Source organism: Shinella sp. WSJ-2 (assembly GCF_003432075.1).
In the GTDB taxonomy this organism is placed as follows: Bacteria; Pseudomonadota; Alphaproteobacteria; order Rhizobiales; family Rhizobiaceae; genus Shinella.
Genome location: NZ_QWBU01000011.1, coordinates 1 through 57,671 on the forward strand (window position 1 = coordinate 1; position 57,671 = coordinate 57,671).

The window sequence follows — 57,671 nt, forward strand, 5'->3', positions numbered from 1 at the left end:
CCGACTTGTTGTCGCGCTCGAGCTCGAAGCCGATCTTCTGGCCTTCGACGAGTTCGCGCATTCCGGCGCGTTCGACGGCCGAGATGTGAACGAACGCGTCGGCGCCGCCGTTGTCAGGCTGGATGAATCCGAAGCCCTTGGTGGAATTAAACCATTTTACTGTGCCAGTGGTCATAATGAACCCTTTCAAAGCATAGAGTGAGGGTCCGCGGAAGCAATGCTTTGCGGACGATGATACGACTATTTTTGAGAGAGAAGGTTCGAATAGAGCGCGGTGCCAATCGCGCGGTAGACAAAGCTCGGCAAGCAAAAGATCGATGAGGAGTTGTCACGTTATCAAGCGGCGAGCGGTCTTCGTCGCAGGGGTCTGCGATCAGGCAGCCGCGCCGGTGACGACCTTCCAGTGCGCCATTGCGCGAATGCGATGAATATGAGTGGCCAGTGCGGATCGTTTGTGACGTGGGGCGACGAAGAGATTTCGAAGTGCGGAGAAGATCGAGATGAAGCGCTGCAGACTTCCCGGTGATCGGAAACCTTGCATCGTCCTCTCCCGTTTCCGCAGTGGCAAATGGGAATTTTCCGCTCGATTATTGAGACCCTTATGGGATCTGTGCTCCACAGCCGGCATAACCTCACGCTTGGCAGCGCCATATGAGCGAAGCTTGTCGGTGATGATCCGCTTGGGCGGCATGCCTGCTTTCTTCAGCAGTCTGATGAGCAATCGCTTGGCAGCCTTCGTATCGCGTCGGTTCTGAACAATCTCGTCGAGAACAAAGCCATTTTGATCAACGGCACGCCAAAGCCAGTGCTTTTTGCCGGCGATGGAAATCACCACCTCATCCAGATGCCACACATCCTGGCGCGAGGGTCGCCTGCGACGAAGTTGCTTTGCGTAGGCTGGTCCGAATTTCCGACCCCATCGACGGATCGTTTCATAAGAGACAACAATTCCGCGCTCCAGCAACATTTCCTCGACAAGGCGTAAGCTCAGCGGAAACCTGAAATACAGCCAGACCGCATTCGAGATGATCTCTTGCGGGAAACGGTGGCGCTTGTAGCTGACGGCAGGAGTCTTCATCCCACCGTCTCTATGCTCAATTCACTGACGCCGCGTTTATGTGACAACACCGTCGCCAGTGATGTGGGCTACACGTCGCAAAGCGCATTTACCCATGCCTTCAAGCGCACCACAGGAGGCACACCGCGATCTCGATAAGCTGCTTTACGAACGCGCACCGGAATTCGAAGGCTTTTTCCGCCCTCAACGACGGGCAGCCGTGACTATACGCGGCGATCAAGCGGGCCGTTACCGTCAGAATAGTTGTCTTACTTGTTGATCGCCGCTTGCAAATTTCCAATCTTCGCGAGGATGTCGTCGAAAGCCGGTGGGCTGTCATCGAACATCATAGGCTCCATCGCCTTGTAGTCGGCTCGTAAGTCTTTGATACGAGCCTCCTCCGGCACTAGTCGCAGTGTGCCAGGCTCGGCGAGGTCGTAGTTTGCCCAAGCTGACCGGAAAAATATGTTTTTGTGTCTCGCTACCTGCGCAAGAAGGTCAAAGTCTCTCGCCGCCTCACGACCCTCGGCCGTTTCGAGGAGCATCGCGAGGTCGTAATAGTGACGCGAAAAATATTGCGGTGTCGGAGACTCTTTCGGCCGATGCGCTTCCGCATGAAGTGCGGTCGCCTTTTCCCAGAAGGTGCGACGCGCAGACAAGACTGTGACCTCGCTGTCGGCGTCCTCGAAGAAGTTGGGAAAGTCGTCCGCGGCATAGGGCCGGATCGTCTTCTTCTCCGTTGGCCAGGGATCGCCGCGGGCGCCAAGCTCAAGCTTCACGCGAGGCGTGATGTAAGCCATGCCTTCATATTCTGACGAGGGCAGCACGGTCGGGTAATGGAAATTAATCGTCTGCAAGTCAGTGGGATCGATTTCCAAGGTCCACTTGCCCGTCTCTGGAGCGCCGAGGTGGTCGGTGATGGCGCCTCGAAGCGCCGGCAGCAGTTTGTCGGCGATGTGTCGCTCGACATCGGCGACGAGATCTTCGATCAGTTGTCGGGCCTTTTTCCTACTGATGCCCTCCGTCTCCGGATCGCGGACCCCAGTGTAGCCGAGATCGGCACGGTCGAAGGACAGATCAATGTCCTCGGAAAAGCGGCGAATGGCGTTATAGGCCTTGGAGAGGGACGTTCCGCCTTTAAAGACAAGAGTGGTAGCGTCTTTGCCGGTCAAAGAAAAGAGGCGCCGCAACGTCCAGCAGACCCAGAAGTCCTTCTCAATGATCGTTTCCGCGATGCCGCGCATCGCTCCGGTTTCGTTGAAGAGGGCAGCACGATCCTTCGCATCGAGCTTTGCTACTTTATCCATCGCTGCCCGGCGCCCCCGCGGTTGCGATTGAGACAAGAGTTGACCTCATCCAGGCGGGCGCCTGATAAGCGGAAGTTGCGAGCGTGTGCTTGTCACTCGGTGACAATCTATGAGCAGCCACCTGAGCGACGTCGGCCGCACGAACCTGGCCTACATGACGCAGCGCTTGGACCACCGTGCCAGCCGGACTTCCTGGAGCAATCAGATGCTTCGGCGAGGCATGCCGAAGATCAACGACGCGTTTGCCAAGGACGACCCGACGAGAGGGCCCATCGGTCAGATAGGTGCTCTTTGCCGGAACCTGGGTGGTGAGGCCGAGGGCATTCGCAGCGCGAGCCCCTGCGATCTGCACTTGCGACCCTGTCTCACGAGCGAGCGCTTGAGCGACATCGTCCGGAGCAGGTGACAAAGGGCCAAGCTGGGAGTGGATTTTGGGGTAGTCGTAAAGACCACGAGCAAGCCGGCGCAGCTTGCCAGACTTCACCAGCCGCGAGAGAGCCTGATCGACCGCTGTGCGGGTTGCAACATCGAGAAAGTCACTAGGCGTGTAGACGCTTCCGCGTCCGGTCCCCCGCACACGCTTCATGATCCGATCGGGAACAGAGGCGACAATCGTTTTCATGTGTCAGAAAATAGGCCATATTTTTCTGACATTCAAGTGGGGCGCCAGATTGCTCTCTTGTCCGTATCTGCATGTCCGCCACCTTTCCTAGGGTCCCTAAGGCTCCGTGCGACCAGTGACTGCCCGTTTCAACTCGAGTTTCAGTTCCTCCATCGTAAGCGACTTCACAATCTCCCGCGAAAAACACAGGACGCCAGCATCGAGGATGATCGCTCTTCGTAGATTGGAGCGCTCCTCGAGCGGCAAAGAGAAAAACTGACCAGTTGGCGCTTTATTCTCAATCAGAAGCGATATCCTGGCCGCAACAATCACTTTGACAATTGGATCATTCATGACTTTCAGCCAATCCACGACTGACGACGGAGTGTTCAATGTCTGCCGATCCGCCCGAGGTCAGCCAAACACGAAGATCGCGGCGCATTTTGCCAATCGGCCCATTGATAACTGTGACAGAGGCATTGTGATCAACGTAACCACCGGCCCTGAAGAGCCTCAAAAGTGTCTGCATGATCTCGATGTAACGATAGCCGCCGGCCAGAGCGACAGACGCGAAAGGACGGCTGCCAAAATCGGTCAAGCTTGCGATATGCATTCCGGGATGCTCGCCGGTCGGCATTACACGTTTCTTCGTCTTGTTCTGGGGCCAGCGGGTACCAAGATTTCCTGCTTTCATGGCCGCAGCAATTTGCGGCGTCATTGGGACGTCGTAGGATGGAATTGGCGTGCTGGCCGCCCTGAATCCAAGATGGGCAGACAAAAACGCAGCCTGAGCCAGTTCCCCTTTTGGATCGGTTGCACGTAGGGTCTGCCATAGTGGCCCATTGTATCGCTCCACAGCGGGGAGATACCGTGGCCCGTCTTTCTTCGTCGCAGAGCAAGCCAGGATCAAAAGCCTGCGTGAAGCTTCCTGCCTCTGCCGGTCAGCACACCTTACTTCTTCTTTCCTCATTTCGACATCTCCGTCCGGAGACCGCGCCAGTCGCGGCTCGTTACGGAGGTCCGCCAACCGGGTGCCGCTGAGGCACGCACCCGAAGGGCCGAAACGAAGAGAAGGACAGCATAGCTGTTGCGTGGCCAGCAGCATCCGGTAGGACCAACGTCGCAACGAGGCGCTATCGGCGCACTATCACGCCGTGCCCCGCCGGCCCCAATGGCATTGCCAACGTTTCACATCAGCGCTGGATTGCAGTTTTTTGGGGAGTCTGGCAACAAGCGAACAGTTATTTCTTGTGCCACGAGCGGCGTACAGTTATTTAGCTACTCGAAAGTGATTTGCAGTATTTCGTGCGAGCTCATAGCATGACAGTTATCCTTACAGCTTGCACCATGCGGAAACGGTTTTCCCCAGATCCCGCTTTAATTGCGGCATCGCTATCGAAGGGAAGCCTTCATTCAGTAGGCCAGGACTGGCGCAGTCGCATCGCTAAGGCCGTCGGCGTCGCGGAAGCCAGGGATCTTTATGCTGGACGCGGCATGATGGAGGCCAAGAAAGCGGCAGCCGAGGCCAAAGCGACACTTTTTATCGCGTCGGCGGGCCTGGGATTGGTCGAGGCGAGTGATGTGATTCCGAGCTACGATCTCACCGTAGCCAAGGGCCTTCCATCGTCGATTATGTCTAAGCTGCCTCCTGGCACGACCGAGGAAGGTTGGTGGGATCAAATTGTGATGAAGGAGGGCGTTGCCCGGTTCGATGCTCGGCTAAAAAGAGACCAGGTCCAACTTCTTGTGGCTCTTCCGGCTAGCTATCTCAAGATGCTTGGCGGTTTTCTCAAGGCGTTGCCCGCCTTCAAGGAAGGCCGACTACGCGTCTTCACTGGATCCGAGCACTATGAAATCGACCCAGAGCTCAAGCCGTATCACATGCCTTACGATCGGCGGCTTGATGGGGGCCCCACTCCCGGCACCCTCGGGGATTTTGCCCAACGGGCACTTCGACATTTTGTGACAGAGATCCTGCCCGTATCACCAAGAGAAGACGCGAAAGGCCATGCGCAGCAAGTAATTATGGCACAGGCCGGCTGGAGACGCCCTGTTTCGAAGTCAGGCATCCGGCTAGACGACGGCGAACTTTTAAAAACAATCCGGATCGAGTGGGATTCCGTCCAAGGCCGTTCAACGCAACTTCTCCGCAAGTTGCGCGATGAACTCGGAATAGCGTGCGAACAGGGCCGGTTTGCCAGACTAGCCGCAACGGTGCGCGCCGAAAGGGCGCAGCCATGACACAGGCCAAGTCGATGGTAGTGCGAGCGGTTCGTACCCAACAGGGTTATGGGACCGACGTATACGCATTTTTCTTGCCCGGATCCGCAGTGATGCAGATTGCCGAGATCAGCCGCATCAAACGCGATGAGGCAGAACTGCAAGGGTTCCAGCGCCAGGAAATCCGCAGCCACGTCAATTCCATCGTCGAGTTTCTGAACAGCGGACCGGTTCTGTTTCCCAACGCGATCATACTTGCTCTCTCGGACGAGGTTGAGTTCAAGGCGGCTCGCGGCACCAAGCCTTCTGACATCATCGAAATCGGTACGTCCGGAACACTCCATCTCCCAATTGGCATGGACGGGAAGAAAATTGCCTGGATCGTCGATGGCCAGCAGCGATCAATCGCCTTGTCGCGAGCTGAAAACAAGGACATCCCCGTCCCGGTCATAGCCTTCGTTTCGCAAGATCTGGAAGTCCAGCGCCAGCAGTTCATCCTCGTCAATAAGGTCAAGGCGCTCGACACGAGGCTTATCAACGAACTCTTGCCGGAAGTTAGTTCTTTGCTTCCGCGTGACCTCGCGGCCAATAAACTGCCAAGCGAGCTATGCAATCTGCTGAACAGTCAAAAGGCCTCGCCTTTCTTTCAGTTGATAAAGCGGCGTTCCGACCACAAGGCCAAATCAGCAGTTGTGAGCGACTCCGCGCTGATCGCCGCGATCAAGATCAACCTCAAAACGCCTTCAAGCGCGCTCAGCCAATATCTCGGCGTCGATGGCACCTGCGACCCCGACGAGATGTTTCACGTCCTGGTCAAATATTGGTCGGCTGTCCGCGATACGTTTCCGGACGCATGGGGACTGGCGCCGGAGAAGAGCCGCTTGATGCATATGGCGGGCATCAGAGCGATGGGGGCTCTGATGGATCCGATCATGGTGCGCGCCGATAGCGTCAGTGACGGCGAAGATGACATCCGCCGATCGCTCGCTCGCTTGCGCGATCATTGCTGCTGGACATCAGGCAAATGGGACGAACTGGGCTGGAAATGGAATGAAGTCCAAGGCACGCAAGTGCACATCGAACGCCTCACACAACATTTGATCCTGCTGGATCGCAAGCTATCGAAGGCGACCCGATGAAGTTTATTTTCGCAGACAGCCTTGACCACGTTGACCCCGGATATGATTTCCTTCGCGACCGGTATTCCGAAGGGCGGACGCCCTACTGGGATGACGCATATCCGCATGAGATCATGGGCTATGCGCCGTACAAGGGGATGCTCGTCTCGCGCGGCATTGTCGGCGGCGTCGCCGTCGGCGGAAAATACACTGAAGCGCAGGCCATGCGTTTCAGGCGAGTTGGGGCTCGCGAGTTTCTGCGCCTCGACAAGCCGCAATTCGAGCATCTGCCAATCTTCGGCGACTGCGGAGCCTTCACGTATCATAAGGAAGACAATCCACCCTACACGCCAGAGGACACGGCGGAGTTTTACGACGACGCGCGCTTCACGCATGGATGCTCGGTCGACCATATCATCTTCGATTTCGACGAAGGCCTGAAGGGCATGGACGGAGGCACCGAAGAAGCGCGCCGCCGCTTCGAAATCACCTTGGAAAATGCTTCAGCCTTCCGGACCGCGACCGCGCACATGTCGGCCCGGTTCACGCCGATGGGAGTCATTCAGGGGTGGTCACCCGGCAGTATGGCGGAAGGTGCTCGCCGACTCGTGGCGATGGGTTACGACTACCTTGCGCTCGGTGGTACCGTTCCCTTAAAGGCTTCGCAGATCAAGTCCTGCCTCGCGGCAATTCGCGACATGATTCCGGCATCAACGCGGATCCACATTCTCGGTTTTGCGAAGGCCGACGAGATCGACACGTTTGGCTCGTTCAACATCACCAGTTTCGATACGACGTCCCCCCTCATCCGCGCTTTCAAGGATGCAAAGGCAAACTATTATTTGCCATCCAAAAGCGGAAAGCTCGACTACTACACTGCGATCCGCGTACCCCAGGCTCTCGAAAATCCCAAGCTGATGCGTTTGGCCAAGCGCGGCGCACTCCACCAGGAAACGCTGGTCGAGATGGAAAAAAATGCCCTATCGGCTTTGCGTGCCTACGACCGCGGCGAGGCTGGGCTCGACGAAACGCTTGATACGGTGATCGCCTATTCGGCGCCTGCCGTGACAGGATCGCCCGTCGAAGAACTGCCGGATGCCAAGGCGGTCAAGGACCTGCGCGAAAGGTACAAGCGGACCCTCGTGGACCGCCCCTGGAAAAAATGCTCCTGCCCGATCTGCTCGGCACTTTCAATTGAAGTCGTGCTTTTCCGCGCCAGCAACCGCAACAAGCGTCGCGGCATCCATAATCTTGGCGTCTACAACGCCCTCGTCGATCAACTTCCAAGCAATAGCGATAACAATGACCTTATTCAAATTTCCGGCGATCCGAGCGAAACAGAGCGAGACGCACACGGTTCTTTCGTTTGCAGCGAAGGCGTCTGACCTCAAGAATTTCGCCGTGATCGAGCGCGTTGCGCGCGACGTCGACGGCGCATTGAGTGGCTTTCAGCGTCCGCAGATTGCTGGTCACATCCGTGAAATCCGCGATTATCTGGAGAAGCCTGAAGCGATACTCCCCAACCCGATCGTGGTCGCCTTTACGACTGGGATCAAGATCTCCGATGAAACAGCCGATGGCCGCTGCGTGGTGGAGATTGACGGTTCGGACGGTGCGCCCGGTCTCGTCGTCGACGGCCAGCAACGTCTGACCGCGCTCAGCCAGGTTGAGGAAAAGGATTTCCAGGTATTTGTGTCCGCGATTGTCTGCAAAGACGAAGAGGAGTTGAGGCGTCAGTTTGTACTCATCAACAATACGCGGCCGCTTCCGAAATCGCTGATCTATGAACTGCTGCCGACCGTCCGGGGCTTGCCGCGCCGGTTGGGCGACCGTTCCGTCGCCGCGGACCTCGCCGCCCGCCTCAATTACGATGACGGCTCCTCGCTCAAAGGCAAGATCTACCAGCACACGAACCCGACAGGGATCATACGCGACACGGCCATCCAACGCGTCGTCATCAACTCGATGAGCGATGGCGTCATGCGCGAACTGATCCGTGAACCGGACGGAGCAGATCTCAGCTTCCGCCTCATCAGCGAATTCTACCGGGCCGTACAGTTTGTGTTTCGCGACGAATGGGAAGGCCATACGCCGAAAACGTCGCGACTGGTGCATGGCGCCGGCATCATGTCGCTCGGCTACGTCATGGAAGTGCTCGCCTTGCTCGATGGCGCCAGAACTTGGGAGGATTTTTCGAAAGGGTTGGCGTGCCTGGTCGACAATACGGCCTGGACCTCGGGAGAATGGAACTTCGGCGAAAATGACCGCCGGAATTGGAAGTCGGTGCAGAACGTCAACCGCGATATCGTGACCCTGGCGCAGTACCTCATCGGTATCGTGCGCGCAGACGTCAAACGTCGTCGCGCCGTCAATGTCGAGCCGAAACAAGCGAGCATGTGATGGGCTACGCGGTCAAGGAAATGTTCAAGACGTTGCAGGGAGAAGGCGCCCAGGCAGGCCGCGCGGCCGTGTTTTGCCGGTTTGCCGGCTGCAATCTTTGGTCCGGACGTGAGGAAGACCGCGATCAGGCCGTCTGCCAGTTCTGTGACACCGATTTCGTCGGCACTGACGGAATAGGCGGGGCGAAATTCAAAGACGCGGAGACACTCGCGATTGCGATCGCCTCGACCTGGGGAGACACCACGCATCGACGCTACGTCGTCTTCACCGGCGGCGAACCGTTATTGCAGCTCGATGACGAACTGGTCGCGGCCGTTCACCAGCAAGGCTTCGAGATTGCGATCGAGACGAATGGCACCCTTGAGCCGCCAGCCGGCGTTGACTGGATTTGCGTCAGCCCGAAGGCGGGCGCGCCACTCAAGTTGCGAGAAGGAAGTGAATTAAAGCTCGTCTATCCGCAGCCTAACCTTTTGCCGGAGGCCCTGCCGGACGTTCGCTTCGAGCATTATTTCCTGCAGCCCATGGACGGGCCGAAGCGAGCTGAAAACACCATTGCCGTGACCGAGTACTGCCTGGAACACCCCAAGTGGCGCCTTTCGCTACAAACACACAAGATGATCGGAATCCCATGAAAATCACCCAAGCTTTCACCTTCGAGGCGGCCCATCGCCTGCCGAATGTCCCAGCAACCCACAAGTGCCATCGGATGCATGGTCACTCCTATCGGGTCGAACTGCAGCTTGACGGCAAAGTCAATCCAGACACCGGTTTTGTCATCGACTTCTTCGATCTGGAAAAGGCCTTCGGCCCCCTTCTTGAACAACTCGATCACCACACACTCAACGAGATCGAGGGGCTCGAAAATCCGACTGCCGAGAACATTGCGACATGGATCTGGACGAGGGTTCGTCCCCTCCTCCCTGAATTGAGTTCCGTAAAGGTATTCGAGACGCCCATGTGCTGGGCGGAATTCGATGGCAATTGAGAGGTAAAGGACGATGACGTCGACAGCGCTTGTTCTGTTTTCGGGAGGTCAGGATTCCTCGACCTGCCTCGCCTGGGCACTCGATCGATACGAACGCGTCGAGACGGTGGGCTTCGATTACGGTCAGAGGCACCGGATCGAGCTTGATTGCCGTGACACCATACGCCGTGAACTGAGCGCCATGAATCCTGTCTGGGCCCAGCGCATAGGCGAAGATCATACGATTTCGCTGGCGTCGCTTGGGGAGATCTCCAAGACCGCATTGACGAGTGAAATCGCTATCGAAATGGAAGACACGGGTCTTCCCAACACCTTCGTTCCCGGCAGAAACATTATCTTCCTGACCTTTGCTGCGGCACTTGCCTATCGGCGGGGGTTAAAACACATCGTCGGCGGCATGTGTGAAACAGACTACTCCGGATATCCAGACTGCCGCGACGATACGATTAAAGCCCTGCAGGTCGCGCTCAATCTCGGCATGGAAAAGCGGTTTGTTCTCGACACCCCCCTCATGTGGCTTGATAAGGCTGACACTTGGCGGTTGGCCGAGAATCTCGGAGGTTCTCGCCTCGTGCAAACGATCGTGAAGGAGAGCCACACCTGCTATCTGGGTGAACGCGGCGACCTTCATGACTGGGGATACGGTTGCGGGACGTGCCCGGCCTGCGATTTGCGGGCGAATGGATATCAGCGATTTGTTGCAGAGCAGGTTTGAAACGAGGGCGAAGAGATGATCGCGACGGGCAGACAACGCACTGAAGGTATCCTTTTCCTGGCCGGCTTTATGGCCTGCATTCCCTTGGCGAACTACATGATTGGCCATGTCGGTACGGTGTGTGTCCCAAATGGCCCATGCATCATTCCCGTAGGTCCCGGTCTGACTGCGCCAAGTGGCGTTCTTCTGGTTGGACTTGCGCTGGTGCTGCGCGACCTCGTTCAGCGCCGGCTCGGTTTGACGTGGGCGTTTGGCGCCATCCTCGTAGGGGCCGCCCTCTCAACGACCTTCACGGCCCCTGCCCTTGCCTTCGCCTCTGCTGCTGCTTTCCTTTCGTCCGAGGTCGCTGACCTGCTGGTTTTCACGCCATTACAGAAAAAGGGGCTGGTCAAGGCTGCGCTCGCCAGCAGTGTTGCCGGCCTCATCGTTGACAGCGTCATGTTCCTCTGGTTGGCATTCGGTTCGCTCGACTTTCTGGCTGGACAGGTTGTCGGCAAGGCAATCATGGTGATCGCTGCTCTTCCCGTGCTGTTTTGGATTCGGAACCGAGATAAGCGTCTGGGTCTGATTCCTGCGTAGGGCTACACCAAAGATCTGACCAAGCGATATTTGCCGCCTGTTGGACAGCGGCAAACCTCGGCGGAGACACTCGCAAGTGATTGCTGCAACTGCAGCAGTTAACTGCCTGCAAAACAACGGTCTTACTTCCGGCAAATATAGCTTTATCGGCAACATCCGATTCAACCGAAATCGTTGAGCAATAATCACGGAGATTGCAATCAAACCTTAACCTGCAACCTAGATATATGTCACACTTAGGTATTGCCGAATCGGGGGGTTCGGCACCTTTCGAGGTGAGCATAAGTGCATGACATGTCGCTTGTTGCGGAGGAGCGGGTTCCTGCAACGCAAAACCATTTGATCTGGATACGTGCATGCTGAGCCTCGGCATGTTTGTTGCGTTGCCTGATGGCAAGGGTCTCGGAAAGCTTGAAGCTGTTTCCGGCCTGATCTCGACAATTAAAGTTTTCCGATCGATTCGAAATGTGGAGACGCGCGAGATTGAGTTTTCACAGCTCAAGAGGGGCTATCTGAGCCCGCATACACGCGTTTATGTTCAAGGTCATGGGCGAACACGCGTGGGACGTGTCATTGGGTTCTCACAAGCCGCGAACGGCTACATAGACTACGAGATTCAGTTTCCTAATGGGAAAGCGGAGGATCTAAGTGAGAGGGCACTACAAGTTAGGCCTTGGAATGCTCCTGAAGATCCAGCCGAGATGCTTGCGATCGGAGCATCGGAAACCCAGTTCCTTCATGACCGCCGACAGGATGCGATGGGGGCGCTGCTGAAACTGAGGAGTGCCTCCCAGGGCCTCACCTCAGTGCCCTCGGCAAGCGTTGACTATGTCGCCCACCAGGTTGCTGCCGTCAAACGTGTCTTGAGCGATCCGATCCAGAGATACCTACTCGCCGATGAGGTTGGCTTGGGTAAGACCATCGAAGCCGGCCTTATCATCCGCCAGCATCTTATTGACAATCCCGAGACCCGCGTTCTGGTTTGTGTGCCAGATCACCTCGTCGGGCAGTGGCATCGCGAACTGGTCGAAAAGATTCGGCTCGATCAGTTCGCGAAGGGGTTCGAGTGCTTCGGCCATGCCGATCTGGCTCAGGTATCGCAGGCTCCAGATATCCTGGTGATCGACGAAGCCCATCACCTCGTAGGCATCGATGCCGGTCAACTGCTGCCTGCCGCCAACCAGTTGCGCATCCTCAGCCGTGAGGCGCCTGTCCTCCTCCTGCTCTCTGCGACACCCGCTCTCGGTGAAGAAGCAAAATTCCTGGCGCTCCTCAACCTTCTTGATCCGATCAATCATCCGATCGAGGATATAAGCGGATTCAAAGTCAAGCTTGAGCAACGGCGAGAAATTGGGCGTTTGCTCCTGAGTCTCTCCCCAGATGGGCCACGCATCGTTCTTCGCCAGCGTGGCGCTGAACTCATACGGCTGTTCCCATCTGATAAGATCGTGCAGGAGTTTGCACCGCAGCTGATCGAGGCAGCGAAGGATCCTTCCAATGATCTTACCCACCTATGTTCGGTCCTGAAGGATCATATTGCCAACAGCTACCGTATACATCAGCGCCTCATCCGATCGCGCCGTGTGGATGCAGCAGGTTGGGAATTTGTCCCGCGAGGGCCGATCACCGACGGTGAACCGCTCCTATCGCATGTGAAAATCGAAGAAGATCCTGCCGACATCGCGTCGGCTCTGCTGACAGCGCTGGAAGATTGGCGCTTCAGCGCCGCCGAGTCTTCGATCAGCGACGGCGGCGGGACAGCACGCTTCGCGCTTCGATATCGAGACTTGCTCGGTGCGGTGAGTGAGGGCGCCGATGCCCTGCGAGAATGGCTGAGAAACGCGGAGCCGATTTTCGACGGCGAAGACGAACTCCTCGCCGCGCTCGGTGCCATTGCGGAAAAACAGGACGATCGCGCCCGGATCGAGACGATGGTCGAGAGTACGACCCGGTTGATCAAGGCGATCAAGCTCGACGCGCAATTTCCTAAAGTGGTGGTGTTTGCCTCCAGCGCGCAGGTGGCGCGCCATTTTCATGACGTCTTCCAAACTGACGGGGACGGGACGACCGCGTATTTGCTGACCAGCGACTCCGCTGACATCGATAAGATCGCGCTGGATTTCAGCGGACGCAGCACGTCTTCGATCCTGGTCACGGATCGTTCGGGTGAAGAGGGACTCAATTTAAGTTTTGCGGATGCGATCGTCCATCTCGACCTGCCGATGGCCGTGGCGCGGATCGAACAGCGGATCGGGCGCCTGGATCGATTTGGCCGGCGGAAGAACTCGATCCGCCATCGCCTTCTACTGCCGTCCGAGGAAGACGTCAGCCCTTGGACAGCGTGGTTCGAGATGGTTGCCGACGGCTTTATGGCCTTCAACCGCTCGACGAGTGATGTCCAGTTTCTCCTGGAACGGTTGGAGGTCCGAGTCTTTGAAACCCTTCTCCAACATGGTCCCGACGCGCTGAGAGCCATGACCGGGGATATCCGGTCCCAGATCGCCGATGAGCGTAGATCGCAAGACGAGCAGTATGCGCTGGACCGTATCACGCTTGCTGAAGAGCGGGTAGAAACGTTTATTGAAGCTTTGGAGGACGCCGAAGAAGACGAAGAGGCGCTAGAACGCGCCGTTGATGGATGGCTCGTGGAGACGCTTCAGATTCGCAAGCAGCCGTTCAAATGGCCGGAGGAGGACCCATTCAAGTTAGTGACCACCGGCCATACGCTAATTCCGCGGGTCCCGTGGCAATCGGAGCTTCACATCGACCATTCAACGGCTCTGACCTGGAGACGACGCGTCGTCACGAACCGGCATGAAGCCAATCTTCTGCGGCCGGGAATGCCACTGCTCGACTCGCTTGAGCGGTTCACGCAGTGGGACGATCGCGGTACGGCGTTTGCGACGTACCGCGTTGTTCCAGATTGGAACGACGAGATATGGATCGGATTCAAGCTGTGTTTCGTCGTTGAACCGCAGATCGAGTTCACCGATTTCCTCGCGCCTTCCCGGTCGGATCTGGCCTTGTGGCGGCACGCCCAGCGGTATCTGGCGCCAACCGCGCATACAATGTACATCGACCTCAACGGCGACGCAGTCACAAATCCGGAACTCATCGCTATTATTAGCCGGCGATATTCCGATAGACCGGTTGACGGCTTCCCGAGGGACATCAATCTTGGCAGCAGGCCTCAATTGCTTGCGGACATCATCGATCCTTCCGCCTTTCAGACAATCTGTCTCTCCATCCGCGATGCGGCGCGCGAGCAGCTGGCCTCGGCGGATGAAATTGCCTCTGCTGTTGCGCGTGCTGTCACGATGGCGGAAACAGAGCTCGGGCGCCACGAGCGGCGGATAACGCGAGAAAGTTCGAGGGACTGGGCCTCGGCCAAGACCGATATCGACGCGATGAAATCGATCCTCCAGTCCATTCGTCAGCCTTCTATTCGGTTGGACGCCATGGGTTGTTTTATTGTCGCACAACATGCGCCAAAGAGCCCCGCTAATGGATAGTTTAGACGGGCATGCAGCGTTTACGGCACTTTCGCAACTGCTCGCAGGCATAGGCGATGGTGAGGCGTGGCGCGGGCAATCCCCTGCGATTGAGCGGCTTCGCGCCGCACTTTGCGATACAGGCAATGACGCAAGCGTTCTCGACCTCGCCGTCCTCGTGCGCCAGGTCTTGATCTATGAGTATGCGCGGCGCGCCTACGAGGTCTCCCCCACCTTGCGCATCGCGCATCCGAAACTGGCGCAGTTTGAAGGATGGGACAAGGTCGGGATTGCGGCGGTTCAATCGCCTGACGGGATGCTGATCACCGCCCGCTCATGGCAGCCGAAGTGGTTGTCGAAAGGCGACGGCCAAGGCGTGGAAACGCTGGCATCGTCCGAGAGCGTCCGGCGTGTTTTTAATGCGGAAGGAACGGAAGGCGATCCTTTCCTTCAGTCTGTTGGCCGTTCTTCCTACCGCAGCCCCGGACAACGCGCCGCTGTCCGCGCCGCACTTTCCACGCCTGCTGGCGCGACCTTAGTGGTCGCCCTTCCGACCGGCGAGGGAAAGAGCATGATTTTCCAACTCGCACAGAAGGTCGGCTTTGTTGGCAGCACTCCCGATACGAGGGGGGTCACGCTGGTGATCGTTCCCACTGTGGCTTTGGGCGTCAACCACGAGCAGGAAGCGGTCAAAGTTTGCGGCCTGGCCCGTCCGCTCGCCTTTCAGGGCGGGAACGATGCCGAAAACAGCATCATCGCCGACCGTATTGCGGATGGAACGCAAGGCATTTGTTTCGTATCGCCGGAGGCTGCCTGCAATAGACTGCGCAACCCTTTGAGGCGGGCCGCCGAAGCCGGCTTGTTGCGAGCGCTCGTGATCGACGAGGCACATCTTGTCGATCAGTGGGGCACCGGGTTTCGGAGCGAATTTCAGGAGTTGAGCGGACTTAGGCGGGAGCTTATAAGTGCCGCCCCCCCAGAGGCCCGACTAAGAACTGTGTTGCTCTCGGCGACGTTAACGGATTCCTCCCTGGAAACGCTTCGCATGCTGTTCGGTTCGGATGGTGAATTCGGGAGCATATCTGCCGTCCAACTCCGCCCGGAACCCGACTACTGGATCGCGCCGATCACAGATGAGGTCACCCGGGTAGAAAGGGTTTTGGAAGCACTGCATCACGCGCCGCGGCCAGCGGTTCTCTACGTGACCGAAGTTGACGAAGCGGAGGCCTGGTATCGAAGGCTGGTCAAGGAAGGATTTCGGCGAGTTCGCAAACTTCATGGCAAGACTGGCAGAGCCGAGCGCGAGCGCATCGTGTCGGAATGGCGCGACGGCGCGCTTGATATCGTGGTCGGGACCTCTGCGTTTGGCCTGGGCATCGACTATGCCCATGCCCGCAGCATCGTCCATGCCTGTGTTCCAGAGACGCTCGACCGTTTCTACCAGGAGGTTGGACGCGGCGGTAGAGACGGGATGGTCTCGCTGTCCCTTGCAATGCCATCGGCAAAAGACTTCTCCATTGCCGAAACGATCAACTCCAAGCAGGTCATCAGCGTTGATCGCGGTCTCCACCGCTGGTCCACGATGTTCACTCGAAAAGCGTCGCTGGGAAATGGGCGATTTGCTGTGCAAGTGGACGGCCGGCCGGGCGCGGACGAGCGAGACATCGACATGTTCGGCGAGACCAACACGGATTGGAACCTGCGGACGTTGGCGCTCATGGCCCGCGCCGGTCTTATAAAGCTTCTGGGGACACCCTATCCGCCAGTCGGGAAAGAAGGAGATTGGCTAGAAGTCGCCGTTCTTGATGACCATCATCTGGAGCAGCGCGTCTGGGCCGATAAAGTCGAAATGGTGCGCTCTGGCGACTGGATCGCGAGCAAGCGGAATCTCGATTTGATGCGAGAGTTTCTCAAGGACCAGCGCTGTCCCGCCGAAATCTTCGAGGAGTTGTACGGCGCGCACCGATTGGCCAGAGTTTGCAGTCGCTGCGATCGGTGCAGGCTGGACGCAGGCAAACGCCACCTCGGGAAGACCGTCGGCGAACCGATCGCACCGTGGTTGCTCCCGGTTCATCCCTCCCTGGCGAGGCTTTTCGACAATAACCTGAAGCTGCTTGTCACCTACCAGCCCGACAGCCTGCCGCGCGCGGCTTCAAGAAAACTGGGTGAAACATTACAAAGACTGCAACGCATGAACATGGCAAAACTTCTCCTGCTCGGCTCGCAGCCCTTCGACATGGCTCAAGTCCTTAAGTTTTCGGCAAACACGCCGTTTTTTGTCAGCGACGTGGGATCGCTCGCGATATCCCGGTTGCCAAAAGGACCGGAGATCGTACTGATCGGGCGCAATCAGACCCTAGAGGAACAAAATCTCACCAGCCGCCCGGAATCGCCACGTATTCTTATGGCGCCGCTCGGGCAACCTGCCCCAGACGGCCGGCGGCTGCGTGATGTTTTCGGCGGAAGAGTCCTGACCTTTGAAGAATTTAATGAAAGGGTATCACGGTGAGCATTATCACAACCGTTGAAGCGGTCCCGAGCCGGCTCTACGCAATATACTCTTCGCTGTTCGACATTGAAAACGGAGAGGCGAAGGACCGCTTGGAAACGTGGGCCACGCCACCGTCACTGAAAAATACGACAGAAGATAGCGGCGGATCGCCAACGAAACTGTTCGTCAATTCTCTGGTCGAGGCACGCAGGATCGGCCTCGTTGAGGAGATCGACGACAAGCTGCAGTTGACAGCAGACGCCCGGGGCGGAGGGAAAAAGGGAGAAAGAAGCGAAGCTTATTTCCGCAAGTATTTGCTTCGCACATTGTTCGACCCGATCCGGGCGGAAGAGATCCAGCAGGAGTCATTCATGTTGGCTCTCACCTGGCTATTGAGCACAAACCCGCTCAAGCCAATGAGCTTCTCCGACGATCCAAATTCTGCGATCAAGATGACGCTCGGGGAAAATGCCCGAAAGACCGAATGCACCATCGCGCTGAATTATCAAAACATGCTCTATTGGGCGCGTTATCTGGGTTTTGCGACGGTGGTTGGCGTCGGGGCCACTAGGCGGGTCATCCCCGATCCCATCAACGCCATCGATGACGCCCTTCCGGCAATTTTCGCCGACGGTAACGAACTGCCGGTCGAGACGTTTTTGGCGCGACTGGCCGCTATCTACCCAGTCTTCGAGAAAGGGAGCGTTTGGGAGCGTTTCAATACTATGCGGCTCATGCCCTTGAATGGTGCCGAAACGCGGCTTTCTGCCACGACGAGTATCGCCCTGCAAAGGCTTGCGGACCGACAGCGCTTGACGATGAGAAGTGTGGCTGACGCTCCGGACAGGATCCTTGATTTTGGCGTTCGTGAAGACCGGGTGAGCCACATTGGCCTGCGGGGGAGTAACTGATGCGTAATGTCGTTTGTTGGGATCCCGGCGCGGTTCGTCAGGTCATCAATCCCTTTGCCGAACATATGCCGGACACCCTCTTCAAGGCGGTGCACAGCGACTGGGACCTCAACGTATCCCCGCCGGTCGGAACGAAGTTTCAGGCGATCCCCGATGCGTCCTGGGACAAGATGAGCCAACGCCAGTTTGTGGCGGATTTCTTGAGCGATGAACGGCCGCACGCGCTCGCCGCGATTCTCGGTGATACGGGATCTGGAAAGTCGCATCTTGTTCACTGGATGCGGTTTCAGATCCGTTCCGATGAACAGCGCCTTGTTTTGCTCGTCCCGAAATCAGGAACGAGTTTGCGGGCGATCGTGAAAATGATCATCGACGAACTTCCGGCCGATGAACAGAGAGGCTTTCTGGAAACTCTGCAATCGGCGGGCGACGGCACGCAGACCCGTGCCGGACAAAAACAGCAACTGCTCAACGACCTTGCGCAGGTGATAAGGGAGGGAGTCCTCTCTCCAGACGCCGACGAAATGGAGCAAGAACTGGCGTCGTATCTCCCGCATCTTTTCCAGGATCCATATATGCGGGCGACGCATTTTCTGGGTGACGAAACCGTCATTTCCGAAATCGTCGACCATATTTTCGCTCCTTCGAACGCCAAGGATCGTCCGGAGACGCGGCGAAGCTTCGAGGTCAGCGATCTTCCCCTTGGTGGTCTCGATTTCGCGAGTGCTTCGAAACTGGCGCAGGACGCGATGAAAATCATCGCGCTGGACACCGAAAAGCACACGCAGCTTGCGGTCGACATAATCAATGCCAACCTCGATAAGGCGATCGCCCGGACCTTAAGTTTCTCCGGCGAACGTGTCGAGGAACTGATGACCCGATTGCGGGCGCACTTGAAGTTACAAGGCCGGGAGCTTGTGCTTCTTGTTGAGGAATTTGCGCGCCTGCAGGGGATCGACCGGGCACTTCTTCAGTCGATTACATCCCACGGTGACGAGCGCTTGTGCAGGATGCGCTCGGCCATCGCCGTGACGACCGGCTTCTTCGAAAGTGTTGCGGCAACGGCCTATATGCGAACCACGCATATTGTCGATATGGATCGTTCTGCCGGGCGGGCGGGGGGACATTTGGTCACAAGCGAATCCCTTGCTCGGTTCGTGTCGCGATATCTCAATGCGGTCCGGCTTGGACGGACAGACATTGATGTTTGGGCGAACGATGCGTCGGCCCCTGACAATCCCCCGTCGCGGTGCGCCACGTGCGCTTACCGTAGTGACTGTCATTCGATCTTCGGTGAGGTGGACGGCTACGGACTTTATCCGTTCACGCCCCGTGCGCTGTGGAACTCGGCGCAACGCGCCAATGACACGCTACCGGAAAGTCTGAACCCCCGTATCCTTCAGAATGATCTGCTGGTCGAGGTGTTGGATAATTGTGGTGATAGCATCCGCACAGGAACATTTCCGCCGTTCCAGCTACTGGAGAAACTCAAGGGCGTCAAACTTCTCCCTGTCGGCGCGCAATTGCAGCTTGATACCAGAAGCCCGCAATATTCCGGCCGCTGGAAAGCATTTCTCGAATTGTATGACGGTACCGGCGAAATCAGGAACCTAGACGCGGACCTGATGGCGGCGCTCGACATACCGGAAATCCCCGGAGCAAGCGCTGAACTCCGACCAGCCCTTGAGGCGGTGGCCGAACAACCTGCAGACAAGAACAAACCGGTCGCGAGCCGCGAAGAGGTCCTGCTTCAGACCTGGAGCAACGGTGGCGAATTTGACACGTCGATCGCCAATCAGTTGAGAGGGCTGATCTATTCGGCGGTATCAGACGCAATCGACTGGGATATGCTGGGCCTCGCCAAATCTGCCTTTGCGAATGCTACGACAAGTCGCCCGTTTCAGCGCAGCAGCATTAGCTTTGCACGGCAAGCGAGCCTTGTCCGCTCCGATCTCGGTGTGAAACTGGAGATACCAGGAGACTTGCGGCCCGCCATGGCAACTGGCGCCCTGCTCGGATTGCTAAAAGCCTCGAAAAGGGACTTCAACTGGGATTTCGCGGACGGCGACAGAATGCTCGCCGCGTTTCTTGACTGCGTAGATATCTGGGCGCGGAGCGTTGAAAAACAGTTGCTTGCGTTCTGCAACCCCACTCCCGACTGGAACCAGGCCCGTGCCGCGGTGGAACTCCTTTGCATCGGCGCGGCCATCGGAGGAAAGATCAAACCCGAAGCAACGATTGCGGAATTTCTCGATGGCGCCTTCAGTTCCTGGCCGCAAGAATGCGCCAGCCGCTCAAAGGAGATGAGAGACGCTTATGATAGCTTGCTAAACGGGCGTCAGACCGTGGCAGCAATTGCGCGCGCTCAGATATCCAGTATGAAAGGCGGACAGGTCGGCGCTATGTTGGCTCCGACCCGGGTGGTTTCGATTATCCGCAATATCCGGCAATCGAAGTGGCGCCTCACGCTTATTCCTCCGAGCGACGACAAGTCCGAACTGGCAACCCTTTATCGTCGCATCCAGGCAGCGCTTCCAACGGCTGCAACGGCAGAGATGAATGACCGAAGCCAGTGGCTCGAGGAAATGGAAGTAGCTTTTGGCGAGGGAGCCTCCCGCTCGGCCATTGCCGCCGCTTTGGAAAAGGCACACGTTGCGGCCTCTGAAGCAGGTATAGGGTCGAACAATACTGCGAAGCCACTCGCCGAAGCTCTTGAGCGGATCCGCAACGTCAATTTCGACGATTCATTGGCTGCCGCGCGCGCTCTCGCCAAATTCGACGACGGTCTGTCGGCACTTAGCCATTTTGGACGTGGACGACGGAACGGGGTAGAGGCCGGAAGCGCTCTGGCAAGCGCCGCGAAGGCATTTCTGGATGCGATTGATCAAACCGTCGCTGCCAACAGCCAAAGTCAGGATGCAAAGCACAGCGCAATCCTGTTGAGCGTCGACTCGATCAACAGCGCATTGGAGGCGATCGAAAGCGATCTGCGATTGATGGACGATACGTCTAGGGGGACCTCCAATGCTGCTTGATAGAGCCGCCGGATTAGCCGACAAGATCAATCAATACCAAACGCTCAAAAAAGCGGGTGACGAAGCGCTTCTGTTTCAGTCTCGCGCCAACCAATTGAAGACCGCCTCCGAGAAGCTTTCATCCGTCCGAAAAGCTCTCAGAAAGATGCGAGAAGCTGGCATCGAAGTCGATTTCGCTCCCTCCGACGGGTTGACGCTTGCAGAACGGGCGAAGGATCTTCGGACCGCTATGTCAGGCAACCCGTCTGCGATCAACGACCCGGCTTTAAATCTGAAGTATGACTTTCTGGACCGTCTGGCCAGCATCGCCACAGCTGCGGACCGGATGATCTCGGCGTCATGGAGGTCTCACGTCCGCAAACGGGCCGAATTCGGTTCGTCCGACATTCTCGACGCCCTCGCCGCTATTCCGCAATTTCGCCCAAGCGTTATCCGTATACGCCAATGCCGCACCGCCGTGGAGGCCTTGGGTGAAACAGTTCCAGAAGATCCAAAGGCCACCGTCTTGAGGCTCGACGCACTCGTGGCCGAGCATGAGAAATCGTGGTCCGACCTTTCCGCAAATGATATTCCACCGAGTGTTGTCAAGTTTATCCGCGACGCTGCCAATGACGGGGCTTCGCTTACCTCTTATTCAGATGAAGTAAGACATTGGCTTGACAAGCAAAATCTGGTTGCATCGTTTCGCATACGGTTGAAATAGGTAAGTTTTGATGGCGCTCTCGCTCAATGCAGCCAAGCTACTGGATCTCATCGAAGCTATCGAAATGCGGTCGCTTGAATGGGGTTTCACGGACGGTTCTCTGAGCGAGGGTGAAGTGCTTGCGCTGGCGAGATCGGTGGTCTCCGCCGGAAGCGCGTCAGCAGCGGACGATGCCATTGAAGAATTGATTGCCGCTCGGGTTATCTTCGAGTTGCAGAACCCAGGCGGCGAGATCCGGTTGCGATCTCGTTTCGGTGAAATGATGCGCTTGGCAGCGGCGAACCGTCAGTTGTTCCCGAACAAGCCATGGCAGGGCGCGCCGCATCTTGTCTCTGACTTCCGTGTTGACCGGCGGCCACGGCGATTTCCCAAGCGTGACCGATTGCCAGAAGCCATCCTGACCGACCATGCCGCGATCCTCGCGTCCACCCCACTGCGCCGAGATCTCTTTCGGTCGTTGACCGCACTGCCCGACATGAAATTGGCGGCCTTCCAGGAACGCGCCGCCGTCAGGCTAACCGTTCCGACCGACGATGGCGGTACGATCGTCACTGCCGGCACGGGTAGCGGCAAGACGATCGCGTTCTATTTGCCGGCGATGATCCGGATCGGCGAAGCGATCGGCGCGGACCACTGGGTCAAAGCGGTTGCGATATACCCCCGCACTGAACTGCTCAAGGACCAGTTCGGCGAAGCGTTCCGGATGGCCCGTACCGTCGCAGGAGCGCTGGCACAGCACGGGCGACGGCCAATGAAAATCGGTGCATTGTTTCGATCCTCACCACGACGTGCCACCGAGAAGGAACTCGCAGACAAGGAATGGAGCCGACGGGGACAAGACTTTGTTTGCCCATTCTTGCGCTGCCCGACCTGCGCGAACGAGCTGATCTGGCGACGGGCCGACATCGAGGCGGCAACCGAGCGCCTCAGCTGCGCCCGACCCGAGTGCAGCGGGGCGGTGAGTGAACCGGAAATCGTGCTCACGCGCGAGCGGATGCAGCGCCAGCCGCCGGATATTCTATTCACGACGACCGAAATGCTGAATCAGCGGCTCTCCGATCCTTGGATGCGCGGCTTGTTTGGCGTTGGTCTCCCCCAGGCCAAACGCCCGTTCTTTGGTCTTCTTGACGAAGTCCACACCTATGAAGGCGTATCAGGCGCTCAGGCCGCTTTAACGCTCAGGCGATGGCGGCATCTACTGGCGTCGCCGATATCCTGGGTCGGCTTGTCGGCGACCTTGGGCAACGCGTCGCATTTCTTTGCTGATCTGACGGGAGCGCATCCCGATCGCGTCGTCGAGATTACGCCGACGCTAGCGGAGTATGAGGAGGAAGGCGCCGAATACCAGATCTTGCTTCGGGGCGATCCGACCTCGCGCGCGTCATTGCTTTCGACCACGATCCAGACGGCGATGCTTGTACCGCGCCTTCTCGATCCGCCAGGAGCAGCAGAGGTCTCCGGGGCTTTTGGCCGTCGCGCATTTCTGTTTACGGACGATCTCGACGTTACAAACCGACTCTATGACGACCTGCGCGATGCAGAGGCGTACACCATTTTCGGACAACCGGACAATCAGCGCCGCCCGCTCGCGGCCATGCGCGGCGACGGCGGTGACGCGGCACTGCGTGATGTCGAGGGACAGCGATGGCGGGTTTGCGAAGATATTGGTCACCACCCCCTCGACAGACGGTTGGTAGTCGGTCGTACGACGTCTCAGGACGCTGGGGTCAATCAGTTAGCCAATATCGTTGTCGCCACGACGGCGCTCGAGGTCGGCTTCAACGATCCCACGGTCGGTGCTGTCATCCAACACAAGGCCCCACGTGGCATGGCATCGTTCCTGCAGCGAAAGGGGCGTGCCGGCCGCGCACGAGCGATGCGCCCCATCACGCTTACTGTCCTGTCGGACTATGGACGCGATCGGGTTTTTTATCAGGCGTACGAACACCTGTTTGATCCCGCGCTCGAGCCGCAGAACCTTCCGATCCGAAACCCATATGTTTTGAAGATCCAAGCTGTCTACGCCATGTTCGATTGGTTGGCCGCGCGAACAGCAGGCTACGAGAAGGCGTGGCAGTGGGACTTGCTGAGTCGACCGCAGGACCACCCCAGCCATGCTGTCCGGACCGTGTTGGATCGCAGCAAGGCAATGCTCTCCGATCTCATTCAGGGCAATCAAGCCACTATTGACGACCTCGCCCGACACCTCACGTCGGCATTGGGCATTGATGCGGCCACGGCCAACACTCTTCTCTGGGAGCCGCCACGCTCGCTTCTGCTCGAGGCGATCCCGACTCTGGTGCGGCGGCTATTTCGCAACTGGCGGCTGGCTTTTCCGAGCCAGGCCGGCGAACTTGATCTAAAGATCGATTATCACCCTCTCCCAGATTTTGTCCCGCGGAGCCTTTTCAGCGACCTCAGCCTACCGGAAATCAGGATCATCCTGCCTCCGGCAACGGCAAATCACGACGAACGGGTGGAGATGATGCCCATTCTCCAGGGCCTCAATCAATTGGCGCCTGGGCGTGTCACGCGACGGTTTGCCCCTGAAAGGGGCGCATTGTCGCATTGGGTGCCGGTCGACCCCTCACATCCCGAACAAGATTGCCGGATCAGCGACTACGCAGAGGAACACGAGTTTGTCGGAGAGTTCGCTGGCCGGTTCAACGAACACGTGGGCGCGGCGCCGATCCTTGTATTTCGTCCCTGGACGGTCCGCCTGACAAAGGCTGCCCGTAGTGACGCGTTGCCGAGCAGCAACGCGAGGCTCGCATGGCAAACAGACATCGTTGTGAATGGCGATGCCCTGAATGTCCCCATCCCGCCTCGCTCAAGCTGGCGCCGGTTGGTTGGATCGATAGACTTCTTCCTTCACCGCTTTCGATCAAGCGTCAGCGTGCGCAGGTTTGCGTCAACCGCGCATGCAAATGTGCGGACCCTACAGGACGATTTTCCCGTTACGGTGCATTTCAAGAGTGATGATGGTCGGCCAGCCGCACTTGGTTTCGAGCTTGAGGTTGACGGCCTTCGGATCGATGTGAGGCTGCCTGAGGGCTTCGAGGACGCGGTAAACTCCCTTCCTGAATCGTTGCTTGCGACAAGTAGGGTGAATTTCGCGCGTGACGCTTTCAAGAAAGACCCGGGCCTTCCTGGCGACCTCAATCCATTCCAACGTGAATGGCTTTTCCAGATCATGGTCTCGGCGCTTTTGGCGGATGCCGCCAACACAGAGCGTTCCTTGCCGGAGGTCGTTTCGGACGTGTTGAGCGAGCCTCGGTTCGAAGGCATCTTCCACGACACAATGAGCGAATTATTCGGTGCGCTCCCGCCTGTCGTTCCGGATGACGAGGACGACGACGATGAGCACGACGAAGACGCAGCCAACGCCGGCGTCGGCACGCCGCCGGCTCAACGGCGACGAGGACCGGGGCGCCTGCAGCAGGCACTTGCGAACCAGGTCAGCCTACCGATCGTTCGAGAACGTATGCGGATAATAGCGCAACTCCTTTGCGCACCAGATCCGGTAGCGTTCGGGGCATGGCTTCGGGCTCTAATTCTGGAAACGCTCGGAGAGGCAATGCTACAGGCGTGCATCGCCGCTGCACCGCGGCACGCAACAGTCGACACACTTCTGGTCGACATTCGTGACGACCAGGAGAGCGGCGATACAAGCGTCTGGATCACCGAGGCGACGTTGGGTGGGGCGGGCGTTCTCCAAGCCTTTGCCGAAAAATTCGCATCCGAACCTCAGATTTTCCTGACGGCGCTCGAAGCATCTCTCGCTCCAACCGATCTGGAACTGGTTGACCCTGGCCTCCGCCAGATCCTCCATCTTGCCCTCAGTGACGCGAACTTGGCGGGAGAAATTGCGCAATTGCGTGCAACCAACTCGCATGGCGAGCGCGCTGTTCTTTGGAGATCCCTCTCCCAACGTCTCACACGACTGGGCGGTATCGATGTCAGCCATGCGCTTTCCGTATCCCTGAACATTCGCCTTTTGCGCGCCGGTAGCGGACCCCAACTGGACCACCTTCTGCTCGATCTGCAATCTCAATGGGACCTCCTCGAGGATCGATATGCAATGTCGATCGGGCTCAGAGAATTCGCCTACATTTGCAGCAAGGACGCCGCTTTGTCGTCATCTGTTCGTTCGTTTCTGTCGGCCACTCTGCCAACAGCAGCGATCGGAAACGTCACGGTGCTGGCGGCCATCACCAGTTTGCTTTGGCCGCGGGCCGAAGAGGTGCGGCTACGCTCCCTTCAATCGTATAATCCCTATCGGCAGCCGCGCACCACCGACCCGGCTTTGGTCCGCCACATGGTGCTGACGAGGTCTACGCCAACTGTCGAACTCGCCGCCCCCGACTGGTTTGCCCAACTGAGCCAAGCATTCGAAACGCATGGGATTTGCCAGTTGGCCGCCGCTTCGGAAAATGCGGGGGCGCTACGCGAAGCAATGGTGGTTCTCGCGGCAACGCCGATTAATGTCGGGGTCCTGCAGTTCTTCCCGGTCGTCGAACGTATCGACCGAGCATCCGGTCGGATCCTGTGCACTTTGACACTGCGGGAGCAAATCTGATGCTCGGACCTTCACGTGACCTGCACGGTCCCGCCCAGTCGCGCGCGGTTCGCGATCTCTTTCAGAGCCTTTTTATAGCAGAGTTGCTCAGCCCTAGCCCGAAGCTCTGGTTTTTCTTTGCGTGGATTTCCGACATCGAGGTTATCGATAATTCTGCCCGACAGTTTGCGTCGGTCCAACCGGACTGGCCGAGCGCACCGATAAGATTATCCGAGGTGCTGCGGGCGCTTCTGTCGCGCGGCCAGCAGGTTCGCCTGATCATCCGCGAGCACGGCCACAACGAATACTTCATCGCGAAGTTACAGACATTGAAAGCAATCTTCGGGGATCAGGTGCGGTGGACAATCGAAAAGGATTTTCACGCAAAGGGTCTCCTCGGTGCCGATTTTTTCTTGAGCGGGTCAATGAATCTCACGCTAAACGGAATATCGATTAACGGAGAACATCTTATCCTCCGGACAGATCCTGCGTCCGTAGCGGAGCAGACGATCGAATTGGAGTCGCGGTGGGAAGGGCTCCTGAAATGATCGGTTCTGATATTGCAGACGCACAATCGGTTCTTTCTGACCTCGAAACGGTGTCGACGACCTCGACCTTTGGTCCCGACGTCGAGGACGTTTGCAGGCAGCTTCGCACGACTATCGTGGATGCTGCATTTCCAGGCGCTCTTGTTCCAATTACAAATTCAGCCGGTCGGCTGCAAATCTTGGTCGCCGCGACAACAATGATGGCCTGGCGCAGGCTGGCGCCGGTCCTCAAGGCCTTTGCGGGGCCGACCTTGACGTCCTTCAGCGGCATCACAGCGCCACTCCCGCCTGGCGAACCAACTGCTCAAAGGCTTGCTCAGACACAGCCCGCCGCAACCTGCGTCATTCAAATCCCGCAAGACCGCAAAAGTGTCTTGTCGGCCTTGCGCGCGCTCATGCGCGTCCGTGAAACGATCGCCCGCGCACCCGATCTTCAATCCGCGGTCCCAGAACCTACAAGTTGGCTCCTGGCGAGGTTTCAAGACAATCTCAACGTCGGGCGCCGGAATGCCGCGACTGTTATTTTGGAGCGGCTCAAGGATGAACTGCGGCTCGATGCACTGAATACCAAATTCCTCGAGGTTCAACTTCTTGCGGCGTTCGGCGACTGGGCAGCGATCGTCTCGCTGGCAGGCTTTAGCAGCTTGCGGCTCGCTCGCAGACCACCCGCGATTAGCGCACTCTTGCTGGAAGCGCTGTACCGCACGCATCTGGCGGATTTTTTCGATGCTGGCGATAGCGCCAGCGTCCATAACACCTACCGAGCGACCGTTCACGACCTGGCTCAGCCGATGCTTTCTGTGCCGTTGCCATCGACCTTAACCCCCGGCGGGTTGAAACTCTACGCCCTCGAAATGGTGGTGTCGCCATCGCGGTCAGATATTCAGGAAGCGCTTGCTGGCGATCAGTCTTCGCTAGGCTGGCTTGCTGGCGAGCTGGAAACGCACCTTGGCGCTATCGCGCCTCTTGCAACCTCGACACTAACGACCTCACCACTCGACGATGCTCGTGCCGCGTTGGTTCAGGTGGACGCGGTCGAGGCTGTCGACAACGTTGCTGCAGCATTGGCCGCCCTGGAGAAGCTTGCGCCGGCGGAGCTCGCTTTAGTTCGGGATGCCGAGCCCTTCAGCGCCGCATTTCGCCTTATCGAGGCAGACGCTCCAGCCGGTGTTCCATCATCATGGATCGAGTGGCTCGAAAAAACGGCTGATCCGTCCTTCACCAACGCTCTCGAGATAGCCCGTCACGGAAAAGACGAGTGGTCTGTTCAATCGTCCGCGCGCGATCCGTCCCAGGTTGCTGCGTTCGTGACGGCGCTCAACCGCGCCCAGGATGACCCGCTCGCATCGGAAAGGACGGCGCAGGCCCTTCCTTTCCTAGTGGCGTGGCTTCAGCAAGACGCTGCTTTCCCCGCACCCGTGTTAGCGCCTATCTATGCGAACCTCCTCACCCTGTTCGCGCTGAATTCGACACGCAGCGGCACGGTCTACGAATCCAGCCAGGTATTGGTGGAGGCGCTCCTGACAGTAGGGATAAACGAGGCGGATTACGCATCACTAATCGCAGATATCAACGAGTTGGCAGGGCAAGCCTTTGGCACCGATATGATCTACTGGGTTCTCGACACGATCGAGAGCTTCATGCGGGCTAGCGCACCGGACGCCAAGAGTCGCGAAGCCTTCCTTCACAGCATCCTCGCTAGGACGGCACCACTTTACGGGCGGTTGAGTATCATTCAGCGGATAGCCGTAAAGCGCCTCGCCAGCGAACTTGGATGGTCGCTGGATACGCTCGGCACGAACGTCGAATCCGTACCGGTCGATGACGTTAGCCAGAAACTGAAAGGGCTGCGGATCGCGATTTACTCGCTAACTGAGACGTCGAGCCGTCAAGCCAAGAATGCCATAGAGGAAATGGCCCCAACTGCGAACGTCGATTGTGCTGCAGATCATGGAGGATCCGTCCGCCTAAAGGCCTTGGCTGAGAACGCGGACATTTTTGTTGTGAGTTGGCTCTCTGCAAAACACGCAGCGACGGAATTCATCAGGGAACACCGTGGTGATCGCATTCTATTATATTCGCAAGGGCGTGGCTTCTCGAGCATCCTTCGCGCGATCGAGGAACACCTCAAATCTTAGTGGAATGGATCACCTCCGGAATGGCTTAAGGCAACGCGCCGTAGCGAACGCCTATAGTGCTTCGACTTTCCCGCATCCATTGAGGCTGCCGGCTTTCGAATTCCTTACATCAAGACGTCCACCTACGGTGCTGGGACTAATTCGATGCGCGCTATCGATCGATAGTCCATTTAGATCACAGTCGATGTATCCGTTATCACAAGACTCCACCTTTCCCCCACATCTCTCGTAACGCCTGGCGAGATAAAATCTGGAACACAAAGAAACGCTGGCGTTCTAGTATTCTCGATCGCCCAAAGGCAGGAAATTATAGAATGTATCTTCCAGCCGCCGATAACCAACAAGGGCTGCAGCCGATCTTTTAGCGTCGAATCTTTCCACTCGTTGAGTGCGTAAATCAAGTTCGGCACATCAAGCCTACCGACCGTATAATGCTCCGCCAGGAGGAAATCATACGCATTAACCAGGGCAGGATCTTTCATTGAAACGTATTCCTCCGGCGACACAAGAAAGATTTTCGACGGCTCCCAGCGGGCGGAAACATTCAGGACGCGGCCAAAATCTAGACCACCGCAGACAAAAACTGACTTCGATTTTGAGGCGTCAAAGCGACCACCCAAGTATGGTATTGCGGTTAACTTCGACGGAAAGTCATGAACGCGAAACCAAAACTCATCCCCCTGAAGCATTTCTACAAGGTCGGAACCGGCAATCTTATATTTATTCGTGGAATACGTAAGACGTATCGTCTTAAAATATGAAAAGGAAATAATGCATCCAATTATTAAACAAATTGACGAACGTGAAAACTCGTCCATATTGAGCGCGACATTACGTCCACGCGAACCATTGTTTAAAGCGCGAATGATAGCATTCTTTGTCTCGCGCATTATCTTTATGGATGCTGCTGGAGTAAGTATTGTGGAACTAAAAGGATCAATGATAGACTCAAGCTCTGGAGCAGCATCAATCACATTTTTTGATGTAAAGGAAATAAAGCGCTCGTCAACTTCAGAGGCATCCTTATTACTTTCCATGAAGTATTCGAACCGGCCGAGCATCATTACAACATCCTTGGGTTCAAAGTTTCATGAGCGATTTCACTAGGTATATTTTCGCTGAGTTGGTTGTAAACCCGATAGCTCCAATCCTCAGCCTCCATCCCACTTTGAGGTGAGATCAGGTCGCGGAGCTGCAGGTACGAAATAGACGATATTCGGAATGGTTTTCTCGGCGCCAACTGCAACTCAGGAGACAAAACTCCTGCGAGCCGGAGGTCGATAGTCGTGCTAATGCCGATACTGCCATCCTCTATTCGAGCGGCCCCTGTGTAAACTGCCTCTTTGAGTATCTCACGCACTAACCGCTCATAGGCCCGATCTTCTTCCAGGAATAGAGAGCGTTGGCTAGGCTCGAAATCGATACGGAATATTCCACGGTCGGGGAGAAGGCTTGCTATGCGATAGTCTTCAGTTTGTAAGAGATAGGTGAGGTGCCCAAGTCCGCGGATCAACTTCGACAACTCACGTGAGTAAGGCTGCCGAGGATCATGCAAGCCTGCCGAATATTTTTTCGCATACGAAGTGAATGCTCGCGTTTGCAGTTCTGTCGGTAAGTGATCACCGTGGAAAAATGCACGTTTCGCGGGAGGGCGTTCTTGATCAAGCTCAAATAGTTCAGAACACAGCGATAGGAAGTCACGGAGGCAACCGTCAGCCAAGTACATCAAAGTATTAAATCCTTCGTACGGGACCGACAGTTCCAATCTCCGCGCTCCAACGGCCAAGGCTGCAGCGCCTTTTTGCCTGAAGTAGTTATCAATCTGTTCTGAAGTTCTCTGATCGAGGAAGTTTCGAAGCTCGGAAATTGATGGGAAGATGCAACTTGCCAAGAAAGCCTGATAAGACTTTACCTTATTAGGGCGATCCATTGCGCCGGCAATAGCCTCTTTATATTCGTTGAGAGAATCCAAGACGGAACGTTTCTTGGACTTTGCTAGCATTCGTTCGAACATTTCTTCAAATGACAAACGACCGATGTAGCTTTTAAGATCAACGGGCCCATCAGACGGTTGCTCAGTAGCGACGCTCGCAAGTTCCTTAGTGACGCGAATCTCAAAAATTTTCTCACAAATGAATGAAAACTCGCGGGGCTCATCTCGGTAATTTAAATCAACAAATTCGCGATCGTGCGCAGTAACATACTTCATTCGGTTGTCGATTGCGAACGGGTCAAACTGACCTTCAACGTAGGCAATATTCCAGAATATGGGTGCCTGGCTTCGATAAAGGATATTGTTTATTCTCTTCTGTGAATCTGGGCTTGCGAGGTGCGCGTCATCGACCGAAATTTTTATAAAATAATTTGCTCCGTCTGAAGTGAGGACGTCAGTCTCTCGCAGTTTCGAGCACACCCAATCAGCGAATTCGATCCCAGAGATCATCAATATTATCTCTGGAGTTTCTGACGATCCAGAAAGCGCTGCGTCCCTTAGCTTTCTGCAGTGACGCCGCAGAAATGACGCGAGGGATACGAACGAATCTATAGTTTCGTATTTGCTGGGCTTGATGTCGAAGCGTAGGGTGATTTTCTTCACAATTTCGGTTTCGGTAGCCAACTTGATTGTCAACACACCGTCTCGATTTGCATCGTCGAGAAGATCGAATACCTTGGCGTAACAATAAAGTATCGTATAATTATAATAATATTCAGATTGGTCATATAAATCGAAGTACTCTGTAAACTCGTCAAGGAAGTTTACGTAGACGCCTAAGCACCTATCTACGGTGTTAGACGGATTGAATACATGCATTCTACTCGATTTTCTGGTATAGTAATCGGACAGCCTAAGTAAAGCTGTCTTTCCGGAGCCGCGCACTCCTTGAATGTGGCAGGGAGATTGTCCCAATACCTTCTTTGCCTTGGCTGGGACCCAGACGACGTGATCGGTTTCGAACTCCCACCGTCGCACAGAGAAGGGATTGTCGAGTGAACCTGCGCCGGGATTTTTCATATCGCTAACCTAATGTCCCATTTGGGTGGTGACTTATGCGCGTTCGCAACATGCACTAGACCAGCCCATGATAACGCTTCGCAATTCCTCGCAATCAAATCGATATCTAAACCTAGTTCGTCGGATAACTGGCTAAGGTGCCGATGAGCGGCGTCGCCAGCATGCACAAGATATCTGAAGATGCGTCGCGCTTCCTCCGGAAGTGACGCAAGCCGATTTTCCCCGTGTGCCATGGAAATGCGAAGAGAGCGGTTCCTTACTAATTGAAGGGTCGGTGAAAATCGCCAAGGTATTATATCGACGCCGATCGGCTCAAGATCGGCATCAAGATAAAGATCAACTATATTGACACCGTCCGTGATCATCGGCGCTGATATGGACAATATCCCGCCGTCGTGATGGAGGGGATCGCGTATCAACTCTATCGGGTCAGAATGTATATGCCCGTGCAGATACAATACAGGGTAGTCCTTCGTGGCGAGGACCTCGCGTAGCACGCCTGAATTAATTAGTTCGCCGTATGGCAGTACCCGTGTCTCTTTCTGTGGCAGGAGGTTATGATGCCCCACAATGATGGGAGACTTGCCGTGGATCCCAGTGAGTTCGACGTCGAGCCCATCAATGTCCTTTCGGTCGAGCAGCGGCATGTCCAGTTGCTCAGCGATTTCCGATACATCTTCAATTAGTTTAGGCGCCGTGGCCGGGATATGATATCCGTTTATCGCTTCAGAAATTGCTGTTCTCAGTTTTGATGGAAGCGCTCGGAATTCCCCGCACCCGAGGCAAGTATTGATCCCCAACGCCGATACAGTGCTGCCGCTCACGGGCACTGTGACTCGGCCAAAATTCCTCGTTGAGTGATTGGTAATTCCATTGTTTTCCATGGCAAGGCGGTATGTCTCGAACTTCTCGTAAGGGTCGGTGCTGCCCTCAACCGGCCTGGTGACATCGTGATTACCGGGTACGAACAAAACCCGTTCGCTGATCTCTTCTTGACTAAAAATGGGCTTCAGCAGGCCATTTAGGCAATATTTCACCGCTTTATCTAGGTTGTCTGGATCACCTTTTACGGTGAAGTCTCCGACGAATACCACGAGATCTGGCTTTGGATCGCAGATATTTCTAATGGAAGCTGCCAGTTTATTAAGGGCAACTCCTGGAGTTTTCAGCGAACTGGAAACTACCGAAATGTTATCGGGGGAGGTGCCGAAATCGGCCCTTGGGGCGACATTTTCTGACCACGGAAAATGAATATCACCAACTTGCAAAATTCGGAGTCGTTTCATCGCGATTTTATATCTCGGTTATCCATAGTACACTACCGCGAAAAAGTTCACGTCTGCAACTTTAACAATCGAAGATACAAGATTGAAAGCGATAATATCAAAGCTGTTCTCCCTTTCCCCAAACTGGAAAGCCTTACAAGTTTTGCGCTGTCCCCAGAGCCGTTATTTGAATTCTCGACGACAGCAGGATGCGGCCTTCCCTACTGTGGAAAGGCGTTGCAAGAACCCGCCAGGTCGACAAAGCGTAAACGCTGCCACTCTCGTCTATTCTTCGTCGCTCTCTGTCTCAGACGAAAGCGGCTCGTTCTGAACGCCCGCGCGTCTGAGCAAGCCCGCATCCTCTAGCGCCTCGATGTTTGGCAGGTCGCGCAGCGTCTCTATGCCGAAGGCCGAGAGAAAATGCGGCGTCGTAACGTAGGTGTAAGGCGCCCCTGGCGTCGGACTGCGTGGCCCGGAGCCGAGGAACCCAGCGCCGCGCAGATTTCCGATCACGTCACGGCTCACCTCTTTACCAAAAATCTTCGACAACTCGCCGCGGGTCACCGGCTGGAAATATCCAACCGCCATCAGCACCATCGCCTCAAACTGCGACAAAGCCGCCGCCCCTCCTCGTGTCGGCGCCGACGACGCATGGATCGTCTCGGCGAACCGTGGCCGGGTCCGATGCTGCCAGCCGCCGGCGACCGACACGAGTTCATAGGGCCGGTCGCGCAACTCCTCGACGAGGTCGTCGATCAGCAGATCGATGCTGCAATCTTTCCCCACCACCCGCGCCAGTGTCTCGCGGCTGACCGGTTCGGCGGAAGCAAAGATCACCGCCTCCACCCGCATCATCCATTCCCGCCAGCGCATTTCTGGCGGCAGGTCCTCCAGCTCACGATCAAACAAGCGTTCGCTTGCGACCTTCGTCCTCTCCTTACGGGTTTGCTTGGCAGCAGGAGATCCGGCCATCGTCACAACCCGAAGATTCGAAAGGAGGCGCGGCCGGAGAGCTCGCGCACCGCATCGAGACTTTCCAGACGCTCGAACAGTCGATTGGCCGCCCAGCGCGACAGTTTTGACCCCGGTGCGGACGCCGGCACGGCGTCTTCGGTCAGCAATCGACGGATCACCGGCTCGGCGCCTTTGGTTCGCACCTTCGGCGCCACTGCCATCAACCGCGCGGCGCGGCGATCGATTTCCGCCGCGGACCGTAGCGCTGTCTCAACGCCGTCGACCAGCGCCAGGCAGATCGCTTTCGGATAGGCTGGCTCACCCGGCCGGACGCGACCGCGACCGCCGATGGTGCGGAACGCCGGGCCAAACCGCTCGGGAAGTAGCAGTGGCACGGGTTTCGGCCAGTTCAGCTTTTGCGCCAGCACGAGCTCGGCGAGGCCGAGGGCCAGCATCTCGGCGTCCGGGCGAACGGCAGAGATCGCCGTTATCAGGTCCGCTACCGCGAAGGGCGCTGCTCGCCCGGACTGATTTGCAGAATCGACGATCTCGGGGATCGAGGCAAGGCTGTCGGTCCCCGCCATCCCCAGCAGTTCGGCGACTTCCCTAACAAACGGCGTGGTGATCGTCCCGGTTCGGCGCGCCAGCAATCGTGTGGTCAGAAACAGTTTTCCGGCCGGGCCGGAATCGTCGCCCACGGCCGTCAGCAAAACAGCGTCGCGGATGGCGGCTTCTTCCTCGCCTCGCCCGAGCATTCGGGCAGCGACAGCGGCGGATTTTAAGGCGAGTCGATCGCGGCAGCAGCCGAGCCATGGTGGGTTGGCTCGGATGAGATCGTCGAGCGATTTCAGAGCGATACCGGCAGAGAAGGCCGCGTCGGATTCGCTTATGTCGTAAGTTCGAAGCCGCGCCCAACCTGGCAGGCGGGGCGACCAGATTTGGGCTGGGTCTTTGGCAGGCAGAAGCGAATCCATACAACGGAGCATAGATTAGATGCGCGGTTTATGCTAGCGGTAACGGTGTGAACCGCACAGCCTGTCGGCGGCATAAAACGTCCGATAAGTTTGCATTATCGTTCATATTTGACATAACTCCGCTTGTGCGGTAGAAATCGCAAAAAAGGTAGATCATTGGAGTCTCTTGTGTCTCTTAACATCAAAAACCCGGAAACCGTCGCACTTGCGGACGAATTGGCGCGCCGCCAAGGTATCAGCAAGACTGCGGCCATTCATCAGGCATTGAGTGAACGTCTGCATCGCCTCGGATACGGCGATGGGACCCAAGAGCGTCTGCTTGGCGAATTGCGGGCAATCCGGGAGCGGGTGGGCCGACTGCCCGAACTGGACAACCGCAGCGATGAAGAGATCATCGGCTATGACGAGCATGGAATTCCCAACTGATGGTGATCGATACCTCCGCCATCGTCGCGATCCTGCGCAACGAGCCCGAAGCGATGCGGCTGGAAAAAGCCCTCGTCGCTGACCGAATCCGCCTGGTTCCCGCGACCTGTGTGCTTGAGGCGCGCATGGTACTGGTCAGCAAGCGCGGCGAACATGCGCTGGCCGAGATCGATCTGTGGCTCAGCAAGATCGAGGCGAACACCATTCCGGTCGATGCCGATCTCGTGGATCTGGCGACGCAAGCCTGGCTTGCCTACGGCAAGGGCCGCCATCCGGCGGCCTTGAATTTTGCCGATTGCCTCTCCTACGCACTTGCAAAACGGGCGGACGAACCGCTGCTGTTTATCGGCAACGACTTTTCTCAAACCGATATCGAGGCGGCGTAGTGATGGCCCGCGACACGGATGCCGACGACGATCTGCCTGATATCGCCCCCTCCCCGTCCCCGCTGCCGATATCCAGCCTGCCGGGGCACCTGCAGAATCTGATCGATCGCGCCCGCGGCTACGTCGAGGCGGCCAGTTCCGAAAACACCCGCCGCGCCTATACGAGCGACTGGAAGCATTTTGCCGCCTGGTGCCGGCGCTCCAACCTATCCCCCCTCCCCCCGGATCCTCATGTCGTAGGGCTCTACATCACCGCCTGCGCTTCAGGGACCGCCGAGCGCGGAATGAAGGCGAATTCCGTCTCAACGATCGAGCGGCGCCTCGCCGCCATCGGCTGGAACTGTTCACAACGCGGCATGCCCCTGGATCGAAAGGATCGCGCAATCGCAACAGTGATGGCCGGCATTCGCAACAAGCACGCCGCCCCGCCCCGGCAGAAGGAGGCGCTCCTGCCGGAAGACCTCATCGCCATGCTGGAAACCCTCGATCGGGGAACCCTCCGCGGCATCAGGGATCGGGCAATGCTGCTCGTCGGTTTTGCCGGCGGCCTGCGCCGTTCGGAAATCACCGGTCTGGACCTCGGCCGCGATCAGACCGAGGACGGCCGGGGCTGGATCGAAATCCTCGACAAGGGTGCGCTGCTCACCCTGCGTGGCAAGACCGGCTGGCGCGAGGTCGAGATCGGTCGTGGCTCGTCCGACGCCACCTGCCCCGTCGCCGCGCTGGAAAACTGGATCAGGTTCGCCAAGCTCGCCAAAGGCCCCCTCTTCCGACGTGTGACCGGCAAGGGAAAGGACGTCGCGCCGGACCGTCTGAATGATCAGGAGGTGGCGCGCCTCGTCAAGAAGACCGCGCTTGCCGCCGGCGTGCGTGGTGAGCTTTCCGAGGTCGAGCGCGGCCAAATGTTTGCCGGGCATTCGCTGCGCGCCGGCCTGGCTTCTTCGGCCGAGGTCGATGAGCGCTATGTCCAGAAGCAGCTCGGCCATGCCTCGGCCGAAATGACCCGTCGCTACCAGCGCCGGCGCGACAGGTTCCGGATCAATCTCACCAAGGCTGCAGGTCTATAGCCAAGTGATGTGCGACACAGAACTGAGCAAAGAACCCAGAAGGCCGCCGATTTACCCCCTCCCCTGCGAGACGGTGATCGGAGCCCCTCGTCCTCTACGCCTCGTAGCGGAGGTCGAGCTCCTTCAGCGCCGACTGAAGTTCATCTATCGTCACGGGCTCGGCGAGGCCTGGAATCTGACGAAGTGCAGGCCTTGATTCCACCGAGTAATAATCCGACGCCCATGCGGCAAGAATTGCCCTCTTGTCGTCGATTGAGAGAGATGGCGCATCGACGATGTCGCCGGGGCGTCGAAGCTCAGTCTTACCGTTGATTAACACCGCTGGCCCCATCATCACCGCATCATTGGCAGCCTTCTGCAACGTTCCATCCAACATATACGCACCTCATCGAATATGGGGATCGCGGTCGCGCTGCCGTCGGTAGGCAATGACAGGGTCGCCCGGAGGTACCAGGAGGTCGTGCTTCTCGGCAAAAGCAACATAGAGACCGCGAGCGGTCTCGACCTCCACCTCCCCCTGCATTGCTGCGCGGCATGCGTTCAGTGCTATAGTGTATGAGGCATCCTTGTTCAGGTGAGGCCACTCGACCAAATGCCTGTAGGCCTCGGCCGCAGTCCGGATTTCCAAGGGAAACCCAAGACCAATCAATATCTGGATAGGTCTCGCAAACACATCGGGTTTCATGTTTTCCTCCTTCCCAACCCGTCATGCCATTGGGCGCCGCTCCACCGGCGCCCGTTGTCGCATCGTTCACTTCTTACGCGGCCTTCTGGCCCTCGATCTGTGCGGGAGATTCGAGCTTTCCGAGCGCAGGCGCGCCCGCGATCGAAATCTTACGCGGCTTCATCTCCTCCGGAATCTCGCGAAGAAGTCCGATCGAGAGGAGACCGTTATTCAGGTCTGCACTGTCGACCCTAACATGGTCCGCAAGCTCGAAGCGATGCTCGAATGGCCGGGACGCGATGCCGCGATGCAGGTAACCCTCCGCCGGCGCATCCTGTTTCCTGCCGGTCACAGTAAGCAGGTTCGACTGAAAGGTTATGTCGAGATCGTCTCGCGAGAATCCAGCGACAGCAATCGCAATTCGATAGCTGTCATCGCCGGTCTTGACGATATCGTAAGGCGGCCAGTCGCTGACTGAACGCGCACGCTGCGCGTTTTCCAGCAGGTTGAACACACGGTCAAAGCCGATGCTCGACCGAAAGAGCGGCGCATAATCGTAGGATGTTGCCATAACCATATCCTCCTTGAAGCAACATGGGTACGGGGCGCCGAAAGACGGCGCTCCCAGCAAGGCCAGCCCTGATCCAGCGGCTGGCGGCAATCGATCTGGTTTTTCCTCAACTGACTTTCAAGGACATGATGCAGAATTTTTTGCGGCCAGTTCAGTGCAGCCTGAACTCGCCTTCGACGCGCCGCCATTCGTTCGCGCGGATCAGGCGCTGATGAGTGTAGCGCACAGAGTGCAACGGCCCATCCAGCGACGTCTGCCAAAAATCTAGAAATTTGTGCATTTCGGGAAAGTCCGGGGCGAGATCGTAGTCCTGCCAGACATAGGTCTGGAGAACGGATTCGAAGTCGGGAATGCGATAAAGGATATGCGCAGTTGTCAGGCCGTAGCCTTGGAGCTGGCGCTCCAGATCTGATGCAAACCGCATGCTTTCATCTCCGTTGTTCGACCCCGGAATGATGCCGCCATCGTTCACGATCATCAACAAATTTCATCGTTCAACTTCGATTTTCTCGTAGCATTACAGTATGTTAGCAGCCACTTCCGACGAGTGCTGATTTTTTTCGGCCAACCTCTTGAAATGGAAAAATCGACAATCCAGATTTTTGCGCGCAGGGCGCTCATGAGAGGTCCTGTACCCGCCCGGACCGGTCATCCGGTCCGGCTCCGGGTGAACATCGTCATCACTGTTTGTCCATTGGAGGAAAACATGTCGTTCCGACCGCTTCACGATCGCATTCTCGTTCGCAGGGTTGAATCGAATGAAAAGACCAAGGGCGGGATCATCATTCCCGATACCGCCAAGGAAAAACCGCAAGAGGGCGAGGTGATCGCCGTCGGCCCGGGCGCGCGCAACGACGCCGGGCAGATCCAGCCGCTCGACGTAAAAGTCGGCGACTACATCCTCTTCGGCAAATGGTCTGGCACGGAGATCAAGATCGCCGGCGAGGATCTGCTGATCATGAAGGAAAGCGATGTCATGGGCATCCTCGAAGGCCGAGCCGAACAGAAGAAGGCGGCCTGAGCGACCCCACCCATCCAACCAGTCACATAGCTGCCTATTGAGGAGTTAAAGAAATGGCTGCCAAAGACGTCAAGTTCAGCACCGACGCCCGTGAACGCATGCTGCGTGGGGTCGATGTGCTCGCAAATGCTGTGAAAGTAACCCTTGGGCCCAAGGGGCGCAATGTCGTGATCGACAAGTCCTACGGCGCGCCGCGCATCACCAAGGACGGGGTGTCAGTCGCCAAGGAAATCGAGCTTGAGGACAAGTTCGAGAACATGGGCGCGCAGATGCTGCGCGAGGTCGCCTCGAAAACCAACGATCTCGCTGGCGATGGCACGACGACCGCAACCGTGCTCGCCCAGGCCATTGTCAAGGAAGGCGCCAAGGCGGTTGCTTCCGGTATGAACCCCATGGACCTGAAGCGCGGCATCGATCTCGCCGTCGATGCCGTGGTGAAGGATCTCAAGAAGAATGCGCGCAAGATCACCAGCAACGCGGAGATCGCGCAGGTCGGAACCATTTCCGCGAACGGCGATGAGGAAATCGGCCGTTATCTCGCGCAAGCCATGGAAAAAGTCGGCAACGAAGGTGTCATCACGGTCGAGGAGGCAAAGACCGCCGACACGGAACTCGAAGTGGTCGAAGGCATGCAGTTCGATCGCGGCTACCTCAGCCCGTATTTTGTGACCAACCAGGACAAAATGCGTGTGGAGCTCGAAGAGCCCTACATCCTCATTCACGAGAAGAAGCTGTCGAACCTGCAGGCAATGCTTCCCGTGCTGGAAGCGGTCGTCCAGTCGGGCAAACCGCTGTTGATCATCGCGGAGGATGTGGAAGGTGAAGCTCTTGCGACGCTCGTCGTCAACAAGCTCCGCGGCGGCCTGAAGATTGCGGCGGTCAAGGCCCCTGGTTTTGGCGATCGTCGCAAGGCAATGCTCGAAGACATCGCCATTCTGACCGGCGGGACTGTCGTGTCGGAAGACCTCGGCATCAAACTGGAAAACGTCACCTTGAATATGCTTGGCCGTGCCAAGAAGGTCGCTATCGAGAAGGAGAATACCACCATCATCGATGGTGTCGGCTCCAAGGCGGAGATCGACGGACGCGTTGCCCAGATCCGTGCGCAAATTGAAGAGACGACCTCGGACTACGACCGGGAGAAGCTGCAGGAGCGCCTTGCCAAGCTGGCAGGCGGCGTTGCCGTCATCCGCGTTGGCGGCTCGACGGAGGTCGAGGTGAAGGAGAAGAAGGATCGCGTCGATGACGCACTGCACGCCACCCGCGCGGCTGTCGAAGAGGGCATCCTGCCCGGCGGCGGCGTTGCGTTGCTGCGGGCGGTCCAGGCTCTCGACAATATCCAGGCGGCCAATCAGGACCAGCGGGTCGGTATTGATATCATCCGCCGGGCCATTGAGGCGCCCGTTCGGCAGATTGCTGAAAATGCCGGCGCGGAAGGCTCCGTCATCGTCGGCAAGCTGCGCGAGAAGGCCGATCTTTCGTTCGGCTGGAATGCACAAACCGGTGAATACGGCGACCTCTACGCTCAGGGCGTGATCGATCCGGCAAAGGTCGTCCGCACCGCGCTTCAGGATGCCGCTTCCGTAGCGGGCCTGCTTGTCACGACGGAAGCAATGATTGCCGAGAAGCCCAAGAAGGATGCCGCTCCGGCCCTGCCGGCCGGCGCGGGCATGGACTTCTGATCGTCTCCCGGAGGCCCGCCGTCAAGGCGGGCCTCTTATATACCCGGCCTCGAAGCTCACGGAAGGCAAGGCACGCGCAGCATCTCCACCGATCAGAGGTGCTGGCGATAGAAGGGGGCAAGCCTTGCGACCGCCTTCCCGACGGGTTCCGGCCGGTCGTAGAGGTCGTAGTGCGTGGCGCCCTCCACGACGAACAGATTCTTCTCGCCCTTGACGCGCGCGAACAGGTCCCTGCCCTCCTGCATCGAGCCGAACTGCCCCGGGACGTCGCCGGTGACGATCTGGATCGGCTGGGTCAGCAGGTCCTCGACCAGATTGAAAGCATCGAACGCCAGCACGCTGGCAAGGCTCGTAAAGCGCAGCTTGTTCGGCGAACATTCGTTCTGGCCCCGCGGCGTGCGATAGTAGTCGACAGCCTCGACGATATCGACATCGTCCATGCCTGCCTTCTCGCGTTCCTCGACACTGTCCGGAATCCAGTTGGCGATCAAGGGCTCGACGCCACGCGCTTCGGCCGTGCGCTGCTTGCCGATGTTTTCCAACATGGGGATCGCGCCGTAGCTGCGATAGGCGCGGCCGATATTCACGCCGACAACGGTTCCAACCGCCTTGATGCGGTGCTCGGTCATGGCCGCGTTCACGGCATAGCCGCCGCCGGCGCACACGCCGAGCACCCCGATCCGCTCCTCGTCCACGAAGGGCAACGTCGTCAGGTAATCGACGGCGCAGCGTACATCCTCGACGCGGGTCGCCGGATCCTCGATGTAGCGCGGCTCACCGCCACTCTCGCCCTGGAAGGACGCATCGAAGGCGATGGTGACGAACCCCTCCCCGGCGAGCTTCCCGGCATAGATGCCGGCCGTCTGCCCCTTGCAACTGCTGCCCGGATGCACGCAGACGATCGCCGCGTATTTCCTGCTCTCGTCGAAGTCCTTCGGAAGATGCAGGTTCGCTGCCACATCCCAGGTCCGGTTCCTGAACGTCACGGGTTTCATGATCGTATTTCCTCTTGGCTCTCTGATCTATGCAGCCAAGATAGGACTGGAGCGTCCCCTTGATTAGACGCTATAATCCGCATGCCGACATTAGCGGAGCTAATCAATGCCAGCGGAAAACCTGCGCGACCTGCATGCCTTCACCACCGTCGCCGAGGAAGGTAGCTTCACCCGCGCCGCCGCCCGTCTCGGCGTGTCGCAATCGGCCCTGAGTCAAAGCATTCGCGGGCTTGAAGAACGCCTCGGCATGCGGTTGCTCTCCCGAACCACTCGCAGCGTGGCGCCAACAGAAGCCGGCGAGCGCCTTCTTGCGAAAATCGGCCCGGCGCTACGCGAAATCGACGAGGGCGTCGCAAGCCTCAGCGAGTTGCGCGACAGGCCGGCGGGCACGATCCGGATCTCGGCAGACGAATTTGCCGTTCACCACGTCCTGTGGCCGGCAATCGAGCAGCTGGCGCCGGTTTATCCGGACATATCGTTTGAGATTACCGCCGATTACGGCCTCACGGATATCGTCAGCGGGCGCTACGACGCCGGGATACGCCGCGGAGGCCTCGTTTCCCAGGATATGGCGGCCGTTCGCATCAGCCCGGACACCCGCATGGCGGTCGTCGCCAGCCCAATCTATCTGCGCGACCGGCGGGCTCTCCATGCGCCGCAGGACCTGACGGCCCATTCCTGCATCAATCTTCGCCTTCCGACCCATGGCGAGTATTTCGCCTGGACGTTTCGCAAAGGAGGCAAGGAGCAACGGATAAGGGTCACTGGCCAATTCGTATTCAACACGCTGTCCTGCGTCCATCAGGCCGCCCTGTCCGGATTTGGGCTGGCCTACTTGCCCGAAGAACAGGCCAGGCCGGATCTGGAAAGGGGCGCGCTTGTCGAGGTGTTGGCCAACTGGCGCCAGACATTCGAGGGCTACCATATCTATTATCCCCATCGCCGCCACCCCTCCCCCGCATTCGCACTTCTTGTCGATGCGTTGAAACGGAGGATGACCACACGATAACCGGAGAGAAGGCCGGCATGCGCGGTGATCTTCCGGAAATCGCGCGGGCCTTAAATCCTCGGCCATTCATCGCCTGCCGGCCTCGCCTCCTCGGCCGAGGTCGACGAGCGCCATCTGCAAAAGCAGCTCGGCCATGCCGCCGCCGAGATATCCGCCGCGACCAGCGGCATCGGGACCGGTTTCGGACAACCTCATCAGGCCGCAGCGCTGTCTAAGCAGCATCGAGCGACGGTAAAGGCGATCGCAGAAACTTGGTTCCTGCGACGTTGCAAAAGTCAAACGCGAAACCAATTCAAAATCGGGCCTCTTGTACTAAGTGAGCAGCGGCCTTCACCTTAATGCGGACGTGTTTAGCAGCGCCTTCAATCAAGCGGGAACGAAGGTCAACCTGATGACTTCACCGCCGATCCGTTCGCTGGCCACAAGGCGCAGGGGTGGCCGAGGTCCAAGAAAGAAGGGCTTGCCGTGACCGACCACCACGGGGTGAAGGTAGAGGCGATATTCGTCGATCAGCCCCATATTGGTCAGGCTTTGCGCCAATCCTGGTCCGGAAGCGGCTATCTCTCCCGTCAGATCGGCTTTCAGCTTGCGTATCACCGCCTCAAGATCGTTGGCGACCAATGTGGCGTTGGGGCCGACCGACTGCAGCGAGCGCGATGCGACCCATTTCGGCTGGCGACGCCACACCACCGCGAAATCGCGTTGTTCCGGGGTCCAATCGGCTTGGTCATCGTCCCAGTAGCGCATGTCTTCGTACACATGGCGACCGTAGATGCTGCCGGTCAAATCGCGAACATGCTCGGTCCAGTGCTGAAAGAGTGCGGCATCGGGTGCCGGCAAATTCTGATGATCGACATATCCATCGAGGGACAGGTTCATTCCGAATACGATCTTCGCCATGTTCCAAAATCTCCGTGTATCGGTCCAAGGCAACAAATTTGACAATAGCGTTGATGTCAACTTATTTTCCGGCGTGGACAGAACCGCTCTGACCTTCGCACGGCGGCCGCGTCACCAGATGTCATGATGCCGACATTTCAACGAGAGGGCAGATGATGCCGGATAATGAAACCTGGACCGACGGTGTCGCTCAGACAGAACGTCCCGCGCTTTCGCTCACAAACCCTGGTTAGATACCGGAGCCGAATATGACAACAATCACGGTCACACGCCATCTTGTTGCCGATCTTCTGGCCGGAGACGAGCGCATGCCAGTCAATGTGCATGTGATCGATCATCCTGAAGCGCGCATTCTTATCGATACCGGCGTCAGAGACATCCACCCCATGGCCGCCGACATGGATCCCCGGCTCTATCCCTTCGACATCGATCCGGACAGCATTGACATCGTCGTCAACACCCACCTTCACTTCGACCACTGCGGCAACAATCATCTGTTTGCCGGCAGGCCGATTTATGTTCAGCGCAGAGAACTCGAAGATGCCCGCAGCATCGCAGATTACACCATTCCAGAATGGGTCGATCCGCCCGGTGTGTCCTACCGGATTATCGAGGGCGAGCACCAGCTTCTGCCGGGCATTCGCTTGCTTCCCGCACCTGGCCATTCGGACGGCTTGCAGATCGTGGTCATCGAGTCGGGTGCGCACCCAACAATCGTCGGAGGTGATGTCGCTGTCTGGTTCGGCGAATTGGACGAGCCTGCGTCGGAGGGCCAGATGCTTGTCCGTGCCCTCGAACCCGAGTTGGTCTGGCTCACCCATGTCAATGAACCGTGGCACAGGCGCTGACCGCACCGTACGGCAAAGAGTCCTCTATCGGAGAATGTTGGTTGCCAGGTCAATGACTGAAATGGGGTCGTAAGCTGTCGCTAAAATCCTGCAGACCGTCCGAACACTCATAATGAATTTGGTGGGGTGGAATCTCATTCTTCAAAGTAGCCCATTTCGCGGAGCCTGCTCTGACGAAAGCGAAGAATGGGTGCCCTGCTAGGATCATTTTCTGCCGAGATTTTCCTCGATCGAGTTTTTGGACGGTCTGCAGGATTTCTGAAGCCTGCAGAACCGCCGCCGGCAACCGAGTCTCTCCTCGCGTGCCATGAGAGACGTTCACAAATCATCATTTGTCAAACTGCTCATCGTTTGAACAAGTTATCTAGTCGTCGACAAACGGCGCGATCAATCGGAATCGTTGAAACTTCTAACCGACCCATAGCGAGCATTTCGCCTGGACCTTCCAGTAAAGGGGCGGGGAGCATAGCGTAAAGGTTAATAGGCAACTCATGTTCGATATGCGGTCCTGTGTCCACCCGGCCGCCCTGTCAGGCTTCGGGCATTTGCCGGAGAGCCAGGCCAAGCCGGACCTGGAAAGCGGCGCGCTTGTCGAGGTACTGACCAACTGGCGGCAGACATTCGAGGGCTACCATCTTTATTTTCCTCATCACCGCCATCCCTCCCCCGCATTCGCGCTACTTGCGCCCCCCAAGAGGAAGGTGGCCAGACAATAACGGAACGAATATCCGCGCGAGCTAGGCATAAATCGCTGGCGACCAAGCCCGCGGCCAATGTCCGACTCGATACGGTCGATGGCACCTTGATCACTCCCGGCTGCGCACCAGCGGCGATCGCCGCGCGGCTTGCAGTCTCCGCTTCGACCTGTCCTCGCTGCGTATCGCATACGCATAGGACGAGCGTCAGGCGCCAGGGCCTGGCTCGCCGCCCCTCCCCTCCCCCGCGGGGCGCCGCAGCCGAGAGACATTCATTGGCCACGGCCTATTCATTACAGGCTCATCACAAAACGCTCTCTCATCGAGCAGCACGCCATAAAGACGAACCTTTGAACCATGGCCTCGTGCTCTCCGCCGTCCCTCCCCGCCCGTTCATACTCAACGCTCGCGGACAGGCCCGAGATGCACACGCCAGGGACCTACATGCAGCGGACGCACGGGAGGTTGACCCTGTACGTCACCGCCCATGCCTCGTACGATAGTGATGACCCGCCGGTACGTGACGGGATTTGAATGTCGTGACAACGACTGCTCGCCCGGACAATAGTTTCGCCAGGCACTCTCGGGGCTCTGACTCGACCTCTCCACAGGCGAGGGCGATGAGCCGTAGAGCACCTCGGTCAGTTGCCAATCAAATCGCCTCGGTCTCGCTATTGATCGTTATCCGCGGATAACCTGGCTATCTCGTTGAAAGATATTCATTTTATCATCCCGCTCCTTCGCCAATCTGCCCCGCTCATCATTTAGGGGGTCGTTATCTATTCCCGCGATCGGTGTGCCCTGGGTTGAATACCATCCAGCCATTGGTCTAAAGCGAGGAGGAAAAGACATAACTTTCAATTAGTTAGCGCAGTTATCCGCGGATAATTCATGTCGACCCTGTCGCCCATATGTCAGAGGAGTCCTGGATCTAGCGACGGTCAGGACGACTTTAGGCGACTTCTGCGTTGATTGGATGAGATCAAGGACTCGCAGCGCGGCGTTAGTAGAAAAAACGCGCGGCTAGTCGGCCAATCGGCAAGGTGAGTCTCCATTTTTGTTTGGCCGAAAGGGAGAGAAGCTCAGGTTTGACGGCAGCAGACTTGAGACAAGCCGTGCCGTTAGCGTTTCGTATGTGGGCGAGACGACTTGACGTTGTCCAACATGGTAACCCTCTGTCGATCAAGGTCGTGTTTCGTGGAAGCAAAACCGGCATTTTCACGAACCGGCGAATGCGCGCCGCGCAAAGTGAAATTCTCGCGGTCGTCCCCGAGACGATCTACGCCAGTTCGATCAACACCCGGTCGAGACCGATAGCTTTCGGGCTTCATTCCCGAACCCTCACTCGAAGGCGACTGCAACAATCTGATCGGCGAGCTTCTCGATGATGGGCTAGACGCGCTCAACTTCGTTGGCCAGCTCCCACTTCATCGATGTGTAGCGAACCTGACCAGCGCTCTGGAAGGGGACACCGAGTTGGCGAGCAAAAACGGTTTGCGTGCCTTTTGGGCGAACTGGCACGAGCCACGGAACACTCCGCAAATCCGGTGAGAAAATCGACGCGCACGTCGGCGCGCCGCGCTGAACTCCTCCCTGTTCCTTCGCGAAGGGGCACTTCGCGACGCAGATCCATGCGGAGCGCTTCCCCTGGCAGAATTCGCACCGAAGGATCTCTTTCGCCGTATCATCTGCTACGCGTTTTCACGCCGGCGTCGAGATGAGAGATCGGCGGCGAGGAGGGGAGGGGTAACCGCTGGTCCCGGTCAGTTCTTAAAAACGATGCAGGCACCTCCGCACTTGCGAACTTCACGGCATACCGCCTCGGCTTCCTGCCGCGTTTCGCGGCCGATGCGGGCGGTGTATCGAGGCCTTGCCCCGAAGGCACGGTTGCGCTCCTTCTGGATCAGCGGCTTTTCCTTGTTCAGCGGTGCGGGCAGGGACCGGACGACCGACTGGAAGAGTCTCACTGCCACCGGCTTCTGGAAATGTCCTGCCAGCTGCGCACCCCACGGCGCCCAAATGCCTTCTGCTTCGAATTCCAAAGGCTTGAGGCGCCGCGTATCGGCAAGTGCGATACAGGCGTCCTCGAAAGATTCTGCCCGTCGAGACGCAGATCGATCGCCGTAGGCGCGTTGTTCCGCCAATCCTCTGCCGGATGTGCCGTGATATCTAGGACGTAATTGCGGGTCTCCTGCGGCAGGCTTCCGGTTTTCAGGAATGTCCGCATTCCGATTTCCCCTGCATTGTAGGCAGCGGCGGCTAAGCCGAGATTACCGAACCGGTCCCGCAGGTCATCGAGATACTCGGCCGATTTCTGCAATGCCTCCAGAGCGTCGAAACTGTTCGACAGGCCGCGGAGTCTTGCAGTGGAGGGAATGAATTGCGCTATTCCCTCCGCGCCCTTCGGGCTGACGGCATCTGGACGGAACCGGCTTTCCGTCCAGATCAGCCGTGCGAAGAAATCGGGCGGTAGATCGTTCCTCCCGGCAAAATGGGCAAGCGCCGCGCAGATGTCGCGATTGAAGCTCGTTGCGCGGACACAGAGCGATCCGGTGCTGGTGGTCGCGGAATAAAGACAAGGCGGCGCACGCCACTCTCTTTGCGCAATTGCGGGATTCACCCCCATGCAGAAGACCAGTCCTACTGCAGCCAGTAGGGCAAGTCTTCCCCTAATCCATCTCCGTCGAGCGCGCCGCATTGCTCCCATCATATCACTGATGCGAAACAAGAGGGAGAGGAGAGGGGCTTGGACTGCTCCCCCCGAGCAGAATTGCGAGTGGGGCCAGCGCGCTCTATGCGAGCATTTGATTGGCGCTCGTCGAAGGTCGAGCTTACGCGCCTGATCAAAAGGCCCGCGGGGAGAGTCTAACCTGCCGTTCCGTAGTTGATCATCCAAGGAGTTCCGTATCTGTCTGTCACCATGCCGAACCGTATCGCCCAGAAGGTCTGTCCAAAGGGCATCATAACGGCGCCGCCTTCTGTAAAGGCGTTGAAAATGCGCTCGGCATCCGCTTCGTCATCAAGCTGGATTGATATGCTGAAACCCGCCTTGGCAGCGCCGCCAATATCCGGCGGGGAGTCCGCGCCCATGAGCTCCTGGTCGCCCACGGTAAGAGGGGCATTGATAATCTTGTCCTGCCAATCTTGGAAACGTGTTCGCCCGCTGCCGTCTCGCCATGGGTGGTCATCGCGACGGTTTCGCCACCAAGTACCTCGGCATAAAATTCGAACGCCTCCCGGCAGTTACTGGCGAAGCTGAGATAGGATACGAACTTCATCTTCTTTCTCCTGAGTGAAGCGGGCAAGGTACTCCGGTCGTGCGAAGTAAAGACGATTGGCTAAGGTCGGAATCCGACATGGATCCGTCATAGTACGCTGCCAACGAACGACCTGCGCGCCCGACCACCGGCTAGAACCCTCCGTTACAGGTCGATATCAACCAATAACCTCACTTAGGCGTCGGAAATTCGATATCATCATAGATGGCTATCCAGCCCTTTCCACGCTGTGCGAATTGGCGCGGTAAAGCGCCATGACCATTGGTCCAAGCGAGAACTCGCCGCGGTCCGCTCGTCGCGTTAGATCACGCATATATCCTCCAGCGGAGTTAATGAGGTTGGCGCGTTCGAGTATGCATGCAACCGCGACAGCGGCGTTTTCCGGGCCCATTGTTTCACAAGCATCCTGATAGGCAGATGGACTTATGCCCAGCATTGATCGAACGACAACTGCAGCGGACATGAGATCCCGCCAGCTTGTGACCCCTCCACCTGGCCCGAAGTCGCCGATTTGCGGGCAAGCTTTCAGCACGATGCCAAGGGGAAAGGTCTTACGCGGTTCGCTGTTACGGTGCCTGGTCGCACTCGGCGTCGCGCCCTGCTCTTTTTCAGAGCTAGGTTCAAATTCAGCGGGGGATTCGGGTTTTGAATTCTGTATGTGCTGCTCAGTATGGACGTCATTGGTGCTTGCAAATTCAGTTTCTGATAGACTTTCCAAGCGATTAACGATCTCCTGCTTGAGAAGCTCCATCTCATCGAGGATATCGGTGATGTCAGCAATCGACGGCGTTCGGGGGAGGCGGGCGACAAGCTTGATGTACATATCCTCGATCGCGAGCCAATCACCATGGGCGCCTTCGTCCAGGGCCGCTGAAATCAGCTTACGCACGTCCCGCCGGCAGATCGTTAAGTCCTCCTTCGCTTTGCGAAAAGCGGCCCGTTCAGCCACGACTTGCTGCGCCAAGTGGGCCAATTCCTCCGCTCGAGCGAGGAGAGGGGATAAATCAAAGCCGAAGGCGGTCTCTATCTCTCCGGTTCTACCCTTTCGCACATATCGCTTCCCATTCGCACTGTCCCGTCGGAGGATCAGCCCTGCCTCGACCAATGCACCGAGATGACGCCGCATTGTGGACCCAGGCATGCCATTGGCTCTAAGCGAAAGCTGAAGGTTCGACGGGTAAACCACCAATTGGGCATCCTGCCGCAACTCGTCCTCGGGATAGAAACTCAACAATGCGTCGAGCACTGCTAGGCTATTCGACTGCAGTCCGAGCTGGTTCATAGCCGCTGAGGCGTCTTTCTTGAGCTTCCATTTATTCACGCTCTTGCCGACCTTTATGTCGGCCGCAGCGAGTTGTCGCCTCACGGCGGCAAGTGAAATCGGTCGAGGCCCAAAGGGCACCGCCACACTTCCCGTATTCATCACCTTCTACCTCTCACAAGGCAAAAGAAATTCGATCACCGAAACGGTGCCAAAGACTCTTGACGAAGATTCGTGGAAATGCGATTCTCAGCTTGCTACAGATTGAGAGGAGCTTCCACGGGCAACCGTTTGGGGGCTCTTTTCTTTTGCGGGTTACGTTTCCTTCTCACGTTTTGCCAACTGCTCTGCAAAGAGAGCGGGCACGCACTCCAAAAGGAACGCCGCGAATTCCGGCGTCGCCTTCTTGTCGATCGTGATTTCCATTTTTGTCTTGCTATTCTTCACTTGCGCCAGCCTGCGGCCATCGGGTGCCGACAGCACGCCTGCTGCACCACGCTCCACGCGGCGAGGCTTGAGAAAAGCCAGAACCTCCTTAAAACGGTCATGAGAGGGGAGCGCCTGAAGAGTCGATGCGAACTGGATTGCCGGCGCTGATGTGTCGGCCTTCTCCAATGCGCCAGACAGATCTTGCCAACTTCTTCGGCCAACCCCGTGCGCCGGGCCGACGGCGTCTATGAGTTCGGGTGGAAGCCCTGAAATTACAGACAACATTACTGAAAGCTCCGGCTTCGAGATCGACATCGCGGAGGTGATGACATCGCGAGTGAAGCGCTCGTTCAGCCGAGAGGCAAATCGCGCTTTCTCGATATAGGAGAGATCCTCGCGCTCGTTATTCTCCTGACCCTGAGCGACAACCAGCTCTTCGTCGGTGAGCTCACGGACGATGGCCTTCGCGTTCCGGCCGAGTTCCTTTAGAGCCCGCAGACGGCGGTGCCCAAAGGCAACTTGATACCGGCCCGGCATGTCAGGATGGGGACGAACGAGAATCGGGACCTGCTGTCCCTGATCTTGTATTGAAGACCGCAGCCCCTCTATGTCGCCGACCATGCGATCTTGAACGAACGAAGGATCAATGCTGTCGGTATCGAGTTCTATTACGGCCTGGCCCTCCGCTAGGCGCTTCTCGATATCGTCAGCACGGGCTTGCCTGGCCTTCTCCTCGCGAACTTGATTGGCCACCTGTTTGACAAGTTTGTTCTCCGCTCCCGTAGGTGGCGCGTCCGGCTCAACTTGGATCAGGTTGAGAAGGTTCTTCCTGCTCATGCTGCTCTGCCCCATGCCTTCTTGATCAAAGATTCAATCTCACCGTTAACGCTGTCCATCGAATCGAGCGCGCGATCATACGTGCTACGGTTGAATTGCCCACGCTCGATCTCATAGAGAGTTTGGTTGGTGATGCCCGCATCGGATACGGCGGTGGTCTTCAGCATTGGGTGATTTAGAACATGAGCGCCGAAGATTGAGCGCAGGTATCCGACCATCTGGTTCTGCGGCCCATCAGCTGGCTCAAAGCGCGTGATCAAATAGCGCAACCACGAGAAGTTTACGTCACCACCGGCCGCTTGAACTTCTCGCAAAAGATCGGCGACCATCGCCAGAAACTGGTTCATGGACATTACATCCAACATCTGCGGATGCACCGTTACGAGGACCGATGTGGCGGCGGTCAGAGCTGACAACGTAAGGTATCCAAGTTGTGGAGGGCAATCGATCACAACGATGTCATAGTCACCCTCAACATTGTCGATGACATTGCTCAAGCGAGCGAAGAACAGCGCTTCACCCGGTTTGCGCTTCATCAGCGCTCGCGGCGTATCGTGCTCGAACTCCATAAGTTCCAAATTCCCAGGAACGATATGCAAGCCAGGGATATAGGTCTCCCTAATCACCTCCTTAAGCGGTCGTTGCTCATCATCATAGCGGATCGCACCGTAGACGGTTTCATTTTCGCCGACGTCGAGTTCGGGTTGGTTGCCGAACAGCGCCGAGAGGCTAGCCTGGGGGTCAAGATCGAGCGCGAGTACCCGATAGCCGCGCAATGCTAGGTACTGCGCGAGGTGTGCCGATGTCGTTGTCTTGCCGGAACCGCCTTTGAAATTCATAACGGAAAGGATCTGCAGGGCTTCGTGACTGCGACGATGAGGGAGATACATGCGATCAGCACGGCCCACCTTGTCGAGGTGCCTGCGAATCTTGTCGATATCCTCGATCGAATACATTCTTCGCCCGCCTGCGGTGGTCGAAATATCAAGGCCTTCAATGTCATTTGAGATTTGACGGAGATAGACCTCACGCACCCCAATCAACTTCGCAGCTTCGGAAGGTGCAAAATGACGAATGCTCTTCTTAGCGACGGGCGGGAATACACTGAGATGATGCGCCTGCAACTGGGCACCGAGGGCGCTTGAGTGCCGCTCGATCAACTCAACGAGGGTCAAGGGTCCACTACTAGCTTCAGCCTTTTGATTCATCTTTTACCTAATCTCTTCCCAACAGCGCTTTGAAGCGGCCCATGAGCGCAAAGACCGCTGTTGCAATAAGCGCCGATTCTGTTCGCCGGACAAGCTATTTAAGGTTAACAGAATCTTAATGAACTCTCTCCTACTGGCGGACCAGCGACCTTACAGCGCTGGAAACACTAGCAAAAAAGCCGAACACGGCCGTCAGTTCGCGTAGGAATCGACGAACAGAAAAGAGTCGAAAACTCAATTTAGGTAGGCCCCGGAGCCCAAGTACGGCGTTTCGTGGTCGCCAACGTGACCCAGACAGGCGAATCAGGAGAGTATCAATGCTCCGCCCAGCCCCAGTTGCATGGCGCTGCGCACTTAGAATTTCATGATCAGTTAAATTGCGTTTAGCTGCCGCCGACTGCAGCACGAAGCAATGCAAAAACTGCCGGAGACAGCGCAAACTGTCTAGCCGTTCCGCGACCCATTGAGTTCTTTCCAAGCGTTTCAACGAGCACTCCGCGCGCAACGAGCAAGTCCATCGTCTCGACGACCCCGCCTCGGGTCATTCCGGTAAATTTGATGATATTTGAGAGGGTTAATGCTTCGCCGGCTAGGTGCATCATATAAAGGATGTTCAACACGCCGATCTGCTTGATCCGGGACTGCGCCGTCTCGTCTTCGAGCGGTTTTTCGAGAATCTCACGCACGGCGAAGGCCGATAGCGCTTGGCTTTGCCATCCGTCACTCAATTTGCTTGCCATCGATTTAACTATCTATTATTTGCATAGTATGAGCGTTGGGGAGAGACGATTCTTCGTATCCTGTCCAACGAAGTTTCAATCGGAGGGTAGGGGGCATGAAGAGCCTTTTCTTTCGTACGGTCATAACGGCGTTAGGGTTCGGTTCACTATATCTCAGTTCTGGACAAAGTGCTCGTGCCGACGAATGGGGTTGCCAGGTTGTCCTGTGCCTATCCAACCCCGGCGGCCCGACACAATATGCTGAATGCCGTCCGCCTATCCAGAAGCTCTGGAGATGGCTCGCCAAGGGCCGTTCTTTCCCGACCTGCAGCGGTGTTGGCTTCCAAAGCTCCCGCCTTCGGTACGAACCCTATTATTGCAACGACGGATACCGTTTGTCAGCCGGCTATGGCCCGACCGGGCGCGACGGAACCTGCGTGTCGACGTCGATGCAGCCGGTGAGCGACAGCCTGTGCCGGCGCGACAGAGACAGTGCCGGCGGGAGCAATGGCTCCGTGATCTCGCCACGCTGGCAGCAAAACGATGGCCGCACCCAGTGCATGGCCCACACCCTGAGCCGTCCACTGGTCCGTGAGAAACCTCGATACGTCGATGTGACGATCGACGGCGTCCGCAAGCAGAGGATCTGGTTCTAGGCATGCCCGTTGCTTTTCTCGATCTTGCGCAGACCTGCGCACCCTTTGTTGCGTCCGAAACTCTGGCCGGCGTGGTGAGTCTCGAGAGTCGGTTCGCGCCTTTCAATATTCGCATCAACAGTGGCCGGCCGCTCAAGACACAGCCGGCATCGAAGGCCGAGGCAATCGAGATTGCCACATCGCTGGTGGCCGAGCATCATGACATCCAGCTCGGCCTTGGCGGCATCGGGATCGAAGAGCTTCAAAAGCTGAAGCTCTCTATTTCCGACGCCTTCGATCCCTGCCTGAACCTGCAAGCCACGGCCACGCTGCTGGACGGCTACTACCGTCTGGCCGTCAAGGCCGGCGCAGATCCCGCCAGGGCCGAGCAAGTGATGCTTCGGTCCTACTATGGCCGTGACGATCCCTCGGTTGGCGCGATGGTCAACTACGACGGTCAGGTCCGCCGGGAGATCAAGTGGCTCGGTCCGACCATTGCTCGGTTGACGATCATGGATACGGGGGAGGGGAGGGGGATCGACGAACCTGCCGCCTCCGCCCCGGTCGACGTCGTCGCAGAAGTGGTTGCGGAAAACTCCGAGCGGGAAACCGCCTCGATCGCTTCCGCGCCGACGTGGGACGTCTTCAACAGCCGGCGCGGCTCTTCCGTCCTGGTGTTTCAGAAAAATCAAATGGAGCAGAGTGAATGACTTTCAGTTTCCGTATCCGCGCGTTTGCGGCCCCGTCTGCGATGGCATTCGCTATGGTAGCGTTGCTGGTCGAGCCGGCTTTTGCGCAGGCCGCCGGCATCGAGACGATCCTGCAGAACGTCGTCGACCTTTTGCAGGGCAACATCTTCAGGCTGTTCGCCACCATCGCCGTCATCCTGATCGCGCTCGCCTGGATGTTCGGTTACATGGACCTACGGCGCGCAGGGTATTGGATCGTCGGCATCGGCGTCATCGCCGGCTCCTCGGAACTCGTCAGCACGATCATCGGGAGCTGATCCCATGGCGGCCGCTCGACCCGAACTCGAGGAAGACACGCTGTTCATCGCGTGCACGCGCCCGGCGATGATCGCCGGCGTCACGATGGAAGCCATGGGAATCAACGTCATGGCGACCACGATCTTCTACCTGGCGGCGGGCTCGATAGCCTATGCGCTCGTCGGCGTCGTCTTCCATTTCGTCTTCCGGGCGCTGGTCAAGCACGACCACAACATGTTCCGGATCCTGGTGGCCTGGGTGGAAACGCGCGGCCGGACCCGGAACGGTGCCTATTGGGGCGGAGCCACGCTTTCGCCGCTGAAGCTTGCCCGACGCTTTGACGAAAGGGACCTCGGATATGCCTAGCGTCGCCACTCTGAAATCGCGCGAACTCACGCCGGAAACCTTCATTCCCTATGTGCGCCATGTCGACGAAACCACCGTCGCACTCGACTCCCGCACTTTGATGGTGATGGTGGCACTCGACGGCGTGTCCTTCGAGACCGCCGACGTTCTCGACCTCAACGCGCTCCATCGTGATCTGAACACGCTGTATCGAAATATTGCGGATGAGCGGCTTGCCTTGTGGACTCATCTTGTTCGTCGCCGTGATCGCGACTATCCGGACGGGACGTTCGCAACGCCGTTCTCGGCCGCGCTCAACGAAAAGTATCGCGAGCGTATGGTGCGCGAGGACCTGTTTCGCAACGACCTGTATCTGACCGTCCTCTGGTCGCCGGCGCGCGATCCGGCCGACAAGGCCGCGAAGCTACTGTCCCGATTGCGGCAGCGATACCGGTCCGGCGTCGAGCTGGACGGGGAGGCACTGAAGCACCTACAGGACAAAGTCGTGGACGTCGTTGCCGGCTTGAAACGGTTCGAGCCGCGCGTGCTCTCCCTCTACGAACATGAAGGGGTCCTGTTTTCCGAACCGAGCGAGGTGCTTCACCAGTTGGTGGGCGGCCGGCGCGAGCCGGTCCCGTTGACCGAGGGCCGGATTTCTTCGGCCATCTATTCCGATCGCGTCATCATCGGCCGCGAGACTATCGAAATTCGCCACGAAGCGGAAAGCCGGTTTGCCGGCATGTTGAGCATCAAGGAATATCCTGCCCGCACCAGGACGGGGATGCTGGACGGCGTTCTGACTAGTCGCTTCGAACTGATCCTGTCGCAATCCTTCTGCTTCGCCTCGAAGGCGGATGCCCGCGTCATCATGGGCCGCAAGCAAAACCAGCTGGTCAGCAGTGGCGACAAGGCGGCCTCACAGATCGGCGAGCTCGATGACGCGATGGACGATCTGGAATCGAACCGGTTCGTGCTCGGCGAGCACCACCTGACACTCGCCGTCTTCGCCGCCTCAGTGAAGGAGTTGACGGATAGCCTTGCAAAGGCCCGCGCCAGCCTGACGAACGGCGGCGCGGTCGTGGCACGCGAGGATCTCGGTCTCGAAGCCGCCTGGTGGGCGCAGTTGCCGGGCAATTTCCGCTACCGCGCGCGATCGGGAGCGATCACCTCCCGCAATTTCGCCGCGCTGTCGCCATTTCATTCCTATCCGATCGGGCAGAAAGACGACAACGAGTGGGGACCGGCCGTCGCCTTGCTCAAGACGGCTTCCGGGTCGCCCTACTACTTTAATCTCCACTATGGCGATCTCGGCAACACCTTCATGTGCGGCCCATCCGGCGCCGGCAAGACCGTGATCGTCAACTTCATGCTGTCGCAGCTTGAAAAACACGATCCGCATGTCGTGTTCTTCGACAAGGACCGCGGCGCGGACCTTTATGTCCGCGCCGCCGGCGGCACCTATCTCCCCCTCAAGAATGGCACGCCCACCGGCTGCGCTCCCCTCAAGGCTCTCGACCTTACACCGGCAAACAAGGTCTTCCTGACCCGTTGGGTCGGCAAGCTTGTCGGTTCCGGCTCGCGTGAACTGAGCGTCACCGAACTTCGCGATATCGCCGGCGCCATCGACGGACTTGCCGATCTACCGACAGAGCAGCGGACGATCGGCGCACTTCGTACCTTCCTCAACAACACCGACCTGGAAGGGATTGCGGCCCGGCTGCGGCGTTGGGAGAGGGGAGGGCCGCTTGGCTGGGTCTTCGATAATGTCATCGAGGATATCGGTTTCGGCGACTTGGGCGGCAACGGCAAGTTCATCGGCTATGACATGACGGACTTCCTCGACAATGAAGAAATCCGCACCCCGCTGATGGCGTATCTCTTCCACCGCGTCGAGCAGCTGATCGACGGCCGCCGGATCATCATCGTCATCGACGAATTCTGGAAAGCACTGCAGGACGAAGGCTTCCGCGACCTCGCGCAGAACAAGCTGAAGACGATCCGCAAGCAAAACGGGCTGATGCTGTTTGCCACGCAGAGCCCGCGCGACGCGCTGATCTCGCCAATTGCGCACACGATCATCGAGCAATGCCCCACGCAGATCTTTCTGCCCAACTCCCGCGGCAACCATGCCGACTATGTGGAGGGGTTCAAGCTGACTGAGCGCGAATACGAGTTGATCGCGCGAGAACTCTCCGTCGAGAGCCGGCGGTTCGTGTTGAAGCAGGGCCATAACAGCGTCGTCGCCGAATTGAATTTCAACGGCTTCGACGACGAACTCGCGATCCTCTCCGGTCGAACGGCCAATGTCGAGCTGCTCGACGCGATCCGCGCCAAAGTCGGCAACGATCCAAAGGACTGGCTACCCGTTTTCCAAGCAAGAAGGAGTGCAAGCTGATGGCTTCCTATCGACTCCATGCTGCGGCGCTCGCAGCGGCGATTGTCCTGTCCGCCGGCGGTGCGGCAGGGCAGGGGATCCCGGTAATCGACCAGACGGCAATCCTGAAACACATCGAAAGCATCGCGCAGCTGAAGTCGCAGCTCGACGCCCTTCACCAGCAGATCGAGCAGGCCCAGCAACTCTACGGTTCGCTCAACAAGCTGACCGATATGGCTGACGTGGCGAGCGTGCTCAACGATCCGGCGATC

The 57,671-nt window shown here is 57.6% G+C and carries 50 protein-coding genes and 2 pseudogenes (1 of these 52 running past the window's edge); 30 read left to right on the plus strand and 22 right to left on the minus strand.

Annotation, left to right across the window (positions count from 1 at the left end; translation table 11 throughout):
* The 5 genes from D0Y60_RS19780 to D0Y60_RS19810 form a co-directional block, all read right to left on the minus strand.
* On the minus strand, positions 1-175 hold a 175-nt coding region (locus D0Y60_RS19780; protein ID WP_199564183.1), incomplete at its 3' end, for a cold-shock protein.
* 198 nt (positions 176-373) lie between these two features.
* Positions 374-1,078, minus strand: coding sequence for an IS6 family transposase (locus tag D0Y60_RS19785; RefSeq protein ID WP_117371688.1), 705 nt, complete (start codon positions 1,076-1,078; stop codon positions 374-376).
* A gap of 248 nt (positions 1,079-1,326) precedes the next feature.
* Positions 1,327-2,364, minus strand: a complete 1,038-nt coding sequence (locus D0Y60_RS19795; protein ID WP_117371690.1) for a nucleotidyl transferase AbiEii/AbiGii toxin family protein — start codon at positions 2,362-2,364, stop codon at positions 1,327-1,329.
* Positions 2,357-2,950 (minus strand): DUF6088 family protein, encoded by a 594-nt coding sequence (locus tag D0Y60_RS25100; protein WP_117371691.1) that lies wholly within the window; start codon positions 2,948-2,950, stop codon positions 2,357-2,359. Before D0Y60_RS25100 ends, D0Y60_RS19795 begins: the two co-directional genes overlap by 8 nt.
* A gap of 361 nt (positions 2,951-3,311) precedes the next feature.
* On the minus strand, positions 3,312-3,935 hold the full coding sequence (locus D0Y60_RS19810) for a hypothetical protein (protein ID WP_245409245.1): 624 nt from the start codon (positions 3,933-3,935) through the stop codon (positions 3,312-3,314).
* A gap of 350 nt (positions 3,936-4,285) precedes the next feature.
* Between D0Y60_RS19810 and D0Y60_RS19815 the strand changes: the two genes are divergently transcribed.
* The 16 genes from D0Y60_RS19815 to dpdD all read left to right on the plus strand — a co-directional run bounded on the left by D0Y60_RS19815 (position 4,286) and on the right by dpdD (position 28,857).
* Complete coding sequence (locus tag D0Y60_RS19815) at positions 4,286-5,206, plus strand: hypothetical protein (protein ID WP_147324543.1); 921 nt, start codon at positions 4,286-4,288, stop codon at positions 5,204-5,206.
* The gene (dbpB, locus tag D0Y60_RS19820; RefSeq protein WP_117371694.1) at positions 5,203-6,324 is read left to right on the plus strand and encodes a DGQHR domain-containing protein DpdB; all 1,122 of its coding nucleotides are present in this window, start codon (positions 5,203-5,205) and stop codon (positions 6,322-6,324) included. The genes D0Y60_RS19815 and dbpB (D0Y60_RS19820) overlap by 4 nt, the downstream gene beginning before the upstream one ends.
* On the plus strand, positions 6,321-7,688 hold the full coding sequence (gene dpdA, locus D0Y60_RS19825; RefSeq protein WP_117371695.1) for a tRNA-guanine transglycosylase DpdA: 1,368 nt from the start codon (positions 6,321-6,323) through the stop codon (positions 7,686-7,688). The genes dbpB (D0Y60_RS19820) and dpdA overlap by 4 nt, the downstream gene beginning before the upstream one ends.
* Positions 7,606-8,703 (plus strand): DGQHR domain-containing protein DpdB, encoded by a 1,098-nt coding sequence (gene dbpB / locus D0Y60_RS19830; RefSeq protein ID WP_117371696.1) that lies wholly within the window; start codon positions 7,606-7,608, stop codon positions 8,701-8,703. The genes dpdA and dbpB (D0Y60_RS19830) overlap by 83 nt, the downstream gene beginning before the upstream one ends.
* Positions 8,703-9,335, plus strand: coding sequence for a 7-carboxy-7-deazaguanine synthase (gene queE / locus D0Y60_RS19835; protein WP_117371697.1), 633 nt, complete (start codon positions 8,703-8,705; stop codon positions 9,333-9,335). Before dbpB (D0Y60_RS19830) ends, queE begins: the two co-directional genes overlap by 1 nt.
* The gene (queD, locus tag D0Y60_RS19840; RefSeq protein ID WP_064713582.1) at positions 9,332-9,688 is read left to right on the plus strand and encodes a 6-carboxytetrahydropterin synthase QueD; all 357 of its coding nucleotides are present in this window, start codon (positions 9,332-9,334) and stop codon (positions 9,686-9,688) included. The genes queE and queD overlap by 4 nt, the downstream gene beginning before the upstream one ends.
* Before the next feature lie 13 nt (positions 9,689-9,701).
* Entirely contained in the window at positions 9,702-10,403 is a 702-nt protein-coding gene (gene queC, locus D0Y60_RS19845; protein ID WP_117371698.1) for a 7-cyano-7-deazaguanine synthase QueC, read from the plus strand.
* Positions 10,404-10,418: 15 nt separating this feature from the next.
* Complete coding sequence (locus D0Y60_RS19850) at positions 10,419-10,982, plus strand: VUT family protein (RefSeq protein WP_117371699.1); 564 nt, start codon at positions 10,419-10,421, stop codon at positions 10,980-10,982.
* Between the two features lie 356 nt (positions 10,983-11,338).
* Entirely contained in the window at positions 11,339-14,494 is a 3,156-nt protein-coding gene (gene dpdE / locus D0Y60_RS19855; RefSeq protein WP_117371700.1) for a protein DpdE, read from the plus strand.
* Positions 14,487-16,982, plus strand: coding sequence for a protein DpdF (gene dpdF, locus D0Y60_RS19860; RefSeq protein WP_158565529.1), 2,496 nt, complete (start codon positions 14,487-14,489; stop codon positions 16,980-16,982). The genes dpdE and dpdF overlap by 8 nt, the downstream gene beginning before the upstream one ends.
* Positions 16,979-17,875, plus strand: coding sequence for a protein DpdG (gene dpdG, locus D0Y60_RS19865; protein ID WP_117371702.1), 897 nt, complete (start codon positions 16,979-16,981; stop codon positions 17,873-17,875). Before dpdF ends, dpdG begins: the two co-directional genes overlap by 4 nt.
* A complete protein-coding gene (gene dpdH, locus D0Y60_RS19870; RefSeq protein WP_117371703.1) occupies positions 17,875-20,910 on the plus strand; it encodes a protein DpdH in 3,036 nt (1,011 codons plus the stop codon). Before dpdG ends, dpdH begins: the two co-directional genes overlap by 1 nt.
* Positions 20,900-21,613: a hypothetical protein gene (locus tag D0Y60_RS19875; RefSeq protein WP_117371704.1), complete on the plus strand. Its 714-nt coding sequence runs from the start codon at positions 20,900-20,902 to the stop codon at positions 21,611-21,613. The genes dpdH and D0Y60_RS19875 overlap by 11 nt, the downstream gene beginning before the upstream one ends.
* Positions 21,614-21,623: 10 nt before the next feature.
* Positions 21,624-26,192, plus strand: a complete 4,569-nt coding sequence (gene dpdJ / locus D0Y60_RS19880) for a protein DpdJ (protein WP_117371705.1) — start codon at positions 21,624-21,626, stop codon at positions 26,190-26,192.
* On the plus strand, positions 26,192-26,719 hold the full coding sequence (dpdK, locus tag D0Y60_RS19885) for a phospholipase D-like domain-containing protein DpdK (RefSeq protein ID WP_117371706.1): 528 nt from the start codon (positions 26,192-26,194) through the stop codon (positions 26,717-26,719). Before dpdJ ends, dpdK begins: the two co-directional genes overlap by 1 nt.
* Complete coding sequence (dpdD, locus tag D0Y60_RS19890) at positions 26,716-28,857, plus strand: protein DpdD (RefSeq protein ID WP_117371707.1); 2,142 nt, start codon at positions 26,716-26,718, stop codon at positions 28,855-28,857. The genes dpdK and dpdD overlap by 4 nt, the downstream gene beginning before the upstream one ends.
* Positions 28,858-29,027: 170 nt before the next feature.
* On the opposite strand, the gene D0Y60_RS19895 is transcribed toward dpdD, so the two are convergent.
* From D0Y60_RS19895 to D0Y60_RS19915, 5 genes are all read right to left on the minus strand, one after another.
* A complete protein-coding gene (locus tag D0Y60_RS19895) occupies positions 29,028-29,921 on the minus strand; it encodes a hypothetical protein (RefSeq protein WP_117371708.1) in 894 nt (297 codons plus the stop codon).
* Positions 29,921-31,870: a hypothetical protein gene (locus D0Y60_RS19900; RefSeq protein ID WP_147324544.1), complete on the minus strand. Its 1,950-nt coding sequence runs from the start codon at positions 31,868-31,870 to the stop codon at positions 29,921-29,923. Before D0Y60_RS19900 ends, D0Y60_RS19895 begins: the two co-directional genes overlap by 1 nt.
* Positions 31,867-33,156, minus strand: a complete 1,290-nt coding sequence (locus tag D0Y60_RS19905; protein ID WP_117371710.1) for a metallophosphoesterase — start codon at positions 33,154-33,156, stop codon at positions 31,867-31,869. The genes D0Y60_RS19900 and D0Y60_RS19905 overlap by 4 nt, the downstream gene beginning before the upstream one ends.
* Positions 33,157-33,420: 264 nt before the next feature.
* Positions 33,421-34,107 (minus strand): SMC-Scp complex subunit ScpB, encoded by a 687-nt coding sequence (locus D0Y60_RS19910; protein WP_117371711.1) that lies wholly within the window; start codon positions 34,105-34,107, stop codon positions 33,421-33,423.
* Between the two features lie 2 nt (positions 34,108-34,109).
* Positions 34,110-35,063 carry a DUF1403 family protein gene (locus tag D0Y60_RS19915; RefSeq protein WP_245409246.1) on the minus strand — a complete coding sequence of 318 codons (954 nt, stop codon included), beginning with the start codon at positions 35,061-35,063 and terminating at the stop codon, positions 34,110-34,112.
* Positions 35,064-35,231: 168 nt separating this feature from the next.
* Here D0Y60_RS19915 and D0Y60_RS19920 point away from each other — a divergent pair, with 168 nt between their 5' ends.
* From D0Y60_RS19920 to D0Y60_RS19930, 3 genes are read left to right on the plus strand one after another with little or no spacing between them, the layout of a single operon-like run.
* Positions 35,232-35,489, plus strand: coding sequence for a type II toxin-antitoxin system VapB family antitoxin (locus tag D0Y60_RS19920; RefSeq protein ID WP_117371775.1), 258 nt, complete (start codon positions 35,232-35,234; stop codon positions 35,487-35,489).
* Positions 35,489-35,875 carry a type II toxin-antitoxin system VapC family toxin gene (locus D0Y60_RS19925; RefSeq protein WP_117371713.1) on the plus strand — a complete coding sequence of 129 codons (387 nt, stop codon included), beginning with the start codon at positions 35,489-35,491 and terminating at the stop codon, positions 35,873-35,875. Before D0Y60_RS19920 ends, D0Y60_RS19925 begins: the two co-directional genes overlap by 1 nt.
* A gap of 2 nt (positions 35,876-35,877) precedes the next feature.
* A complete protein-coding gene (locus D0Y60_RS19930) occupies positions 35,878-36,942 on the plus strand; it encodes a tyrosine-type recombinase/integrase (protein WP_117371714.1) in 1,065 nt (354 codons plus the stop codon).
* Positions 36,943-37,036: 94 nt separating this feature from the next.
* On the opposite strand, the gene D0Y60_RS19935 is transcribed toward D0Y60_RS19930, so the two are convergent.
* The 4 genes from D0Y60_RS19935 to D0Y60_RS19950 all read right to left on the minus strand — a co-directional run bounded on the left by D0Y60_RS19935 (position 37,037) and on the right by D0Y60_RS19950 (position 38,601).
* Positions 37,037-37,318 (minus strand): hypothetical protein, encoded by a 282-nt coding sequence (locus D0Y60_RS19935; protein ID WP_117371715.1) that lies wholly within the window; start codon positions 37,316-37,318, stop codon positions 37,037-37,039.
* 9 nt (positions 37,319-37,327) lie between these two features.
* Entirely contained in the window at positions 37,328-37,627 is a 300-nt protein-coding gene (locus D0Y60_RS19940; protein WP_117371716.1) for a DUF982 domain-containing protein, read from the minus strand.
* 73 nt (positions 37,628-37,700) lie between these two features.
* Positions 37,701-38,177 carry an Hsp20 family protein gene (locus D0Y60_RS19945; protein WP_117371717.1) on the minus strand — a complete coding sequence of 159 codons (477 nt, stop codon included), beginning with the start codon at positions 38,175-38,177 and terminating at the stop codon, positions 37,701-37,703.
* A gap of 151 nt (positions 38,178-38,328) precedes the next feature.
* Complete coding sequence (locus tag D0Y60_RS19950) at positions 38,329-38,601, minus strand: usg protein (protein ID WP_117371776.1); 273 nt, start codon at positions 38,599-38,601, stop codon at positions 38,329-38,331.
* Positions 38,602-38,883: 282 nt separating this feature from the next.
* On the opposite strand from D0Y60_RS19950, the gene D0Y60_RS19955 reads away from it, so the two are divergent.
* Together D0Y60_RS19955 and groL are read left to right on the plus strand one after the other, a co-directional pair.
* Positions 38,884-39,198, plus strand: coding sequence for a co-chaperone GroES (locus D0Y60_RS19955; protein WP_117371718.1), 315 nt, complete (start codon positions 38,884-38,886; stop codon positions 39,196-39,198).
* A gap of 53 nt (positions 39,199-39,251) precedes the next feature.
* Positions 39,252-40,880, plus strand: coding sequence for a chaperonin GroEL (gene groL, locus D0Y60_RS19960; RefSeq protein ID WP_117371719.1), 1,629 nt, complete (start codon positions 39,252-39,254; stop codon positions 40,878-40,880).
* Positions 40,881-40,972: 92 nt separating this feature from the next.
* Here the strand turns inward: groL and D0Y60_RS19965 are convergent, their stop codons facing one another.
* Positions 40,973-41,875, minus strand: coding sequence for an alpha/beta hydrolase (locus D0Y60_RS19965; protein WP_199564237.1), 903 nt, complete (start codon positions 41,873-41,875; stop codon positions 40,973-40,975).
* Between the two features lie 106 nt (positions 41,876-41,981).
* On the opposite strand from D0Y60_RS19965, the gene D0Y60_RS19970 reads away from it, so the two are divergent.
* Entirely contained in the window at positions 41,982-42,884 is a 903-nt protein-coding gene (locus tag D0Y60_RS19970; RefSeq protein WP_117371721.1) for a LysR family transcriptional regulator, read from the plus strand.
* A gap of 11 nt (positions 42,885-42,895) precedes the next feature.
* Positions 42,896-43,099 (plus strand): annotated as a pseudogene (locus tag D0Y60_RS25105) (integrase); the annotation flags it as partial.
* Positions 43,100-43,250: 151 nt separating this feature from the next.
* Here the strand turns inward: D0Y60_RS25105 and D0Y60_RS19980 are convergent.
* A complete protein-coding gene (locus D0Y60_RS19980) occupies positions 43,251-43,784 on the minus strand; it encodes a dihydrofolate reductase family protein (protein WP_117371722.1) in 534 nt (177 codons plus the stop codon).
* A 248-nt stretch (positions 43,785-44,032) separates the two neighbouring features.
* On the opposite strand from D0Y60_RS19980, the gene D0Y60_RS19985 reads away from it, so the two are divergent.
* Positions 44,033-44,632, plus strand: a complete 600-nt coding sequence (locus D0Y60_RS19985) for an MBL fold metallo-hydrolase (protein ID WP_117371723.1) — start codon at positions 44,033-44,035, stop codon at positions 44,630-44,632.
* A 2,458-nt stretch (positions 44,633-47,090) separates the two neighbouring features.
* On the opposite strand, the pseudogene D0Y60_RS19995 reads toward D0Y60_RS19985, so the two are convergent.
* The 6 genes and pseudogenes from D0Y60_RS19995 to D0Y60_RS20020 form a co-directional block, all read right to left on the minus strand.
* Positions 47,091-47,953 (minus strand): annotated as a pseudogene (locus D0Y60_RS19995) (lytic transglycosylase domain-containing protein).
* Between the two features lie 239 nt (positions 47,954-48,192).
* Complete coding sequence (locus D0Y60_RS25110) at positions 48,193-48,417, minus strand: VOC family protein (protein ID WP_245409247.1); 225 nt, start codon at positions 48,415-48,417, stop codon at positions 48,193-48,195.
* A 396-nt stretch (positions 48,418-48,813) separates the two neighbouring features.
* The gene (repC, locus tag D0Y60_RS20005) at positions 48,814-50,028 is read right to left on the minus strand and encodes a plasmid replication protein RepC (RefSeq protein WP_117371725.1); all 1,215 of its coding nucleotides are present in this window, start codon (positions 50,026-50,028) and stop codon (positions 48,814-48,816) included.
* Between the two features lie 153 nt (positions 50,029-50,181).
* The gene (repB, locus tag D0Y60_RS20010) at positions 50,182-51,132 is read right to left on the minus strand and encodes a plasmid partitioning protein RepB (protein WP_117371777.1); all 951 of its coding nucleotides are present in this window, start codon (positions 51,130-51,132) and stop codon (positions 50,182-50,184) included.
* Positions 51,129-52,340 (minus strand): plasmid partitioning protein RepA, encoded by a 1,212-nt coding sequence (repA, locus tag D0Y60_RS20015; RefSeq protein ID WP_117371726.1) that lies wholly within the window; start codon positions 52,338-52,340, stop codon positions 51,129-51,131. The genes repB and repA overlap by 4 nt, the downstream gene beginning before the upstream one ends.
* 383 nt (positions 52,341-52,723) lie before the next feature.
* Positions 52,724-53,080 (minus strand): transcriptional regulator, encoded by a 357-nt coding sequence (locus tag D0Y60_RS20020; protein ID WP_117371727.1) that lies wholly within the window; start codon positions 53,078-53,080, stop codon positions 52,724-52,726.
* A gap of 95 nt (positions 53,081-53,175) precedes the next feature.
* Here D0Y60_RS20020 and D0Y60_RS25115 point away from each other — a divergent pair, with 95 nt between their 5' ends.
* The 6 genes in view from D0Y60_RS25115 to virB5 are tightly spaced (at most 4 nt apart) and all read left to right on the plus strand, a layout consistent with a single transcriptional unit that may run on beyond the window.
* Positions 53,176-53,715: a hypothetical protein gene (locus D0Y60_RS25115; RefSeq protein ID WP_117371728.1), complete on the plus strand. Its 540-nt coding sequence runs from the start codon at positions 53,176-53,178 to the stop codon at positions 53,713-53,715.
* A 2-nt stretch (positions 53,716-53,717) separates the two neighbouring features.
* Positions 53,718-54,404: a lytic transglycosylase domain-containing protein gene (locus D0Y60_RS20030; protein WP_117371729.1), complete on the plus strand. Its 687-nt coding sequence runs from the start codon at positions 53,718-53,720 to the stop codon at positions 54,402-54,404.
* Positions 54,401-54,700: a TrbC/VirB2 family protein gene (locus D0Y60_RS20035; RefSeq protein ID WP_117371730.1), complete on the plus strand. Its 300-nt coding sequence runs from the start codon at positions 54,401-54,403 to the stop codon at positions 54,698-54,700. Before D0Y60_RS20030 ends, D0Y60_RS20035 begins: the two co-directional genes overlap by 4 nt.
* A 4-nt stretch (positions 54,701-54,704) precedes the next feature.
* On the plus strand, positions 54,705-55,046 hold the full coding sequence (locus D0Y60_RS20040; protein ID WP_117371731.1) for a type IV secretion system protein VirB3: 342 nt from the start codon (positions 54,705-54,707) through the stop codon (positions 55,044-55,046).
* Positions 55,039-57,420, plus strand: coding sequence for a VirB4 family type IV secretion system protein (locus D0Y60_RS20045; RefSeq protein ID WP_117371732.1), 2,382 nt, complete (start codon positions 55,039-55,041; stop codon positions 57,418-57,420). The genes D0Y60_RS20040 and D0Y60_RS20045 overlap by 8 nt, the downstream gene beginning before the upstream one ends.
* Positions 57,420-57,671, plus strand: partial view of a P-type DNA transfer protein VirB5 gene (virB5, locus tag D0Y60_RS20050; RefSeq protein ID WP_117371733.1) — the beginning only. Its footprint extends 447 nt past the window's final position; only the first 252 of its 699 coding nucleotides appear in the window; it begins with the start codon at positions 57,420-57,422; its stop codon lies beyond the right edge, outside the window. The genes D0Y60_RS20045 and virB5 overlap by 1 nt, the downstream gene beginning before the upstream one ends.

Coding starts and splice junctions, on each gene's coding strand:
- D0Y60_RS19785 (WP_117371688.1), bottom strand. CDS start 1,078: ATGAAGACTCCTGCCGTCAGCTACAAGCGCCACCGTTTCCCGCAAGAG.
- D0Y60_RS19795 (WP_117371690.1), bottom strand. CDS start 2,364: ATGGATAAAGTAGCAAAGCTCGATGCGAAGGATCGTGCTGCCCTCTTC.
- D0Y60_RS25100 (WP_117371691.1), bottom strand. CDS start 2,950: ATGAAGCGTGTGCGGGGGACCGGACGCGGAAGCGTCTACACGCCTAGT.
- D0Y60_RS19810 (WP_245409245.1), bottom strand. CDS start 3,935: ATGAGGAAAGAAGAAGTAAGGTGTGCTGACCGGCAGAGGCAGGAAGCT.
- D0Y60_RS19815 (WP_147324543.1), top strand. CDS start 4,286: ATGACAGTTATCCTTACAGCTTGCACCATGCGGAAACGGTTTTCCCCA.
- dbpB (WP_117371694.1), top strand. CDS start 5,203: ATGACACAGGCCAAGTCGATGGTAGTGCGAGCGGTTCGTACCCAACAG.
- dpdA (WP_117371695.1), top strand. CDS start 6,321: ATGAAGTTTATTTTCGCAGACAGCCTTGACCACGTTGACCCCGGATAT.
- dbpB (WP_117371696.1), top strand. CDS start 7,606: ATGACCTTATTCAAATTTCCGGCGATCCGAGCGAAACAGAGCGAGACG.
- queE (WP_117371697.1), top strand. CDS start 8,703: ATGGGCTACGCGGTCAAGGAAATGTTCAAGACGTTGCAGGGAGAAGGC.
- queD (WP_064713582.1), top strand. CDS start 9,332: ATGAAAATCACCCAAGCTTTCACCTTCGAGGCGGCCCATCGCCTGCCG.
- queC (WP_117371698.1), top strand. CDS start 9,702: ATGACGTCGACAGCGCTTGTTCTGTTTTCGGGAGGTCAGGATTCCTCG.
- D0Y60_RS19850 (WP_117371699.1), top strand. CDS start 10,419: ATGATCGCGACGGGCAGACAACGCACTGAAGGTATCCTTTTCCTGGCC.
- dpdE (WP_117371700.1), top strand. CDS start 11,339: ATGCTGAGCCTCGGCATGTTTGTTGCGTTGCCTGATGGCAAGGGTCTC.
- dpdF (WP_158565529.1), top strand. CDS start 14,487: ATGGATAGTTTAGACGGGCATGCAGCGTTTACGGCACTTTCGCAACTG.
- dpdH (WP_117371703.1), top strand. CDS start 17,875: ATGCGTAATGTCGTTTGTTGGGATCCCGGCGCGGTTCGTCAGGTCATC.
- D0Y60_RS19875 (WP_117371704.1), top strand. CDS start 20,900: ATGCTGCTTGATAGAGCCGCCGGATTAGCCGACAAGATCAATCAATAC.
- dpdJ (WP_117371705.1), top strand. CDS start 21,624: ATGGCGCTCTCGCTCAATGCAGCCAAGCTACTGGATCTCATCGAAGCT.
- dpdK (WP_117371706.1), top strand. CDS start 26,192: ATGCTCGGACCTTCACGTGACCTGCACGGTCCCGCCCAGTCGCGCGCG.
- dpdD (WP_117371707.1), top strand. CDS start 26,716: ATGATCGGTTCTGATATTGCAGACGCACAATCGGTTCTTTCTGACCTC.
- D0Y60_RS19895 (WP_117371708.1), bottom strand. CDS start 29,921: ATGATGCTCGGCCGGTTCGAATACTTCATGGAAAGTAATAAGGATGCC.
- D0Y60_RS19900 (WP_147324544.1), bottom strand. CDS start 31,870: ATGAAAAATCCCGGCGCAGGTTCACTCGACAATCCCTTCTCTGTGCGA.
- D0Y60_RS19905 (WP_117371710.1), bottom strand. CDS start 33,156: ATGAAACGACTCCGAATTTTGCAAGTTGGTGATATTCATTTTCCGTGG.
- D0Y60_RS19910 (WP_117371711.1), bottom strand. CDS start 34,107: ATGGCCGGATCTCCTGCTGCCAAGCAAACCCGTAAGGAGAGGACGAAG.
- D0Y60_RS19915 (WP_245409246.1), bottom strand. CDS start 35,063: ATGGATTCGCTTCTGCCTGCCAAAGACCCAGCCCAAATCTGGTCGCCC.
- D0Y60_RS19925 (WP_117371713.1), top strand. CDS start 35,489: ATGGTGATCGATACCTCCGCCATCGTCGCGATCCTGCGCAACGAGCCC.
- D0Y60_RS19930 (WP_117371714.1), top strand. CDS start 35,878: ATGGCCCGCGACACGGATGCCGACGACGATCTGCCTGATATCGCCCCC.
- D0Y60_RS19935 (WP_117371715.1), bottom strand. CDS start 37,318: ATGTTGGATGGAACGTTGCAGAAGGCTGCCAATGATGCGGTGATGATG.
- D0Y60_RS19940 (WP_117371716.1), bottom strand. CDS start 37,627: ATGAAACCCGATGTGTTTGCGAGACCTATCCAGATATTGATTGGTCTT.
- D0Y60_RS19945 (WP_117371717.1), bottom strand. CDS start 38,177: ATGGCAACATCCTACGATTATGCGCCGCTCTTTCGGTCGAGCATCGGC.
- D0Y60_RS19950 (WP_117371776.1), bottom strand. CDS start 38,601: ATGCGGTTTGCATCAGATCTGGAGCGCCAGCTCCAAGGCTACGGCCTG.
- D0Y60_RS19955 (WP_117371718.1), top strand. CDS start 38,884: ATGTCGTTCCGACCGCTTCACGATCGCATTCTCGTTCGCAGGGTTGAA.
- groL (WP_117371719.1), top strand. CDS start 39,252: ATGGCTGCCAAAGACGTCAAGTTCAGCACCGACGCCCGTGAACGCATG.
- D0Y60_RS19965 (WP_199564237.1), bottom strand. CDS start 41,875: ATGAAACCCGTGACGTTCAGGAACCGGACCTGGGATGTGGCAGCGAAC.
- D0Y60_RS19970 (WP_117371721.1), top strand. CDS start 41,982: ATGCCAGCGGAAAACCTGCGCGACCTGCATGCCTTCACCACCGTCGCC.
- D0Y60_RS19980 (WP_117371722.1), bottom strand. CDS start 43,784: ATGGCGAAGATCGTATTCGGAATGAACCTGTCCCTCGATGGATATGTC.
- D0Y60_RS19985 (WP_117371723.1), top strand. CDS start 44,033: ATGACAACAATCACGGTCACACGCCATCTTGTTGCCGATCTTCTGGCC.
- D0Y60_RS25110 (WP_245409247.1), bottom strand. CDS start 48,417: ATGGGCGCGGACTCCCCGCCGGATATTGGCGGCGCTGCCAAGGCGGGT.
- repC (WP_117371725.1), bottom strand. CDS start 50,028: ATGAATACGGGAAGTGTGGCGGTGCCCTTTGGGCCTCGACCGATTTCA.
- repB (WP_117371777.1), bottom strand. CDS start 51,132: ATGAGCAGGAAGAACCTTCTCAACCTGATCCAAGTTGAGCCGGACGCG.
- repA (WP_117371726.1), bottom strand. CDS start 52,340: ATGAATCAAAAGGCTGAAGCTAGTAGTGGACCCTTGACCCTCGTTGAG.
- D0Y60_RS20020 (WP_117371727.1), bottom strand. CDS start 53,080: ATGGCAAGCAAATTGAGTGACGGATGGCAAAGCCAAGCGCTATCGGCC.
- D0Y60_RS25115 (WP_117371728.1), top strand. CDS start 53,176: ATGAAGAGCCTTTTCTTTCGTACGGTCATAACGGCGTTAGGGTTCGGT.
- D0Y60_RS20030 (WP_117371729.1), top strand. CDS start 53,718: ATGCCCGTTGCTTTTCTCGATCTTGCGCAGACCTGCGCACCCTTTGTT.
- D0Y60_RS20035 (WP_117371730.1), top strand. CDS start 54,401: ATGACTTTCAGTTTCCGTATCCGCGCGTTTGCGGCCCCGTCTGCGATG.
- D0Y60_RS20040 (WP_117371731.1), top strand. CDS start 54,705: ATGGCGGCCGCTCGACCCGAACTCGAGGAAGACACGCTGTTCATCGCG.
- D0Y60_RS20045 (WP_117371732.1), top strand. CDS start 55,039: ATGCCTAGCGTCGCCACTCTGAAATCGCGCGAACTCACGCCGGAAACC.